The organism is Cryptosporangium arvum DSM 44712 (assembly GCF_000585375.1).
Lineage (GTDB): Bacteria > Actinomycetota > Actinomycetes > Mycobacteriales > Cryptosporangiaceae > Cryptosporangium > Cryptosporangium arvum.
Map to the genome: position 1 here is coordinate 2,902,191 of NZ_KK073874.1, position 57,671 is coordinate 2,959,861.

General features: G+C 73.2%; 42 protein-coding genes (1 of these 42 only partly in view). 22 read left to right on the plus strand and 20 right to left on the minus strand.

The window, feature by feature from the left end; genetic code table 11:
- The 4 genes in view from CRYAR_RS13555 to CRYAR_RS13570 are tightly spaced (at most 45 nt apart) and all read right to left on the minus strand, a layout consistent with a single transcriptional unit that may run on beyond the window.
- Positions 1-885: the 5' portion of an ABC transporter ATP-binding protein gene (locus tag CRYAR_RS13555; protein ID WP_211247429.1), read on the minus strand. 138 nt of this gene lie to the left of the window's left edge; the window shows 885 of its 1,023 coding nt (coding positions 1-885); the start codon lies at positions 883-885; its stop codon lies off the left edge, out of view.
- On the minus strand, positions 882-2,582 hold the full coding sequence (locus CRYAR_RS13560) for an ABC transporter permease subunit (protein ID WP_157017636.1): 1,701 nt from the start codon (positions 2,580-2,582) through the stop codon (positions 882-884). Before CRYAR_RS13560 ends, CRYAR_RS13555 begins: the two co-directional genes overlap by 4 nt.
- Before the next feature lie 3 nt (positions 2,583-2,585).
- A complete protein-coding gene (locus CRYAR_RS13565) occupies positions 2,586-3,641 on the minus strand; it encodes an extracellular solute-binding protein (RefSeq protein WP_084700447.1) in 1,056 nt (351 codons plus the stop codon).
- Between the two features lie 45 nt (positions 3,642-3,686).
- Entirely contained in the window at positions 3,687-4,430 is a 744-nt protein-coding gene (locus CRYAR_RS13570) for an IclR family transcriptional regulator (protein ID WP_035851043.1), read from the minus strand.
- 166 nt (positions 4,431-4,596) lie between these two features.
- On the opposite strand from CRYAR_RS13570, the gene CRYAR_RS13575 reads away from it, so the two are divergent.
- Positions 4,597-5,412, plus strand: a complete 816-nt coding sequence (locus CRYAR_RS13575; protein WP_035862204.1) for an SDR family NAD(P)-dependent oxidoreductase — start codon at positions 4,597-4,599, stop codon at positions 5,410-5,412.
- On the opposite strand, the gene CRYAR_RS13580 is transcribed toward CRYAR_RS13575, so the two are convergent.
- From CRYAR_RS13580 to CRYAR_RS13590, 3 genes are all read right to left on the minus strand, one after another.
- The gene (locus CRYAR_RS13580) at positions 5,394-7,106 is read right to left on the minus strand and encodes a thiamine pyrophosphate-binding protein (protein WP_051570136.1); all 1,713 of its coding nucleotides are present in this window, start codon (positions 7,104-7,106) and stop codon (positions 5,394-5,396) included. The two genes, CRYAR_RS13575 and CRYAR_RS13580, sit on opposite strands and share 19 nt — an antisense overlap.
- Complete coding sequence (locus CRYAR_RS13585) at positions 7,103-7,513, minus strand: carboxymuconolactone decarboxylase family protein (protein WP_084700451.1); 411 nt, start codon at positions 7,511-7,513, stop codon at positions 7,103-7,105. Before CRYAR_RS13585 ends, CRYAR_RS13580 begins: the two co-directional genes overlap by 4 nt.
- Positions 7,514-7,594: 81 nt before the next feature.
- Positions 7,595-8,266 carry a GntR family transcriptional regulator gene (locus CRYAR_RS13590; RefSeq protein ID WP_035851046.1) on the minus strand — a complete coding sequence of 224 codons (672 nt, stop codon included), beginning with the start codon at positions 8,264-8,266 and terminating at the stop codon, positions 7,595-7,597.
- A 101-nt stretch (positions 8,267-8,367) separates the two neighbouring features.
- Between CRYAR_RS13590 and CRYAR_RS13595 the strand changes: the two genes are divergently transcribed.
- The 3 genes from CRYAR_RS13595 to CRYAR_RS13605 are packed head-to-tail and all read left to right on the plus strand — an operon-like array spanning position 8,368 to position 11,454.
- Positions 8,368-9,147, plus strand: coding sequence for an HpcH/HpaI aldolase family protein (locus CRYAR_RS13595; protein WP_035851047.1), 780 nt, complete (start codon positions 8,368-8,370; stop codon positions 9,145-9,147).
- Positions 9,137-10,024: a cupin domain-containing protein gene (locus CRYAR_RS13600; protein ID WP_035851049.1), complete on the plus strand. Its 888-nt coding sequence runs from the start codon at positions 9,137-9,139 to the stop codon at positions 10,022-10,024. The genes CRYAR_RS13595 and CRYAR_RS13600 overlap by 11 nt, the downstream gene beginning before the upstream one ends.
- On the plus strand, positions 10,021-11,454 hold the full coding sequence (locus CRYAR_RS13605) for a flavin-containing monooxygenase (protein WP_035851051.1): 1,434 nt from the start codon (positions 10,021-10,023) through the stop codon (positions 11,452-11,454). The genes CRYAR_RS13600 and CRYAR_RS13605 overlap by 4 nt, the downstream gene beginning before the upstream one ends.
- Here CRYAR_RS13605 and CRYAR_RS13610 read toward each other — a convergent pair.
- The 3 genes from CRYAR_RS13610 to CRYAR_RS13620 are packed head-to-tail and all read right to left on the minus strand — an operon-like array spanning position 11,417 to position 13,718.
- Positions 11,417-12,271, minus strand: a complete 855-nt coding sequence (locus CRYAR_RS13610; RefSeq protein ID WP_035851054.1) for an N-acyl homoserine lactonase family protein — start codon at positions 12,269-12,271, stop codon at positions 11,417-11,419. The genes CRYAR_RS13605 and CRYAR_RS13610 overlap by 38 nt on opposite strands.
- The gene (locus CRYAR_RS13615) at positions 12,268-12,831 is read right to left on the minus strand and encodes a carboxymuconolactone decarboxylase family protein (RefSeq protein ID WP_035851056.1); all 564 of its coding nucleotides are present in this window, start codon (positions 12,829-12,831) and stop codon (positions 12,268-12,270) included. The genes CRYAR_RS13610 and CRYAR_RS13615 overlap by 4 nt, the downstream gene beginning before the upstream one ends.
- Positions 12,828-13,718: a DUF6282 family protein gene (locus tag CRYAR_RS13620; RefSeq protein ID WP_035851059.1), complete on the minus strand. Its 891-nt coding sequence runs from the start codon at positions 13,716-13,718 to the stop codon at positions 12,828-12,830. Before CRYAR_RS13620 ends, CRYAR_RS13615 begins: the two co-directional genes overlap by 4 nt.
- Before the next feature lie 124 nt (positions 13,719-13,842).
- Here CRYAR_RS13620 and CRYAR_RS13625 point away from each other — a divergent pair, with 124 nt between their 5' ends.
- Genes CRYAR_RS13625 through CRYAR_RS13650 form a run of 6 tightly spaced genes read left to right on the plus strand, consistent with a single transcriptional unit; the run spans position 13,843 to position 18,723 of the window.
- Complete coding sequence (locus tag CRYAR_RS13625; protein WP_084700453.1) at positions 13,843-15,066, plus strand: NRAMP family divalent metal transporter; 1,224 nt, start codon at positions 13,843-13,845, stop codon at positions 15,064-15,066.
- Positions 15,067-15,070: 4 nt separating this feature from the next.
- Entirely contained in the window at positions 15,071-15,826 is a 756-nt protein-coding gene (locus tag CRYAR_RS13630; RefSeq protein ID WP_035851062.1) for a LamB/YcsF family protein, read from the plus strand.
- Positions 15,823-16,590, plus strand: a complete 768-nt coding sequence (locus tag CRYAR_RS13635; protein ID WP_035851065.1) for a putative hydro-lyase — start codon at positions 15,823-15,825, stop codon at positions 16,588-16,590. The genes CRYAR_RS13630 and CRYAR_RS13635 overlap by 4 nt, the downstream gene beginning before the upstream one ends.
- Complete coding sequence (locus CRYAR_RS13640; protein ID WP_035851067.1) at positions 16,590-17,210, plus strand: 5-oxoprolinase subunit B family protein; 621 nt, start codon at positions 16,590-16,592, stop codon at positions 17,208-17,210. Before CRYAR_RS13635 ends, CRYAR_RS13640 begins: the two co-directional genes overlap by 1 nt.
- Complete coding sequence (locus CRYAR_RS13645; RefSeq protein WP_035851069.1) at positions 17,201-18,067, plus strand: 5-oxoprolinase subunit C family protein; 867 nt, start codon at positions 17,201-17,203, stop codon at positions 18,065-18,067. Before CRYAR_RS13640 ends, CRYAR_RS13645 begins: the two co-directional genes overlap by 10 nt.
- Positions 18,068-18,084: 17 nt before the next feature.
- The gene (locus CRYAR_RS13650) at positions 18,085-18,723 is read left to right on the plus strand and encodes a GntR family transcriptional regulator (protein WP_035851071.1); all 639 of its coding nucleotides are present in this window, start codon (positions 18,085-18,087) and stop codon (positions 18,721-18,723) included.
- Here the strand turns inward: CRYAR_RS13650 and CRYAR_RS13655 are convergent.
- Positions 18,720-19,658, minus strand: a complete 939-nt coding sequence (locus CRYAR_RS13655; protein WP_035851072.1) for a methionyl-tRNA formyltransferase — start codon at positions 19,656-19,658, stop codon at positions 18,720-18,722. The two genes, CRYAR_RS13650 and CRYAR_RS13655, sit on opposite strands and share 4 nt — an antisense overlap.
- Positions 19,659-19,736: 78 nt before the next feature.
- Here CRYAR_RS13655 and CRYAR_RS13660 point away from each other — a divergent pair, with 78 nt between their 5' ends.
- The 3 genes from CRYAR_RS13660 to CRYAR_RS13670 are packed head-to-tail and all read left to right on the plus strand — an operon-like array spanning position 19,737 to position 23,423.
- Positions 19,737-19,958 (plus strand): MbtH family protein, encoded by a 222-nt coding sequence (locus CRYAR_RS13660; RefSeq protein WP_035851073.1) that lies wholly within the window; start codon positions 19,737-19,739, stop codon positions 19,956-19,958.
- Positions 19,959-19,983: 25 nt separating this feature from the next.
- Positions 19,984-21,663, plus strand: coding sequence for an ABC transporter ATP-binding protein (locus CRYAR_RS13665; RefSeq protein ID WP_035851074.1), 1,680 nt, complete (start codon positions 19,984-19,986; stop codon positions 21,661-21,663).
- Complete coding sequence (locus tag CRYAR_RS13670) at positions 21,660-23,423, plus strand: ABC transporter ATP-binding protein (protein WP_035851075.1); 1,764 nt, start codon at positions 21,660-21,662, stop codon at positions 23,421-23,423. Before CRYAR_RS13665 ends, CRYAR_RS13670 begins: the two co-directional genes overlap by 4 nt.
- Here the strand turns inward: CRYAR_RS13670 and CRYAR_RS45230 are convergent.
- Both CRYAR_RS45230 and CRYAR_RS13685 read right to left on the minus strand, forming a co-directional pair.
- Positions 23,415-24,286, minus strand: a protein-coding gene (locus tag CRYAR_RS45230; RefSeq protein ID WP_169744990.1) for an IS5 family transposase whose coding sequence is annotated in 2 segments (ribosomal slippage) — positions 23,415-23,897 and positions 23,900-24,286 — 870 coding nt in all. Because the reading frame shifts where the segments join, the coding sequence is not laid out codon by codon here. The genes CRYAR_RS13670 and CRYAR_RS45230 overlap by 9 nt on opposite strands.
- Positions 24,287-24,323: 37 nt before the next feature.
- The gene (locus CRYAR_RS13685) at positions 24,324-24,818 is read right to left on the minus strand and encodes a winged helix-turn-helix transcriptional regulator (RefSeq protein WP_342673864.1); all 495 of its coding nucleotides are present in this window, start codon (positions 24,816-24,818) and stop codon (positions 24,324-24,326) included.
- 66 nt (positions 24,819-24,884) lie between these two features.
- On the opposite strand from CRYAR_RS13685, the gene CRYAR_RS13690 reads away from it, so the two are divergent.
- Positions 24,885-26,270 carry an MFS transporter gene (locus CRYAR_RS13690; protein WP_211247431.1) on the plus strand — a complete coding sequence of 462 codons (1,386 nt, stop codon included), beginning with the start codon at positions 24,885-24,887 and terminating at the stop codon, positions 26,268-26,270.
- Here the strand turns inward: CRYAR_RS13690 and CRYAR_RS13695 are convergent.
- From CRYAR_RS13695 to CRYAR_RS13705, 3 genes are read right to left on the minus strand one after another with little or no spacing between them, the layout of a single operon-like run.
- Positions 26,182-27,036, minus strand: coding sequence for an ATP-binding cassette domain-containing protein (locus CRYAR_RS13695; RefSeq protein WP_035851077.1), 855 nt, complete (start codon positions 27,034-27,036; stop codon positions 26,182-26,184). The two genes, CRYAR_RS13690 and CRYAR_RS13695, sit on opposite strands and share 89 nt — an antisense overlap.
- Positions 27,014-28,063: a FecCD family ABC transporter permease gene (locus tag CRYAR_RS13700; RefSeq protein ID WP_211247433.1), complete on the minus strand. Its 1,050-nt coding sequence runs from the start codon at positions 28,061-28,063 to the stop codon at positions 27,014-27,016. The genes CRYAR_RS13695 and CRYAR_RS13700 overlap by 23 nt, the downstream gene beginning before the upstream one ends.
- A complete protein-coding gene (locus tag CRYAR_RS13705; RefSeq protein ID WP_245620451.1) occupies positions 28,060-29,064 on the minus strand; it encodes a FecCD family ABC transporter permease in 1,005 nt (334 codons plus the stop codon). The genes CRYAR_RS13700 and CRYAR_RS13705 overlap by 4 nt, the downstream gene beginning before the upstream one ends.
- A gap of 100 nt (positions 29,065-29,164) precedes the next feature.
- On the opposite strand from CRYAR_RS13705, the gene CRYAR_RS13710 reads away from it, so the two are divergent.
- The 3 genes from CRYAR_RS13710 to CRYAR_RS13720 all read left to right on the plus strand — a co-directional run bounded on the left by CRYAR_RS13710 (position 29,165) and on the right by CRYAR_RS13720 (position 48,359).
- Entirely contained in the window at positions 29,165-30,163 is a 999-nt protein-coding gene (locus CRYAR_RS13710) for an iron-siderophore ABC transporter substrate-binding protein (protein WP_035851079.1), read from the plus strand.
- Between the two features lie 169 nt (positions 30,164-30,332).
- Positions 30,333-31,619 (plus strand): lysine N(6)-hydroxylase/L-ornithine N(5)-oxygenase family protein, encoded by a 1,287-nt coding sequence (locus tag CRYAR_RS13715; protein ID WP_035851082.1) that lies wholly within the window; start codon positions 30,333-30,335, stop codon positions 31,617-31,619.
- A gap of 39 nt (positions 31,620-31,658) precedes the next feature.
- On the plus strand, positions 31,659-48,359 hold the full coding sequence (locus CRYAR_RS13720) for a non-ribosomal peptide synthetase (protein ID WP_051570144.1): 16,701 nt from the start codon (positions 31,659-31,661) through the stop codon (positions 48,357-48,359).
- Positions 48,360-48,387: 28 nt separating this feature from the next.
- On the opposite strand, the gene CRYAR_RS13725 is transcribed toward CRYAR_RS13720, so the two are convergent.
- Both CRYAR_RS13725 and CRYAR_RS13730 read right to left on the minus strand, forming a co-directional pair.
- The gene (locus tag CRYAR_RS13725) at positions 48,388-50,013 is read right to left on the minus strand and encodes a methyl-accepting chemotaxis protein (RefSeq protein ID WP_035851083.1); all 1,626 of its coding nucleotides are present in this window, start codon (positions 50,011-50,013) and stop codon (positions 48,388-48,390) included.
- Positions 50,014-50,088: 75 nt separating this feature from the next.
- Positions 50,089-50,526: an Lrp/AsnC family transcriptional regulator gene (locus CRYAR_RS13730; protein ID WP_035851085.1), complete on the minus strand. Its 438-nt coding sequence runs from the start codon at positions 50,524-50,526 to the stop codon at positions 50,089-50,091.
- A gap of 128 nt (positions 50,527-50,654) precedes the next feature.
- On the opposite strand from CRYAR_RS13730, the gene CRYAR_RS13735 reads away from it, so the two are divergent.
- On the plus strand, positions 50,655-51,689 hold the full coding sequence (locus CRYAR_RS13735; protein ID WP_035851088.1) for an ornithine cyclodeaminase: 1,035 nt from the start codon (positions 50,655-50,657) through the stop codon (positions 51,687-51,689).
- Positions 51,682-52,638, plus strand: a complete 957-nt coding sequence (gene ctlX / locus CRYAR_RS13740) for a citrulline utilization hydrolase CtlX (protein ID WP_211247434.1) — start codon at positions 51,682-51,684, stop codon at positions 52,636-52,638. The genes CRYAR_RS13735 and ctlX overlap by 8 nt, the downstream gene beginning before the upstream one ends.
- Here the strand turns inward: ctlX and CRYAR_RS13745 are convergent.
- Positions 52,618-53,760: a PucR family transcriptional regulator gene (locus CRYAR_RS13745; protein WP_035851090.1), complete on the minus strand. Its 1,143-nt coding sequence runs from the start codon at positions 53,758-53,760 to the stop codon at positions 52,618-52,620. The two genes, ctlX and CRYAR_RS13745, sit on opposite strands and share 21 nt — an antisense overlap.
- Positions 53,761-53,843: 83 nt before the next feature.
- Between CRYAR_RS13745 and CRYAR_RS13750 the strand changes: the two genes are divergently transcribed.
- The 3 genes from CRYAR_RS13750 (at position 53,844) to CRYAR_RS48005 (ending at position 57,266) form a co-directional block, all read left to right on the plus strand.
- Positions 53,844-54,770: a proline dehydrogenase family protein gene (locus CRYAR_RS13750; RefSeq protein ID WP_035851093.1), complete on the plus strand. Its 927-nt coding sequence runs from the start codon at positions 53,844-53,846 to the stop codon at positions 54,768-54,770.
- Between the two features lie 31 nt (positions 54,771-54,801).
- Positions 54,802-56,430: an L-glutamate gamma-semialdehyde dehydrogenase gene (gene pruA / locus CRYAR_RS13755; RefSeq protein ID WP_035851095.1), complete on the plus strand. Its 1,629-nt coding sequence runs from the start codon at positions 54,802-54,804 to the stop codon at positions 56,428-56,430.
- A gap of 62 nt (positions 56,431-56,492) precedes the next feature.
- Positions 56,493-57,266 carry a hypothetical protein gene (locus CRYAR_RS48005; protein ID WP_169745025.1) on the plus strand — a complete coding sequence of 258 codons (774 nt, stop codon included), beginning with the start codon at positions 56,493-56,495 and terminating at the stop codon, positions 57,264-57,266.
- Between the two features lie 112 nt (positions 57,267-57,378).
- On the opposite strand, the gene CRYAR_RS13765 is transcribed toward CRYAR_RS48005, so the two are convergent.
- A complete protein-coding gene (locus CRYAR_RS13765; protein WP_035851100.1) occupies positions 57,379-57,588 on the minus strand; it encodes a helix-hairpin-helix domain-containing protein in 210 nt (69 codons plus the stop codon).
- Between the last annotated feature and the right edge of the window lie 83 nt (positions 57,589-57,671).

Sequence of the window (57,671 nt, forward strand, 5' to 3'; positions counted from 1 at the left end):
GTACGTGCCGTAGAACGAGACGTCGGTGACGGTGGCCGGCGCGGTCTTCGCGCCCGGCGGCACCGCGGCGTCGTCGAGGACGACACCCAGGCGTTCGGGCCGGACGATCGAGTCACCGAACACGTTCGACTCACCCAGGAAGCGCGCCACGAACCTGGTCGGCGGCCGGTGGTAGAGCTCGGCGGGCGTGCCGAGTGCGACGATCCGGCCCTGGTCGAAGATCGCGATCCGGTCCGAGAGCGTCATCGCCTCGTCCTGGTCGTGCGTGACGAAGACGAACGTCAGCCCCAGTTCGTCGTGGAGCCGCTTGATCTCCCGCTGCAGCGACTGGCGCAGCTTGCGGTCGAGCGCGCTGAGCGGCTCGTCCAGCAGCAGGACGCTGGGGGAGAAGACGACCGCGCGGGCCAGCGCGACCCGTTGTTGCTGCCCGCCGGACAGCTCGTGCGGACGCCGGTCGTCCAGGCCGGTCAGGTCGACGAGAGCCAGCGCCTCGCCGACCCGCCGGGTGATCTCGCCGGCCGGGACCTTCCGCTCGCGCAGCGGGAACGACACGTTCTGGGCCACGGTCAGGTGGGGGAAGAGCGCGTAGTTCTGGAACACCATGCCGAAGTCGCGCTTGTTGGGCGGCGTCCGGGTGATGTCCTGGCCGTTGAGCCGCACGTGGCCCGACGTCGGCTCGGTGAAGCCGACGATCATGTTGAGCGTCGTCGTCTTGCCCGAGCCGCTCGGCCCCAGCAGCGTGATGAACTCACCCGGTTCGATCTCCAGGTCGATCGAGTCCACCGCGGTGTTGCCGCCGTAGGTCTTGCGGAGGTCCACGAGCTCGACCCGGCCGCCGCGGGCGCTGATCGTCGGCGCTTCCGGAACCGCCGTTCGGAGTTTCACCGCGTACCTCTCCTTCTCCACACCTGTGCGATCAAGATCGGGACGCTGACCAGCACGACCATCAGGCTCGACGCGGCCGAGATCGTCGGGTCGATCTCGACGGTCACGCTGTTGAACATCTGGACCGGCAGCGTCGTCGCCCCGGGGGCCTGCAGGAACAGCGCGATGACGACCTCGTCGAGCGAGGTAACGAACGCCAGCACGGCGCCGGACAGGATGCCGGGCAGCACGAGCGGCAACGTCACCTTGCGGAACGTCGACACCGGGCCGGCGCCGAGGCTCGCGGCCACGCCGGGCAGCCGGTCGTCCATCCCCTGCAGCCGCGCGGTCACCGCGATGATCACGAACGGCAGCGCCACGGCCGTGTGGGCCAGGATGATCCCGAACAGCGTGCCGTTCAGGCTCAGCCGCAGGAAGGCCGCGAAGACCACCAGCCCGACCAGGATGTGCGGCACGATCATCGGCGAGAGCAGGAACCCGTTGAGCGGTCCCCGCCAGTGCGGGCGCAGCCGGGCCAGCCCGAACGCGGCCGCGGTGCCGAGCACGGTCGCGAAGAGCGCGGTGACGAGGCCGGCCTGGAGCGAGTTGAGGATCGCCGCGATCCACTCCGGCGAGCTGAATAGCTCCCCGTACCAGCGCAACGACCAGTCCTCGGGCGGGAACCGGAACGTCGGCGAGGCCGAGAAGCTCATCGGGATGACGACGAGCGTCGGGGCGACCAGCAGGATCGCGACGACCACGGTGTGCCCGGCCAGCCAGGGACGCATCGCCGAGGCCTGCTCGCCCCCGCCGCGGGAGCGGGTGGGGCTGCCCCCGACGACGGCGGTGGTCCCGGCCAGCCGCCGGCTCAGACCGAGGACCAGCAGCGTGACCGCGAGCAGGAAGATACCCATCGCGCCGGCTCCGCCGAAGTCCAGCAGCTCCTTCGTGCGGACGTTGATGACCTGGGCGATCATCGCGTTGCGGGTGGAGCCGAGCAGCGCGGGCGTGACGTAGAAGCCCAGCGCCAGTACGAACACCAGCGACATGCCGGCCACCACCCCCGGCAGCGACAGGGGCAGGTAGATCTTCCGGAACGCCCGCGCCCGCGACGCGCCGAGGCTCTGGCCCGCCGCCACCAGTCGCCCGTCGATCTGCTCCATCGCGCTGTACATGGGCAGCACGAGGAACGGCAGGAGCACCTGGGTCATCGAGATCGCGACCGCGGTGGTGCTGCCGAGCAGCGTGACGTCGCCCAGGCCGAACAGCCGCAGGAAACGCTGGATCACCCCGCCGTCCTGCATCAGCACGAGCCAGGCGAAGTTCCGGGCCAGCATGCTCGTCCAGAACGGGACGAGCACGAGCGTCACCAGCACCGACCGCATCGCCGGCCCGACCAGCGTCATCGCGTACGCGTAGGGATAGGCCAGCAGCGCGCCGACGACCGCGACCGTCGCGGCGACGAGCAGGGTGCGGCCCAGTACCTGGAGCGTGTAGCCGTCGGTGAACAGCGACGCGTAGTTGCTCAGGCCGGTCGTCGGTTCGGTGACGCTGTCCACGACGACGCTGAGCAGCGGCAGGACGAACAGGATCCCGAGGGCGACCAGCGCCGGCAGCAGGAGCAGCCACCCGGACGCGTGCGCACGGACGATCCAGCCCGGGCGCCGCGCGCGGGACGGCTCCACCGGAGCCGGGGCGATGGTTGTGCTGGCGGCCACGGATCAGCCGACCTTCCAGCTCGTCCAGCGCTTCACCAGCGCGTCGGTGTTCTCGATCCACCACTGCTTGTCCTGCTCGACGGTCTTCCCGCGGTCGGGCAGGAACGCGTTGAACTTCTTCTGCTCGTCGGTGTAGCCGATCGAGTCGAGGTCGACATCGGGCCGGGCCGGGGCCGTGCCGGTCAGTTTGGCGTAGGCCTTGGCCTGCTCGGGTTCGGTGATGAACGCGAGCATCTGCTGGGCGAGTTTCTTGTGCGGGCTGCCCTTCGGGATGACCTGGACGCCGATGTCGGTGGTGTTGAAGTCCCAGACCGGTACGAGGTTCGCGCCGCTCTGGGCCGAGACGATCGTGCGCGCGGTGACCGTGAGCACCATGCTGGCCTGCTTGTCGACCATCATCTGCTGGATCGCGCCGTAGCTGGGCGCGAAGACCAGCGAGCTCTTGATCGTGTCGATCTTCGCGAACGCGCGGTCGAGGTCGAGCGGGTAGACCTGGTCGGGCGCCACCCCGTCGGCGACGAGCGCGGCCTCGAACAGGCCGGCCTTCGGGTAGTCGTAGACGACCCGCTTGCCCGGGAACTTCTTCACGTCGAAGAAGTCCTTGATCGTGGTCGGCTTCGCGCCCGGGTAGAAGTCGGCGTTGTAGCTGAAGATGTTCGCGTACCGGTAGGTGGGGACGAAGCAGTCGCCGGTGGTGCCGGCGGGGAACTTGCTCCGGTCGAGCGCGGGGTCGTCGAGTTTCTCGAACAGTTCGCCGCAGTAGGCCCCGGCGTAGATCCAGCTCATGTTGGCCAGGTCCCAGATCGTCTTCCTGGCCTTCACCATCGTGCGCACCTGGGCCTGTTCGGCCGGGCTGACGTTGGTGAACGCGGTGCCGGTCTTGGCGGTGAACGGCTTCTGGAGCGCCGTCTTCTCGTCCTCCTGGAACTGGCCGCCGGTGCTCGCCCAGGTGAGCTTCTGGTCCGACGAATCGCCGCCGGATTCACCGCCCACACCACAGGCGGTGAGCAATAACGTACCGACGGTTAACACGCTGATGAGGCGGAGGGGTGTCTTCATGAGTGTCGCCTTTGCTCAGACTTCGGTGTCAGGAGGCGGTGTCGGTCAGTCGGCTCCGGCGTCGAGCGGGTTGGCCATCCGCCGGGCGATCGTCTCGGCGCCCGCCAGGAGGGCGCGCGCCACCGGGCTGTCGATCTCTTCGGGCAGGAACTGGGCGATACCGACCACGGCCAGCGTCGCGACGACCTGTCCGGACGGGTCCGTGACCGGAGTGGCCACGGCGCCGACGCCGTTCTCGCGGCTCATCCGCACCGCGATCCCGGTGCGGACGGCGTCGGCCAGTTCCGCGTCGGTCGCGTTCACCGGCGGTGCGCCCGCGCGGAACCGGTAGAACGACCGGTCGCGGAACGCCCAGAAGATCAGCGTCTGGGCGGCGTCCGGGCCGAGCAGGTTGCCGACCGGGATCGACACGTGCGCGGTGCGGCTGCGGTCCTCGCGCACCTGTGCCACCACGGGGGTGTGTCCGTTCCAGACGCTCAGCACGACCGTGTGGCGCACGGCCACGCTGATCTCCTCCATGACCGGGCCGGCCAGATCGAGCACCCCGAGCCGGGAGAGCGCCATCGTGCCCAGCTCGGCGAGGAGTACGCCGAACTCGTAGTGGTTGCGGTCGCGGCGCTGCAGGAGACCGTGGTTCTCCATCGACGCCAGGTAGCGGTGGGCAGTGGATTTGCCGACGCCCAGGTGCTCGGCCGCCGAGACCAGGTCGATCGTCTCGTTGGCCGCGAGCAGCCGCAGCAACTGGACGACGCGGGCGACGACCTGGAGGTCCCCGCTGGCGATTTCCATCCGTAGCCTCCCTCGCCGTCCGCGGTCTGTCCCGCATTGCGGGGTGACCATCCGGCTATCCGGTACGGGGAATGTAGGCGATCGGGCGGCGGGCGTGTCAAGAGCTGACGCCGATCTGGTCGAATTATTGTATGGTTGTCGGACAATCTTGAGCGAGGAGGAGCCGATGCGTGGACTGGCCGGCAAGGTCGCGGTGGTGACGGGGGCGGCCGGGGGCATCGGTGCGGCCACGGCCGGGCGGCTCGCCGCGGAAGGGGCGCACGTGGTCGCCGTGGACACGGCGGACACGGTCGACACCGCCGGGCCGCCGTCCGCCGACGGGGTCTGGGTCCGGGCCGACGTGTCCACCGAGGAGGGCGTGGCCGCGTACGTCGACGCCGCGGTCGAGCGATTCGGCCGCATCGACCTGCATCACCTCAACGCCGGGATCGCCGGCTCGCTGACCCCGCTGCCCGACGTGCCGGCGGCCGAGTTCGACCGGGTGATGGCGGTGAACGTCCGCGGGGTCTTCCTCGGGGTGCGGGCCGCGTTCCGGCAGTTCGCCGCGCAGGGCAGTGCCGGGAACATCGTGATCACCGGGTCGATCGGCAGCCTGCGGGGCAGCGCCGACCTGCTGGCCTACCAGACGTCGAAGCACGCCGTGGTGGGCCTCCTGCACGGCGCGGCGGTCTACGGCGGCCCGCTCGGGGTGCGGGTGAACGCGGTCGCACCCGGCATCGTGCCCACCGACCTGTTCGGGGCCCGGGGCCGGGACGACATGACCCGGCGGGCGTCCAGCACGCCGCTGCGCCGGGCCGGCACTGGCGACGAGATCGCGGGGGTGGTCGCGTTCCTGCTGAGCGACGACGCCGCCTACGTGACCGGCGAACTGGTCTCGGCCGACGGCGGCGCGAACGTCGTGAGCACGGTCCGGCCCTCCGGCGGGGCGGGGGCCTGGGACTTCGCGGCCCACGACCGCGCGCTCTACGGCGCGAGGGGCTGAGGCGCGAGGGGCTGAGGCGCGAAGGGGGGAGGCGCCACCACCTCGAGGTCGGTGCGGACGTCGACGATCACCGGGCGGCCGGCGTGCAGCGCCTGGTCGAGAGCCTTCGGCAGGTCGCCCGGCCGGTCCACCCGGAGGCCCAGGGCGCCCAGTTCGGTGCCGACCCGGGCGAAGTCGACGTCCCGGTAGGTCCACAGCTCGCGTGACCGCGCGGTGGGCCGGCCGTCGTAGGCCCGGTCGAAGCCACGTTTGCTCTGGTTGCCGCCGGAGTTGTTGTTGACCACGGTGACCAGGTTGATGCCGCGGCGCGCGGCGGTCTCGATCTCGCCCAGGTGGTAGTGGAGCCCGGCGTCGCCGGTGAACGCGACGACCGGCCGGTCACCGGCGGCGCACTTCGCCCCGAGCCCGGCCGAGAACGCCCAGCCGAGGTGGCCCGCGCTGCGCAGGTAGCCCTGGTCGGGCGAGGTGACGTCGTGGAACTGGGCCATCCACATCCCGGCGTGGCCGGTGTCGACGACCAGGACGGCGTCGCGGGGGAGCCCCGCGGTGAGCTCCGCCGCGATGCGTTCGGGGCGGACCGGTACCGCGTCGCTGGTCAGCACCTCGCGGTACCGCGCCCGCCAGTCGGCCCTTCGCCGGTCCACCTCCGCCAGCCAGGCGCCGCGCTCTGCCCCGGCGGTGTCCGCTCCGGCGAGGGCGAGCATCCGCGCCAGCGCGAGTTTGGCGTCGGCGGCCACGGCGGCGCGCAGCGGGTAGTTGCGCCCGAGGTGGGAGGGCTCGACGTCGATCTGGATCGCCGGGACGCCGATCGGCGGGACCGTCCAGACGTGCGTGGTCATGCCGCCGGTCCGGGTGCCGACGAAACACACCAGGTCCGCGCGTGCGACGACCTGGTTCGCGCACTCCCGCGAGTACGTGCCGACCACGCCCACCGACAGCGGGTGCGTGCCCGGGATCGTGTCCTTCCCGTTCGCGGACGTCGCCACCGGGACGCCGAGCCGCTCGGCGAGCGCGACGAGCTCGGCCCCGGCCCGGGACGCGCGCACCCCACCACCGGCGACGACGACCGGCCGCCGCGCCGCGGCCAGCAACCGCAGCACCGCGAGCAGGTCCTCGTCGGCGGGCACGAGACGCCGGGCCGGCACGCGGGCGCACTCCGGCTCGACGAGCGGCTCGACGTCGGTCGGCTCGGCGTCGAGCTGGCCCTCGTTGCCCTGGATCTGCAGGTGCACCGGGCCCGGCGCCCCCGTGGTGGCCACCCGGAACGCGTGTCGCAGCAGGTCGGGGAAGCGGCTCACGTCGTCGATCGTCGCGTTGAACTTGGTGACCGGCTCGAACGCCGGTACGTCGTCGACCTCCTGGTAGACGTGCCGGAACCGGGTGGCCGGTGACCGGCCGCCGGTCAGCGCGATCACCGGTGAACCGGCCAGGAACGGTTCACGCAGCCCGGCCGCGAGGTTGAGCGCCCCCACCACCTGCGCCATCGCGATCCCGGGGCGGCCCGAAACGCGGGCGTAGCCGTCGGCCATGTACGCGGCCGACTTCTCGCCGTGGGTGACGACCCGCTGGACGTGGGGGTGGTGCGCCTCCAGCGCGGCCAGCGTGCGGCGCAGGATCGCGGGGACGCCGAAGACGTGCGTCACGCCGTAGCCGGCCAGCATGTCCGCGACCACCCGGGCGCCGGTACCGGTCATCGGGCCGCGCCGTCCACGGCGGCCTCGGCGTGGACCTCCTCGATCGTGCGCTCGGCGACGCGGAAGGACTCCAGGGCGGCCGGGGCGCCGCAGTACGGCGCGGTCTGTAACAGCACCTCCTGGATCTCGGCCACCGTGCAGCCGTTGCGCAGCGCGCCCCGGACGTGCACCGCGAACTCGTGCGGGCGGTTCAGCGCGGTCAGCATCGCCAGGTTGAGCAGGCTGCGCGTGCGCCGGTCGAGCCCGGGACGCGACCACACGTCGCCCCAGCAGCTCGCGGTCACGTACTCCTGCACGACGGCCGAGAACTCCGTGGCCCTGGCCATCGACCGGTCCACGTGCGCATCGCCGAGAACCTCGCGCCGGACCGTCTCGCCGCGCGCCAGCCGGCTCTCGTCATTCCTCATGGACCGCTCCCGTCTCAGGTCAATGTCGTACGATCATCATACAATCGCACGGCCGAAGGAAGGGCGCGATCGGGCCAGGCCCTACTCTTGCTCGGCGAGTGCGGTCAGCCCGGCGCGGCCGGCCGCCTCGACGTGCGCGGCGCAGGCCGCCGCGGTCGCGTCGGCGTCGCCGGCCAGTGCGGCGTCGACGATCGCGTGCAGTTCCCGGACGCTGTGTTCGAGCCGCCCCGGCACCGACATCGAGAGCGAGCGCAGAACGCTCACCCGGGCGTGCAGGCCGTTGACGACCGCGCGCAGCGCGTCGTTGCCGCCACCCTCGAACAACACGTCGTAGAAGGCGTCCTTCGCGGCCAGCAGCGGTGCGCCCTTGGCGGCCAGCCGGTCGATCTTTTCGACCGCGCGCACCAGCGCTCTGCGGTGCGCGGGGCCGGCGTTCTCGACGAAGAGCCGCCCGGCCAGTGCCTCCAGCGCCGAGCGCACCTGGTAGAGCTGGCGCGCCTCCTCGGCGCTCACGCTGGTGACGACCATGCCCCGGTTGGGGATCGCGGTGACCAGGCCTTCGGCGGCCAGCTCGCGCAGCGCCTCCCGGACGCTGGTGCGCGAGACCCCGGTGAGCTCGACCAGCTCGCGCTCGATCAGGCGCTGCCCCGGGGCGAGCCGCCGATCGAGGATCGCCTGCCGGAGGTTCTCGAGGACCTGCGAGCGGATCAGGGCCGGGTTCCGCTCGATGTGGAACGCGTCGGCTCGGGTCACCGCAGTCTCCCTCCGGATGGGGTCGCAGACATCGTACCGTTGTTTCAGATCGTATGACGATGCTACATTTTTGCGACCTCAAAACCCTGGTGGGGAGCGTTATGCTACGAACGGGTTTCGCTCAGCGGCTGGCGCGGGCCGATCGGTGTCTGTACGGCACGTGGCTCAAGACCCCGGCGCTCGAGCCGGTCGAGATCCTCGCCGACGCGGGGTTCGACTTCCTCGTGATCGACCAGGAACACGCACCGCTGACGCTCGAGTTCGCGTACGCGGCGACCGTCGCGGCGCAGGGCGCGGGGATGTCGGTGCTGGTCCGCGTGCCCGACCGGAGCGGCAGCCACCTGCAGCGGCTGCTCGACACCGGCGTCGACGGGATCCTGGTGCCACGGGTGACGTCGGTGGCCGAAGCCGACGCGGCCGTGCGTCAGATGACGTTCTCGCCGGCCGGTGAGCGCGGCATCGGCATCACGTCGCGGGCCGGGCGCTGGGGCGGCCTTCCGCGTGCGGAGTACCTGCGCTTCGGCGACGAGGAGGTGCTGCGCGCCGTCCAGCTGGAGGAGCGCGCGGCGATCGAGGCCGTCGACGAGATCCTCGACGTCGCCGGGCTCAACGGGGTCTTCCTCGGCATGGGGGATCTCCAGCTGTCGTCGGGGCTACCCGAGTCCGATCCCGTACTCCAGGAACTCGTCGACCGGTTACTCGCCGCCGCGCACCGGCGCGGGGTGCCCGCCGGCACCGCGGTGGCGACCGCGGCGCAGGCGTCCGCGGCCGCCGACCGCGGCTACCGGTTCGTGATGGTCAGCAACGACACGAGCCTGCTGCGCACCGCGGCGACGTCGGTCGTCCGGCAACTCGAAGAAGGAGCGTCTCATGGCGTATGACCCCACCGACCTGCGTTCCACGCTGCCGACCAGTTCGGGAGCGGCGCCGGACCGCGTCTCCGGCTCCGAGCACGTCGAGTTCCGCGACCTGCCTCCCACCGACGATTCGACCTGGTACGCCCGCGGCCAGAACTTCGTGGTGGGCTACTCCGAGGTGGACGGCGCGCTCACGTTCTCGCGTGACGGGCAGCCCGACGAGTACGTCGTGCTGCTGACCGACGACACGCTCGCCGCGACCGTCCGGGCCGGCGCCGAGGAGGTCACGGCGAACGGCCGCACGATGCTGGTCGTGCCGCCGGGCGACAGCACGGTGACGGTCACCGGCCGGGGGCGGGTGATCCGCCTGCTGACGACGAAGTCGGACGACGTCGCCGCGCTCGCCGCCAACGCGGAGTCCTACACGCGACCGCACGAGAACATCCCGCCGTTCGAGCCCTGGCCCGAGCCGCCGGGCGGCTACCGCGTCCGCAGCTACGACCTGACCGTGCCGCCGCTGGCGAACCCGGCGTTCCGGCTCTACCGCTGCACGACGTTCATGGTGAACTTCATCGATCCCAAGCAGGGCCCGCGCGACCCCGCGAAGCTCTCCCCCCACCACCACGACGACTTCGAGCAGTGCTCACTGGTGCTGGCGGGGGAGTACGTGCACCACATCCGCTGGCCGTGGACGACGAACAAGGCGAACTGGCGCGAGGACGAGCACCGCACGGTGTCCGCCCCGGCGGTGACCGTGATCCCGCCGCCGTCGGTGCACACCAGCGAGGCCGTCGGGCCCGGGACCAACCATCTGGTCGACATCTTCTCGCCCCCGCGTTTCGACTTCTCGGCGAAGGAGGGGTGGGTGTTCAACGCGGACGATTACCCGGCGCCCCGATGAGGGTCGCGATCATCGGCGCCGGTCTCGGCGGGATCGCGGCCGCGATCAAACTCCGCCGCCGGACGTCGGCGACGGTCACGATCTTCGAGCAGTCCGCCGGGGTCGGCGGGACCTGGTTCGACAACCGCTACCCCGGGTGCGAGGTCGACGTGCACTCGCACGCCTACTCGTTCTCGTTCCTCCGCTACGACTGGCCGCGTACCCACGCGACCCAGGCCGAGCTGCTCGAGTACGCCGAGCACGTGGTGGACCGCTTCGGGCTGCGCCCCCTGCTGCGCCTGAACACCCGGGTGACCGACCTGGTGTGGGAGGAGTCGACGAACACGTACGTGCTCTCGACCGAACACGGCGACACCGAGGAGTTCGACGTCGTTGTCTCGGCGCTCGGCCTGCTCAGCGTGCCCCGCTACCCCGACTGGCCCGGGCTCGACACGTTCGCCGGCCCGTGTTTCCACACCTCGCGCTGGGAGGAGCACGACCTGACCGGCAAGTCGGTCGCGATCGTCGGCACCGGCTCGACCGCGGTGCAGATCGTCCCGGCGATCGCTCCGGCGGCCGCGAAGGTGCACGTCTTCCAGCGTCAGCCCGGCTGGATCGAGCCGAAGAACGAACGTGAGTTCAGCCCGCGGGAGCGGTGGGTGTACCGCCACGTCCCGCTGGCCCAGAAGCTCAACCGGGCCTGGATCTTCCACAAGGGAAACCGGCGGTTCAAGGGTTACGACACCGGGTCGCGGCGTCAGCGGCGCATGCGTGAGGTGTGCCGGCGGTTCATCGCGGCCACGATCGACGCGCCCGAGACCCGGGAAGCGGTGACCCCGGACTACCCGTGGGGCTGCAAGCGGCCGGTGCTCTCGTCCACCTTCTACTCCTCGCTCAACCGGGACGACGTCGCGCTGGTGCCGCACGCGGTGAGCCGGGTGACCCCCACCGGCGTCGTCGACGCGACCGGCGTCACCCACCCCGCCGACGTGCTGATCCTGAGCACCGGTTTCCAGCCGACGCGGTTCCTGGCCAGCCTGGACGTGAAGGGCCGGGACGGGCGCAGCATCCACGACGTCTGGCGCGAGCGGGCCGCGGCGTTCCTGGGCATCACCGTGCCCGGGTTCCCCAACTTCTTCATCCTCTACGGGCCGAACACCAACGGTGGCGTCTCGGTCATCGCGCAGCTCGAACGGCAGGCCGAGGTCGTCGTGCGTGCCGTGCGACGGCTCGAGCGCACCCGCCGGGCCAGCCTCGACACGTCGCCGGAGGCGGCGCGGCGCTTCACCGCGTGGATCGACCGGCGGATGGCGTCGACCGCGTCGGCGATGGACGCCGGATGCCACAACTACTACCACGACGCGGCCGGCCACAACGTGACCCAGTGGCCGGGCGGGCACCTGGCCTACGCGCTCACGACCCGGTTCCTGGACCGCTGGGGACTACGCTGACGTGCCCTCCGGCCAGCGACACCTCCGCCACGTGCAGACCGTCGTCCCACGTGGCGGAGGGGAAGCGGTCCCAGACGCCGGCTTCGTGGAACGGCAGCACCCGGCGGGTGTCGCCGCCGACGCCGCGCAGCATGGCGTCGGCGAAGTCGAGCCAGCCGGCGGCGCTGCCGGTCGTCATCGCGATCGGGGCGAGGACGCCGTCGCCGGAGAGCCCCTCGAGGTTCTCGTAGCTGTAGACGTTGTCCCCGGCGAACACCCAGGTGTCGTCGACCACGACCACCTGGGAGCCGGCGGTGTGGGTGTCGTGGGCCGGCCGCAGCTCGATCCCGGGCGCGGGGCTCGCGACGCCGTCGACGAGGGTGGCCGGCCGGGTGGCCAGCTGCTGGGGCAGGTCGGCCTGGCACGAGCGGGTCAGGAACTCGAACCGGGCCGGCCGGCGCACCGCGGCCAGGTAGTTGTCGATCTCGCGCCGCTGGATCCAGACGTGCGCGCCCGGGAACGCGTCGACGCACCCGGCGTGGTCGAAGTGGTTGTGGGTCAGCAGGATCGTGTCGACCTCGTCCGCCGACACCCCGACCCGGGCCAGGACGTCGACCGGGTGGGCCCAGCGGGTGTCGCCGTACTTGGCGGTGAGCCGTTCGGAGATCGCGGGGTCGGCGAACCCGGTGTCGACGAGCACGCACCGGTCCTGCGACCGGACCAGCCCGAAGCAGTACGGCATCCGGCGGTGTCCCGCGTTCGGTTGCGCGGCGAAGAGGTTGCTGGCGGGGAACCGGTCGACGTAGCCGTACTCGAGGATCCAGATCGAATGGCTCATGCCGGCGGCCGGACGTCGAAGACCGCGAGCTGCAGGGCGACCAGGTTGTAGTAGCCGACGATCGTGGTCAGCTCGAGCAGGCCGGGCGCGCCGAGCACCCCGGTCGCGTCGCGGAACTCGTCGTCGGTCAGGGTGCCGGTGGCGAGCATCGACGTGGTGGCGCGGAAGACGCCGGATTCGACGTCGGTGGCGCCGGCCGGCTCGCGGCCCTCGGACAGCGCGGTCAGGTCGTCCGGGCTCAACCCGGACGCGGCACCGGCCAGCCGATGGGCGTACAGCTCGAACTCGCTCCGGTGGTGGTGGCCGACGAGCAGGATCGCGATCTCCCGGGCCCGCGCGGGCAGCGCCGAGCCCCAGCGGACCGTGCTGCCGAGCTGCTGCAGCGCGGTGCCGAACGTCGGGTGGGTGATCCAGATCGCCGCCGGGCCCTGCAGCCGCCCGTCCGGGCCGACCAGCGTGAACGGGCTGCCCGGGGCGACCCGGCGCCCGGTGGTGTAGAGGTCGTAGAGGGGCCGCTGGTCGGCGGACAGGTCCGCGGGGTCGACCTCGTCGATTCTCATGCCGTCACTCCCAGGAACGCGCGGGGATTGGTGGAGACCATCGTGTGGAGCTGCTCGGCGGTCCAGCCGAGGTAGGCGAGTTGCTCGACGAACATGCGCAGGCACTCGGGTTCGGGCGGCACCCAGCGCGAGAACACGTCGGTGGTGAGGACGGCGTGGTCGGGGCCGACGGTCTCGAGTGCCGCGTGGACGTCGCGAAGGGTGAGGTGCGCGTCCGGGTGTACCAGCGGGGCGTTGCAGAACTCGACGAACGCGCCCAGCGCGACGTACTCACGCAGATCCCTCGTGTAGTGCAGCGGATGGGTGATCAGGAGGCGCTGACCGATCGCCGCGCAGTACTCCGCGACCGCGAGGCTCTCGCGCGGGGACGCGTGCCCGGTGGCGAGCGCGAGGTCCAGCGCGCGGCAGGTGTCGACCACCGCCCTGGTCCGGCCGGTCAGAGCGCCGTCCGGACCGCAGAGGGCGATCGCGGTGCGTGCGGCGTAGTCGCCGAACGACGGCGCGATGCGCCCGAGCCGCGTGGCGATGTACCCGCCGCGCTCGACGTCGGCGGCGGCGCCCCAGGTGGGCAGGAAGACCACCCGGGCGCCGTGCGCGGCGGCGAGTTCGACGACGCCGGGCTCCACGCCGCCGACCGGGGGATTGAGCGTGATGCTGCCGTGGACCTCGAACCCGGGGACGCTCAGCGCCCGGGCCCGGTCCGTCGTGGGCCAGAGATGCGACTTGAGCACCCACCCCGCCATGCCGTACTCCGACGCCAGCCGCGCGACCTGCCGGTCGTCCCCGCGGTCGAGCATCCCGGCGGAGAGATCGGGGTAACCGTGGACGTGGAGGTCGATCGCGCCGCGGAGCAGTCGGTCGAAGTCCCGCGGCAGCGCATCAATCATTGTATGACGATACTACAGGCAATACGTTGCGCGAATTGTTGAACAATGCTTGCCAGATTGTTCAACAATCTCGTACGGTGATCGGCACCCGCGCACCATCGGCCCTCGACTCGAGGAGCGCACCGTGGCCAGCGAAACTCTTCCCGACCGCAAGACCCGGCGTTCCGCGCTGCTCGGCGCGATCTTCCTGATGGCGACGAGCGCCATCGGCCCGGGTTTCATCACCCAGACCACGACGTTCACCGTGACGCTCGGCGCCGCGTTCGCGTTCGGCATCCTGGTCTCGATCCTGATCGACTTCGTCGTCCAGATGAACGTCTGGCGGATCATCACGCTCAGCGGTCAGCGCGCGCACCAGATCGCCAACGCCGTCGTGCCGGGCGCCGGCTACCTGCTGGCCGCGCTGATCATCGCCGGTGGGCTGGTCTTCAACATCGGCAACGTGGCCGGCTCGGGGCTCGGCCTGAACGCCGCGCTCGGGCTCGAACCGAAGATCGGCGGCCTGCTCTCGGCCGCGCTGGCGATCGTCCTGTTCGCGGTCAAGCGCGCCGGCGCGGCCATGGACCGGGTGCTGATCGTGCTCGGCCTGCTGATGATCGGGCTGACGCTCTACGTCGCGATCGCCTCCGGGCCGCCGGTCGGGGACGCGCTCCGGCAGACGTTCCGGCCGGACACGATCGACTTCGCCGCGATCACGACGATCATCGGCGGCACGGTCGGCGGGTACATCACGTACTCGGGGGCGCACCGGCTCCTGGACAGCGGCACGACCGGCCCGGAGCACGTCGGTGAGGTCACCCGCGGCGCGCTGGCCAGCATCGCGGTCACCGGGCTCATGCGGTTCCTGCTGTTCCTCGCGATCCTCGGCGTGGTCGCGTCGGGCGTCGTGCTCGACACGGCCGGGAACGCGACCGCCGACGCCTTCCGGGCGGCGGCGGGCGAGTTCGGCCGGCGCGCGTTCGGGCTCGTGCTCTGGGCGGCGGCGATCAGCTCGGTCGTCGGCGCGGCGTACACGTCGGTGTCGTTCTTCGACGCGTTCTCGGCGCGGCTGAACCCACCCCGGCCTCGGGCCTGGGCCACCGTCGCGTTCATCGCCGTGACCACCGTGATCTACCTGCTCATCGGCACCGCGCCGGCGGCACTGCTGGTCTTCGCCGGCGGTTTCAACGGCCTCATCCTGCCGATCGGCTTCACGATCCTGCTGTACGCGGCCTGGCGGCGGCGCGACGTGCTCGGCGGCCACCGCCACCCGGCGTGGCTGCTGGTGCTGGGCGCGCTCGTGGCCGTCGTGACGTGGTACATGGGCGTGGTCTCGGTCCGGACCATCTTCGACTACCTGGTGGCGTGAGCTCATGGACATCGACCTGAACAGCGACCTCGGCGAGAGCTTCGGCACCTGGCGCCTCGGTGACGACGCCGCGGTGCTGGACGTGGTGACGAGCGCGAACGTGGCGTGCGGGTTCCACGCCGGCGACCCGAGGACGCTGTTGTCCACGTGCGAGCGCGCGGTGGCCGCCGGTGTCGTGATCGGAGCCCAGGTGGGCTACCGCGACCTGCCCGGCTTCGGCCGCCGGTTCATCGACTACGAGTCGGCCGACCTCGTCGCCGACCTGCTCTACCAGCTCGGGGCACTGGAGGGGTTGGCCCGGGTCGCGGGAGGGCGGGTGCGGTACGTGAAGCCGCACGGGGCGCTCTACAACACGATCGTGCACCACGAGCAGCAGGCCGCCGCCGTGGTGGAGGCCGTCACCCGCTTCGACGCGAGCCTGCCGGTGCTGGGGCTGCCCGGGTCGGTGTTCCTGGCGGCGGCGGAGCGGGCCGGGCTGCGCACGGTCGCCGAGGCGTTCGTCGACCGGGCCTACACCCCGGCCGGAACCCTGGTGTCGCGCCGGGAGCCCGGCGCGGTGCTGCACGACCCGGACCTGGTGGCCGCGCGGATGGTCCGCCTGGTCACCCGGGGCGAGCTGGACGCGATCGACGGCAGCGTGGTGACGGTCCGTGCCGACTCGCTCTGCGTCCACGGCGACTCCCCGGGCGCGGTCGGGATGGCGCGGGCCGTCCGCGACGCACTGGAGTCGGCCGGCCTGACGGTCAGGTCGTTCACGTGAGCGCCGCGGGCGAACTGCGCTCGGAGTTCCGCGGTGGGCTCGTCCGGCCCACCGCCGGGCTGGCGCCGGGGATGGCGCAGGCCAACCTGATCGCGCTGCCCCGCGACTGGGCCTGGGACATGCTGCTCTACGCGCAGCGCAACCCACGCCCGTGCCCGGTGCTCGACGTCGGCGACCCCGGGAGCCCGTCCACGGTGCTCGCCCCCGGCGCCGACCTGCGCACCGATCTCCCGCTCTACCGCGTCTGGCGCGACGGCGAACTCGTGCGCGAGGTCGGCGACGCGACCGAGGCCTGGCGTGACGACCTGGTCGCGTTCCTGATCGGCTGCAGCTTCACCTTCGAGGCGCCGCTGCTGGCCGCGGGCATCGACGTCCGGCACGTGTCGGCCGGGTGCAACGTCCCGATGTACCGCACCGACCGGCCGTGCCGCCCGGCCGGCCGCCTCCGCGGCGAGCTGGTGGTCTCGATGCGGCCGGTCCCGGCCGACCGGATCGCCGACGCCGTCCGGATCAGCGGACGGTTCCCGGCGGTGCACGGGGCGCCGGTCCACATCGGCGACCCGGCCGCGCTCGGCATCGAGGACCTCGGCCGGCCCGACTTCGGCGATCCGGTCGAGGTGCGCCCGGGAGAGCTCCCAGTGTTCTGGGCCTGCGGGGTCACGCCCCAGGCCGCGGTGATGGCCTCGGCGGTGCCGTACGCGGTGACCCACGCGCCCGGGCACATGTTCGTCACCGACGTCCCCGACCACGAGTACCAGGTCTGATGCGGTTCCGCCGGTGCGGACGCGAAGCGGTACTGGTCGAGGTCGCCGACCTGGACGCGGCGCTCGCCCTGTACGAGAGCGTGCGTGCCGCGGGCCTCCCCGGTGTCCTGGACCTCGTGCCGGCCGCGCGCACCGTGCTGGTCCGGCTCGACCCGGGCGTCACGTCACCGGCGCTCGTGCGCGACCGGATCGCCGGGCTGACCGTGGACGAGCGCCGGCCCGTCGACCGCGGCGCGGTCGAGATCCCGGTGCGTTACGACGGCGACGACCTGGCCGGCGTCGCGGAGCACCTCGGCGTCACCCCGGACGAGGTGGTCGCCCGGCACACCGGGTCGCCGTGGACGGCGGCGTTCGCCGGGTTCGCGCCCGGGTTCGCCTACCTGGCCGGCGGCGATCCGCGGCTGGACGTGCCGCGCCTGGCCACGCCGCGGACCCGGATCCCGGCCGGGGCGGTCGCGCTGGCCGGCGGGTTCTCCGCGGTCTACCCGGCCGACACACCGGGCGGCTGGCAGCTGATCGGACGGACCTCGATCCGCCTGTGGGACGTCGAGCGCGATCCACCGGCGCTGCTCGGGCCCGGGGTACGCGTGCGCTTCCGGCCGGTAAACGCATGCGGATGACCGTGGTGCGGACCGGACCCCGGGTCGTGCTCAAGGACACGGGGCGCAGCGGGTACGCCGGGTACGGCGTCGCGCCGTCCGGGCCGGTCGACCGCGGCGCGTATGCGGCGGCGAACCGGCTGGTCGGCAACCCGGCCGGCGCGGCGGTGTTCGAGTGCCTGCTCGGTGGGCTCGTCGTCCGGTTCGACGGCCCGGCCGTGGTGGCGCTGACCGGCACCGACGCGACGCTGCTGGTGGGGGTCACCGAGGTGCCCTCCGGGCAGGCGGTGGACGTCGCGCCGGACGTGCCGGTGGAGGTGACGACCCCGCGGCACGGGCTGCGCGGCTACCTCGCGGTGGCCGGGGGGATCGCGGTGCCACCGGTGCTCGGGTCCCGGTCCACCGACGCGCTCGGCGGCGTCGGCCCGCCGGTACCCCGCCCCGGCGACATCCTCCCGATCGGCGCGGCGGCGGGCGCGGGTGCACCGGGTCGCGAAGCACCGGATCTCGCGACGCCGCTGGTCGCCACCGTCGACCTCGGGCCCCGCGACGACTGGTTCACCGGCCCGGCGATCGCCGCGTTCCTCACCGCCGAGTACACCGTCGCCCCGGCGAGCGACTCGGTCGGCGTCCGGCTCTCCGGTCCGCCGCTGGCGCGCTCGCGCGCGGGTGAACTGTCGAGCGAGGGCGTCGTCCGCGGGGCGGTGCAGGTGCCGCCGGACGGGCAGCCGATCGTCTTCGGCGCCGACCACCCGCTCACCGGCGGATACCCGGTGATCGCGGTCGTCCACCCCCGCGACACCGACCGGCTCGGCCAGGCCCGGCCGGGCCGGACCGTGCGGTTCGCGCTGGCCACCGACTTCCTCGAGCGCCCCTGAGTGGTTCACTGGGCCCCATGACGATGGTTCTCCGCGCCGGATCGGCGGCCCGAGCGGTGGCCGAGCTCCGCGAGCGGGTGACCGCGGGGCACCTCACGCCGGGCACCCAGCTCTCCGAGGCGTCGCTGACCGGCCCGCTCGGCGTGTCACGCAACACGCTGCGGGAGGCGTTCAGCACGCTGATCGAGGAAGGGCTGCTGGTCCGCATCCCGCACCGCGGGGTGTTCGTCGCGACGCTGACCGCCGCGCAGATCGCCGACATCTACCGGGTGCGCACGCTGCTGGAGTGCACCGCGCTCCGGCAGGCCCCGGTCGACCCGCCGCGCGCGGAGGGACTGCGCGCGGCGGTCGACGAGGCCGAGCGGCACGCCAGGGCGAACGCGTGGCAGGCCGTCGGCACCGCCAACATGCACTTCCACGAGCAGATCATCGCGCTGGCCGGCAGCCCGCGGCTCAACCAGTGGATGAAGCAGCTGACCGCGGAGCTGCGGCTGGCGTTCGTCACCGCCGACGCGGAGACGCTGCACCGCCCGTTCGTCGCCCGCAACGCCGAGATCACCGCCGCGTACGAAGCCGGGGAGGCCGGCCCGGCGGCCGACCTCCTGCACGACTACCTGCTGATGTCCGAGCGGGTGGTGCTCGGCGCGCTCGCCTAACTCAGGTAGCCGCCCATCCGGGTGAAGTACTCCGGCGCGGAGAGCTCCTTGCCCTCCGCGGTCCGGACCGTGCGCACCAGCAGCGCACGGTTGCGGCCGCGGCGCGCGTCGGCGCCGGCGACGATCGCCACCCCGTCGCCCTCGCGGTAGAAGATCCGCCCGGGTGTCCCGCCGTACACCGCCTCGGAGACGTCGGCGGCGAGGATCTCCAGCCGCTCGGTGCCGTGGTAGCAGAACGCGGCCGGGTACGGCGCCGACTGGGCCCGCACGAGCCGTTCGAGCTCCTCGGCCGACCAGGTCCAGTCGATCCGGATGTCCACCTCGGACCGCTTGTGGAAGAAGCTGGCCTTGGAGCGGTCCTGGAGCGGGAAGTCGGTGCGTCCGCTCGCCAGCTCGGCCAGCGCGTCGAGCAGGATCGGCTCGATCAGCTCCAGCGTCGCGTGGAACAGGTCGGTCGCGGTGTCCTTCGGCCCCACGCCGATCGCCCGCTGCGCGACGATCGGGCCGGCGTCCAGCGTCGCGTCCATCAGGTGGGCGGTGACCCCCACCTCGGGTTCGCCGTTGATCAACGCCCAGATCAGCGGCGAGAAACCGGCGTATGCCGGCAACAGCGCGTCGTGGATGTTGAGCGTCCCGAGCCGGGGGAGCTCGAAGATGCGCGGCGGGATCCAGGTGCGCCAGTTGTTCGCGACGAAGACGTCGGGCTCGAGCGCACGCAGCGCCTCGTACAGCTCGTCGTCGTCCGGGCGGTCGCGTAACAGCACCGGTACGTCGTGTGCCGCGGCCAGGTCGGCGACCGAGTCGGACCACACCCGCTCGTACACACCCCCGCCGGGGTGATGGGTGACGACCGTCACCACCTCGTGGTCGGAGTCCAGCAAGGCCTTGAGCGTCCGGTGCCCCCAGGTCTGGTAACCGAACATGACGACCCGCATACAGCCTCCTGATTGCGCCTCGTACCCAGCATCCGGCTGGGCTATCTTAAGCAAGGCTCACCTAAGAAAGGACCCCTCATGTCGACCAACCCCTTCGACGACGAGAACGGCCTGTTCAGCGTCCTGGTCAACGACGAGGACCAGCACTCGCTCTGGCCGACGTTCGCCGCGGTGCCCGACGGGTGGCGGGTCGTGTTCGGTGCCGACGGCGGCGCGAGCCGGGCCGACTGCCTGGCCTACGTCGAGGAGAACTGGACCGATCTCCGCCCGCGCAGCCTGCGGGAGAGCATGGCGTCCTGAGTTCTCCCCCCACGGAAGGAACCGCATGGCCGAGCCGGGGAACCGCGTTCTCGCCCGGGCCGTCTCCCGCAACCGGCGCCGGCTGGCGATCGGCACCCTGCTGGTCAGCGCGCACCAGATCTGCGAGACGGCGGTGCCGATCCTGATCGGCGTGATCGTCGACACCGCGGTGGCCACCGGCGACCGGGGCAACCTCGCCGGCTGGATCGGCGCGCTGGCCGGGCTGTTCCTGGCCCTGACGCTGGCCTACCGGTTCGGCGCGCGGCAACTCGTCCGCTCGATCGCCGAGGAGGCCCACCGGCTGCGGATGGAGGTCTCGGCGAAGATCCTCGACCCGCGCGGCATCACGACCGATCTCCCGGCCGGTGAACTGCTCACGGTGTCGACGTCGGACGCGGACAACACCGCGGAGCTGCTGGACTACCTGCCGCGGATCGCCGGCGCGGTCGTCGCCACGGTCGTGTCCGCGGCGGCGCTGCTCGTCGTCTCGGTGCCGCTCGGGCTGCTGGTGCTGGTCTGCACCCCGATCGTGCTCGGTGTGCTGCAGCTGGTCTCGCCGCGCATCACCGAGCGGGTCGCCAGCCAGCAGGAACTGGCCGGCCGGGCGACGTCGCTCGCCACCGATCTGGTCAGCGGGGTGCGTCCGCTGCGCGGCATCGGGGCCGAGCGGGCGGCGTCGGCACGCTACTCCGAGGTGAGCCGGCGTTCGCTGGCCGCCACGCTGCGTGCCGCCCGCACCCAGGGTGCGTACCTGGCCGCGTCGACGACGCTCTCGACGGTGCAGGCGTGCGGGGTGGCGATCCTGGCCGGGTGGTTCGCGCTCACCGGCCGGATCACGGTCGGCGAGCTGATCACGGTCATCGGCCTGGCGCAGTTCCTGATCGAACCGTTCGGGCTGCTCGCGCTGATCCCCAGCTGGGTGGCGTCGGCGCGGGCGTCCGCGGGGCGGGTCGCGGCGGTCGTGGACGCGCCGCCGCTGCTGCCCGCCGCGTCGGCCCCGCTGCCCGCTGGGCCGTGCGCGGTCGAGCTGGCCGGCCTGCGCTACGGCCCGCTGGAGCTGGACCTCCTGGTCGAACCGGGCGAGGTGCTCGGCGTCGTCGCGACCCAGCCGGCCGAGGGCGAGGCGTTGGTGCGGCTGCTCTCCGGCCGGGTCGCGCCCGGGGAGTACGCGGGCCGCGCGCTGCTCGCGGGGCATCCGCTGCACGAGCTCGACTCCGCCGCCGCGCGCGGCGCGCTGCTCGTGCAACCGCACAAGTCCGACCTGTTCGGCGGCACGATCGAGGCGAACATCGCCGCCGGTACGACCGACCGCGACCACTGGGACGCCGTACTGCGCAGCTCCGCCGCCGACGAGGTGATCGGCGCGCACCCCGACGGGCTCGGCCACGTCGTCGTCGAACGCGGCGCGAACCTCTCCGGCGGGCAGCGCCAGCGGGTCGCGCTCGCCCGGGCCCTGCTGGTGCGCTCGCAGGTGCTCGTGCTGCACGACCCGACGACCGCGATGGACTCGGTCACCGAGCACGTCATCGCGCAGGGCATCCGGGCGCAGCGCGCCGGGCTCACGACCGTGCTGGTGGCGAGCAGCCCGGCGCTGATGGCGATCACCGACCGCGTCGTGATGCTCGACGGCGGCCGGATCGTCGCCACCGGGACCCACACCTCGCTGGGGTCCCACGACGCCTATCGGAAGGCGGTCCTGCGGTGATCCTCCCCGTCGCCACCGCCCGGCGGACGGGCGCCTGGCTCTGGGCCGAGCTCCGGGTACGCAAGGCCGAAGGGCTGCTGACGCTCGTCGTCGGCCTGGTCGCCGCGGCCTCGTCGATCGTGCCGGTGTACACGCTCGGTTACCTCGTCGACCAGGTCCGTGCCGACGCCTCGACCGGGGTGATCGTCCAGGTGTCGGTCGTGGTCCTGCTCGCCGCGGTGGTCTCCGGCGGCGCGATGGGCCTGTCGCTGGTCCTGATCGCCCGCCTCTGCGGCCGGATCCTCGCCGACCTGCGCGAGCAGGTCGTCGACCGGGCGCTCACGCTGCCGACGCCGGTCCTGGAACGGGCAGGCAAGGGCGACCTGCTGTCCCGGGTCGGGGCCGACGTGGCCGCGATCGGCAGCGCGGTCACCCAGACCGTGCCGAACCTGGTCTGGTCGGTGCTGCTCGGGACGCTGTCGCTGGTGGCGATGGCCGGGATCGACTGGCGGCTCGGGCTCGCCGGTGCGCTGGCCGTGCCCGCCTACACGTTCGCGCTGCGCTGGTACCTGCCGCGGTCGGCGCCGGGGTACCGGGCCGAGCGCGAGGCGGTGGCCGAGCGCGGGCAGTTGCTCGTCGACAGCGCGCAGGGGCTGCCTACCGTGCACGCCTACCGGCTGGAGCAGCGGCACCTCACCGAGATCGACCAGGCCTCGGTGCGGGCCCGCGACGTGCTCGTCTCGCTCTTCGACCTGTTCACCCGGTTCGTCGGCCGGGTCAACCGGGCCGAGTTCATCGGCCTGTCCGCGATCCTGGTCGCCGGCTTCTTCCTGGTCGACTCGGGTGCGGTCACGGTCGGTGAGACGTCGGCCGCCGCGGTGCTGTTCCACCGGCTGTTCAACCCGATCGGCATGCTGCTGTTCAGCTTCGACGACATCCAGGCCGGCGGCGCGAGCCTGGCGCGGCTGGTGGGCGTCGTCGACATGGAGCCGGAGACGTCCCCGGCGGCCGGGGCCGAACCGGCCGACGCGTCGCTCGAGCTGTCCGGAATCGACTTCAGCTACGACGGGGCGGCCCAGGTGCTGTTCGGCGTCGGGCTCCGGGTCGAGCCGGGGGAGCGGGTCGCGCTGGTCGGCTCCACCGGGGCCGGGAAGTCGACGCTGGCGCTGATCGCAGCCGGCTCGCTCCGTCCGACCCGCGGGGTGGCGTCGATCGGCGGGGTGCCGGTCGACTCACTGCCCGACCCCCGTCGGCACGTGGCGATCATCAGCCAGGAGACCCACGTCTTCGCCGGAACGCTGCTGGAGGACCTGCGGCTGGCGGCGCCGGGGGCGTCCCGGGAGGGGGCGTCGGCGGCGCTGGCGGCGGTCGGGGCGCTCGGGTGGGCGGCGGCGCTGGAACAGGGGCTCGACACGCCGGTCGGCGAGGGCGGCCACGAGCTGACCCCGGCCCAGGCGCAGCAGCTGGCGCTGGCCCGGCTCGTGCTGCTCGACCCGGCGATCGCGATCCTCGACGAGGCCACCGCGGAGGCGGGGAGCGCCGGGGCCCGCGACCTGGAGGAGTCCGCGGCCGCGGCCACGACCGGCCGGACGACGCTCGTCGTCGCGCACCGGCTGACCCAGGCGGCGTCCGCGGACCGGATCGTCGTGCTCGAACACGGCCGGATCGCCGAGACCGGCTCGCACGCCGAGCTGGTGGCCTCCGGCGGCCGCTACGCCGAGCTCTGGGCCGCCTGGGAGGGCCGCACGCCTAGGGCCTGTTTGAAAAGCTGGTCACCGTAGCCATTCGTTGATCGCGGCGATGTGCAGCGTCGTGAGAAAGCGGACGGCGAGTTTGTCGTAGCGAGTCGCGACCGCCCGGTAGCGCTTGAGGCGGTTGATCCCGCACTCGACCGCGTGGCGCTGCTTGTAGGTCTCGGCGTTGAACGTCGGTGGGCGGCCGCCGGCGCTGCCGCGACGTCGGCGGTGGGCCAACCGGTCGGCTGGTTCGGGGATGGTGGCGCGGATTCCGCGTCGGCGCAGGTAGACGCGGTTGGCGCGGGATCCGTAGGCCTTATCGGCTAGGACCCGCGCCGGCCGTGTCCTGGGCCTGCCGACTCGACCGGGGACACCGATCGCGTCGATCACCGGCTGGAACTGCGGCGCGTCTCCGGCCTGCCCGGCGGTGACCAGCAGCGACAGCGGACGCTGTCCGCCCTCGGCCGCGAGATGGATCTTGGTGCTCAACCCGCCGCGTGACCGTCCCAGACCATGGTCGTTGGGCTCTGCGGTGCACCCTCCCGGCGGTTGTTTCTGATCGACCCCCTTTTACGGGCGCCCGCGGCGTGCTGGTGAGCCCGGACCACGGTGGAGTCGACGGACACGTCCCAGGTGATCAGCCCCCGGGCCTGGGCGCGGGACTGCAGATCGGACACGATGCGCGCCCAGGTCCCGTCCCGCTGCCAGTCCCGGAACAGCGCATACGCGGTCTCCCACGGCCCATACCGTTCGGGCAGGTCCCGCCACGGCGCCCCGGTCCTCACCCGCCACCGGATCCCATCAATGACCTGCCGCCGCGAACGCGGCGGCCGACCACCCGGCTTAGCCGACGGCAACACCGCCGACAAGACTTCCCACTCCGCATTCGTCAGATCACCACGAGCCACGCATCACCCAACGAACGAAGCGCTTTTCAAACACGCCCTAGCCCAGTTCGGTGAGCACCCGGCGGGCGACCGCGTCCCGCTCGGCCGCCGCGCGTTCGGCCTCGGCCTGTTCGGCGGCGGTGCGCCGGTCGTAGGTCGCCCGCGCGGTGGCGATCTCGCTCTGGTGCGCCTCGGTCCAGGTGACCAGCGACTTGATCGTCTCGTGCAGCGTGCAGCCCAGGTCGGTGAGCCGGTAGTCGACGCGCGGGGGCACGGTGGCGTACACGGTGCGGCTGACCAGCCCGTCGCGCTCCAGGTGACGCAGCGTGCGCGCGAGCATCCGCTGACTCACGCCGTCGATCGCACGGCGCAGCTCGGTGAAGCGGAGGGTACGCCGCTCCAGCAGGGCGATGACCAGCAGCGACCACTTGTCGGCCACGCGGTCGAGAATCTGCCTGACCTCGCAGCCCTCCCGCGTGTCCCACTGCGACACGTCGTAGTCGGTGCCGGTATCCGCGCAGTAACCAGGGGTCGGAGAAGTTCCGTCTTCCACGGTCATCGATAGTGCCTGACGATGCCGTCGGTAACAAGAAAGAACCGACCGCACGAAGGGGTACCGATGAGGGCGTGGAGCGTCTTGCTCGTCCTGTGTGGAGCGATATTTCTGGAGGGCATCGACGTCGCGATGCTCAACGTGGCGTTGCCGGCGATCCGGGCCGATCTCGGCCTGTCGACCGGCGTGCTCAGCGGCGTGGTCAGCGCGTACGTCCTCGGCTACGGCGGCTTCATGCTGCTCGGCGGGCGCGCCGCCGACCTGCTCGGCCGCCGGCGCATGTTCCTGAGCTGGCTGGTGGTCTTCCTGGCCTTCTCCGGGCTCGGCGGCCTCGCCACCGAGGGCTGGATGCTGCTGGCGGCCCGGTTCGCCACCGGAGTGGCGGCCGCGTTCCTGGCCCCCGCCGGTCTGGCGCTGGTGACCGGCCACTTCCCGGAGGGCCCGCAGCGCACCCGGGCGCTCGGCGTCTACGCCGGCACCGCCGCCGGTGGGTTCTCGCTGGGGCTGGTCGCGGGTGGCCTGCTCACCTCGATCGGCTGGCGCTGGGTGTTCTTCGCGCCGGTCGTCCTGGCCACGCTCATCCTGATCGCCGCGGTGCCGCTGCTGCGCGACGACGGACCACGACCGCCGCGGGCGATCTTCGACCTGGCCGGCGCGGTCACCGTGACCACCGGGATGCTGCTGCTCGTCTACGGCGTCGTCCGCCTCGAACACGGGCTCACCGCCGGAACGCTCGCCGTCTTCGCCTTGGCCGCGACGGCGCTGGCACTGTTCGTCGCGATCGAGCGACGGGCGGCCGCCCCGCTGGTCCGCCTCGCGATCCTCCGCTCACCGTCGCTGGTGCGCACGAACCTGGTCGCGCTGCTGTTCCTGGCCTCGTTCGCCGGTTTCCAGTTCATGGTGACGCTCTACCTGCAGGAACTCCGCGGCTGGAGCCCGCTGCAGACCGGGCTGGCGATGCTGGTGGTCGGCATCGACACGGTGCTCGCCCCGACGCTGACCCCGTGGCTGGTCGACCGGTTCGGCACCGGGCGGGTGCTGTTCGGCGGCGTCGCGTCGGCGGTCGCGGCCTACTCGCTGTTCCTGCCGGTCGCTCCGGACCGGACGTACGCGGCGATGCTGCCGGGCCTGCTGCTGCTCGGGCTGGCGTTCGCGCTGTCCTACGGCCCGCTGACGATGGCCGCGACCGACGGCGTCGACGAACCCGAACACGGGCTGGCCGGTGGGCTGCTCTACACCTCGATACAGTTCGGCACCGCGCTCGGGATCGCCGGCGTGACCGCGCTGAGCACCGCCGGCGGGATGGACGGGATCCGCGCCGGGCTGGTGCTGCCGGTGGTGGCCGCGGCCGCGGCGCTCGGGGTCACGGCCGTGGGCCTGCGGCGGACTCCTCCTTCGGCGCCTCCACCCGGTGGTGACGTCCCATCGGCACGATCATCGGCGTCCCGGTGACCGGGTCGGCGCTCACCTGGCACTCCACCGCGAACACGGTGCGGATCAGCTCCGCGTCGACGACCGCGCCCGGCGGGCCCTCGCGGACGATCGCCCCGTCCCTCATCGCGATCAGGTGGTCGGCGTAGCGGCAGGCCTGGTTCAGGTCGTGCAGCACCATCACCACCGTCCGGCCCTCGGTCCGGTTCAGGTCGACGACGGTGTCGAGCACGTCGATCTGATGGGCCAGGTCGAGGAACGTGGTCGGTTCGTCGAGCAGCAGCAGCGGCGTGTCCTGGGCGATGGCCATCGCGATCCAGGCCCGCTGCCGCTGGCCGCCGGAGAGCTCGTCGACCGGACGGTTGCGGTGCTCGGCCATCCCGGTCGCGGCCAGCGCCCGTTCGACGGCCTGTTCGTCCTCCTCGGACCACTGCCGCCACCAGTTCTGGTGCGGGGACCGGCCCCGGGTCACCAGGTCGACGACGGTGATCCCGCCCGGCGCCACCGGCGACTGGGGGAGCAGCCCGATGCTGCGCGCGACCTGCCGGGTGGGCTGCGAATGGATCGAGCGACCGTCGAGCGTCACCGCGCCGTGCTTCGGCGCGAGCAGGCGGGCCAGCGCGGCGAGCAGCGTCGACTTGCCGCAGGCATTGGCCCCGACGATCACCGTGATGCGCCCGGGCGGCACCTCGACCGTCAGCCGGTCGACGACGACGTGCCTGCCGTAGGCCAGCGTCAGGTCGTCCGCACGTAAGGTCACGGGCTCAGCCCCCCGATCCGAGTCGATTGGTGCGGGTCAGCAACCAGAGCAGGACCGGCGCGCCGACGATGCCGGTCACGACGCCGACCGGCAGCTCGACCGAGACCAGCACGTGCCGGGTGACGAGGTCGGCGCCGAGCACCAGCGCGGCGCCGACCAGCGACGACCCGACCAGCGGCGGGGCCGGCGTACCGGCCAGCCGCTGGGCGATCTGCGGCGAGACCAGCGCGACGAAGATGATCGGGCCGGCCGCGGCCGTGCCGAACGCGGCCAGACCGGCGCCGACGATCAGCAGCGCGAACCGCACCGCACCCACCGGCGTCCCCAGCCCGCGCGCCACCGCGTCGCCGAGCTGCAACGTCGTGAGCCAGCGGCTGAGCAGCAGCGTGACCGGCACCAGGATCGCCGCCGAGAGCACCAGCGGCCGCACGTGGTGCCAGCCGCGCTCGTTGAGGCTGCCGAACAGCCAGCCGACGGCCTCGTTGGCCTGGTACGGCAGCGCCTTGGCCAGCAGGTAGTCGGTGAGGCTGGCGCAGGCCCAGGAGACGCCGATGCCGACGAGCACGAGACGGTAGCCGTGCCCGCCGCCCATCGACAGGACGTATACCAGCGCGCCCGCGGCGAACGCTCCGAGCAGGCCGAGCACCTGGGTCCCGAGCCCGGAGCCCCACCCCAGCACGATGCCGCCGACGACGGCCACCTGTGCCCCGCCGGTGATGCCGATCATGTCGGGAGCGGCGAGCGGGTTGCGCGACATCGTCTGGAACACGGCGCCGGACAGCCCGAACACGACGCCGACCAGCAAGCCGACCAGCGCCCGGGGCAACCGGAGCTCCTGGACGATGAACAGCGTCGCGGGGTCACCGGCGCCGACGAGCGCCACCGGGATGTCGGCCAGCGGGAGGGGCAGGTCACCGGTGGCCACGCTGAGCAGGAAGAACAAGCCCGCGAGCACGGCCAGCGCGAGCGAGGCCAGCAGCGACCGCGGGGAGAACACCCCGGAGACCGGCCCGGCCCGGTACGTGGCCCGGCCCGCGGCCAGCGACACGCTCACAGCTCGGCCACCGATCGGCGGCGCACCAGCGCGATGAAGAACGGCGCCCCGATGAACGCGACGATCACGCCGACCTGCATCTCGCCCGGCCGCACCACGACCCGCCCCAGGACGTCGGCCGCGAGCAGCAGGACCGGGGAGAGCACGAGCGTGAACGGGAGCAGGAGCCGGTAGTCGGGACCGGTGAGCAACCTCACGACGTGCGGCACGACCAGGCCGACGAACACGATCGGGCCGGTCACCGCCACGCTCGCGGCCGCGAGCAACGTCACCGCGACCGCGCCGGTGATCCGCACCAGCCCGACGCGGCGGCCCAGCGCGCGTGCCATCCGGTCGCCCAGCGCCAGCGTGTTCAACGCCGGGGCGCTGCACAGCGCGATCACGATGCCGACGACGAGGAACGGCGCGACCCGCCAGATCGTGCCGGTGTCCTGCCCGGCCAGCGACCCCGCCGACCAGAACCGGAAGCGGTTCAGCGCGGCCGGGCTGGCGAGCACGATCGCGCTGGTCACCGACCCGAGGAAGAACGTGACGCCGACGCCGGCGAGCGCCAGCTTGACCGGAGTCGCGCCGCCTTGGCCGAGGCCGCCGAGCACGTAGACGAGCGCGCTGGCCAGCACCGCGCCGAGGATCGCGAACCAGATGTAGCCGTAGAAGTCACCGATGTGCAGGATGCCGATCGCGGCGACGATGCCCAGCGACGCGCCGGCGCTCACCCCGAGCAGACCGGGGTCGGCCAGCGGATTGCGGGTCAGGCCCTGCATCAGCGCACCGGCCAGGCCGATCGACGCACCGGTGAGCAGCCCGAGCACGGTGCGGGGAACCCGCAGGCCGCGGACGATCGCGAGTTCGTCGTCGGGGGCGCGGTCCGGTGTGAACAGTGCGTCGAGCACGTGGCCCAGCGGCATCGACCGGGCTCCGACCGCGATCGAGACCAGGCACAACAGCGCGAGTACCACGACGATGCCGACGAGCGCCACCCAGCGCCGAGATGAGATCACCCGCAGCCCCTCGCCCGTTTACAGTGAGCCCGCACTCGCTTAGGTTAGGCGAACCTTCGTGCTTTGAGCACGGCCCCCACCCCTCTGTGGAGGACCCAGCATGAAAAGACTGCGCATTCTGGCGCAGGCCACCCTCGCGCTCGCGCTCGCCGTAGCGGTGGTCGGGTGCGGCAGCGACGACGACAGCGGGTCGAGTGAGCCGACGGCCTCGGCCGCGTCCGGCGCGTTCCCCGTGACGATCGCGCACAAGTACGGCTCGACGACGATCACGTCGGCGCCGAAGCGCGTCGTGACGCTGGGACTGTCCGACCAGGACGCGGTGATCGCGCTCGGCACCGTGCCCGTCGGCGCGGTCGACTGGTTCGGCGAGAAGCCGTTCGGCAACTGGCCGTGGGTCAAGGACAAGTGGAACCCCGCCCCGACGATCGTCGGCGAGCGCGACGAGTACCAGGTCGAGAAGATCGTCGGCCTCAAGCCCGATCTGATCATCGCCCAGTACTCGGGCATGACCCAGGAGCAGTACACGACGCTGTCGAAGATCGCGCCGGTCGTCGCGCAGATCAAGGAGTTCCCCGACTACTCCGCGCCGTGGCAGGACATGGCGAAGGTGATCGGGAAGTCGCTCGGCAAGGAAGCCGAGATGGACGCGATCCTCGGCGACATCGACGCCAAGCTGGCCCAGGTCAAGAAGGACAACCCGGGCTGGGCGAACCAGACCGCGGTCGTCGTCGACCCGTCCGAGCCCGGCATGTACGCCGCGTTCGCCGAGTCCGACCCGAAGGCGCAGCTGCTGCGTGACATGGGATTCAAGCTCAGCCCCGAGGTCACCGAGATCGCCGGGAAGGACACCGCGGCGGTGCTGAGCGCCGAGCGGCTCGACGTGCTCGACGTCGACCGGCTGGTGCTGCTGGCCACCGACAACACCGTGCAGCCCCGGGTGGAGAAGGACCCGGCGTTCGCGGCGCTGAAGGTCGCCAAGGAGAAGCGCACGACCTGGCTCCAGTACACCGACGAGCCGCCGATCGGTGGCGCGTTGACGTTCGTCACACCGCTCTCGGTGCCGTGGGCGGTCGATCAGCTGGTGAAACAGCTGCAGTAGGCGGTCGTCGCCGACCGGCGGAGCGCACCTGTGCTTCGCCGGTCCGGCATGCCCGCCGGACGCGTGAATGTCTTGATTCAGCCGTTGACGGCCGACGAATGTTAGGTAAGCCTGGCCTTGCACGCCTGCGGGTCGGCTGTGTTCCGGCGTCGACAAAGGATGGTTTGAAATGGTGCACACGACTGCGGAGTACGACGTCATCGGCGTCGGCTTCGGACCGTCCAACCTCGCACTCGCGGTCGCGCTCACCGAGTCGGCCGAGGCCCCGTCGGCGCTGTTCCTCGAGCGCCAGGCCTCGTTCGGCTGGCACCGCGGCATGCTGCTCGACGACGCGACGATGCAGGTCTCGTTCCTCAAGGACCTGGTCACGCTGCGCAACCCGAGCAGCCGCTTCAGCTTCCTGAACTACCTGCACGAACGCGGCCGGCTGGTCGACTTCATCAATCACAAGACGCTGTTCCCGCTGCGGGTCGAGTTCCACGACTACCTCGAGTGGGCCGCGCGCCAGGTGGACGACCTGGTCCGGTACGGCCACGAGGTGATCGGCGTGCGCCGGGTCGCCGACGACCTGGTCGAGGTCCTGGTCGACACCGGCACCGGCACGATCGTCCACCGCGCCCGCAACCTCGTGCTGGCCACCGGCCTGCAGCCGTCGCTGCCCCCGGGCGTGGTCGCCGACGAGCGCATCTGGCACAGCCGTGACCTGCTGCACCGCGTCGCCGCCCTCGGGGCCGAGCCGCCCAAGCGGATCGTCGTGGTCGGCGCCGGGCAGAGCGCCGCCGAGGTCACCGCGTTCCTGCACGACCGTTACGCCGACGCCGAGGTCTGGGCCGTCTACTCCCGCTTCGGGTACAGCCCCGCGGACGACAGCTCGTTCGCCAACCGCATCTTCGACCCGTCCGCCGTCGACGACTTCTACGACGCGCCCGGCTGGGTCAAGGACCAGCTGCTGACCTACCACGCGAACACGAACTACTCGGTCGTCGACTCGGAGCTGATCGCCGAGCTGTACCGGCGCTCCTACCGCGAGCAGGTGCTCGGCCGGCCGCGGCTGCGGATGATGAACGTGTCGCGGCTGGTCGGAGCGGTGTCCACGCCGGACGGTGTGCGGGTGACGGTCGAGGCGCTGGCCACCGGCGAGCAGACCGTGCTCGACGCCGACATCCTCGTCTGCGCCACCGGCTACGACCCGGTCGAACCGGCCACGCTGCTCGGCGAGCTCAACGCGTTCTGCCGACGGGACGCCGCCGGCCGCCTGGAGGTCGACCGCGACTACCGGGTGGCCACCGACGACGGGCTCGGCGTGGGCATCTACCTGCAGGGCGGCACCGAACACAGCCACGGGATCAGCTCGTCGCTGCTGTCGAACGGGGCCGTGCGCGCCGCCGAGATCCTGGACGCGATCCGCACGCGCGCCGACGCGCCCGCGAACGCCCGGCCGGTCGCCACCCGCTGACCGCGGGTCTCCTTCTCCTGACAACGAACGGGGTGCGGTGTGTCCGCGAGTGACCTGACCAGCGGGATCGACTCCCGGGCGGCCTACTGGCGGGAACTGCTCGCCGGCGTCACCGCGGACCTGCCGCTACCGGTCGACGTCTTCGACGCGCCCCCGGCCGGCACCGGGGTGGCGCAGCGTCCGGTGCCGGGTGCGGCCGGCGCGGCCGCCGAGCGGATCGGCGCCGACGCCGACGACGTGCTGCTGGCGGCGTTCGCCGCGGTGCTGTCCCGGTACGGGGCCGGCGACGACCTGGTCGTGCTGGCCGGCGGCGCGCCGCTGCGCGTCCGGATCGACGCCGGCGCCGGGCTCGACGCGCTCACCCGGCGGGTCGCGGCGGCGCGTGCCGACGCGGCGGCCCACGTCGTCCCGCTCGCCACGATCGCCGAGGAGGTCCGGGCCGAGCCGCTGCGCCGCGGCGGGGTGCTCGCGAACGTCGGCTTCGGCGGCGAGCCGGACCCGGCGCTCGACCTGTGGCTGGGCGCGGCGGACGACACGCTCACGCTGCGGTACGCCACCGAGGTCATCTCGGCCACCGGTGCCGCGCGGATTCTCGGCCACCTCGTCACGATGCTCTCCGGCGACGTCGAGCGGCCGGTCGGCGCCCGGGCGATGCTCTCTGCGGACGAGTACGAGCAGGCCGTCCACGGCTGGAACGCGACCGGGCACTCCACGGCTCCCGGCACCGTGCCCGCGCTCTTCGCCGACCGGGTCCGCGCGGCCCCGGACGCGATCGCGCTCGTCGTCGAGGACGTCACGCTCACCTACGCCGACCTCGACGAGCGCGCGAACCAGCTCGCGCACCTGCTCCGCGAGGCCGGCGTCGGGCCGGAGACGTTCGCCGGGCTCGCGCTGCCCCGGTCGGCCGCCCTGATCGTCGCCGAACTGGCGGTGCTCAAGGCCGGCGGCGCCTACCTGCCGCTGGACCTCGACTACCCGGCCGAGCGCATCGCGTTCATGCTCGACGACGCCGCCCCGGTCGTCGTCGTCACCACCCGCGCGCTGGCGGCGACGCTCCCGGCGGGCACCGCGGTGCTGGTGCTCGACGACCCGGCGACCGCGGCCGACCTGGCCGCGCAGCCGACCGGCGCGCCGGACGTGGACCTCGCGGTGACGAACGCGGCCTACGTCATCTACACCTCGGGCTCCACCGGCCGCCCCAAGGGCGTCGTGCTCTCCCACGCCGGCGTGGCCAAACTGCTGGCGACCGGCGTCGAGCACTTCGGCATCGGCCCGCAGAGCCGGGTGCTGCAGTTCGCGTCCCCGAGCTTCGACGTCGCGTTCTTCGACCTGTGCCTGGCGTTGCTCTCCGGCGGCCGGATGATCCTGGTGCCGTCCGACCGGCGCACGCCCACCGACGCGCTCACCTCGTACGCCCGCGAGCACGGCGCGACGTTCATGATCCTGCCGCCGGCGCTGCTCGGCGCGCTGCCGGCCGACGCCCGGCTCCCGGAGGGCGCGACGCTGCTGGCCGGTACCGAGCGCATCTCGCCGTCGCTCGTCACCCGGTACGCGCGCGGGCGCCGCATGTTCAACGCCTACGGCCCCACCGAGGCCACCGTCAACTCGACGCTGGGCCGCTGCGACCCCGACCGGACCGAGTCCTCGGTGCCGATCGGCCACCCCGACCCCGGCACCCGCGCCTACGTCCTGGACGACGCGCTGCGCCCGGTACCGGTCGGTGTCGTCGGGGAGCTCTACCTCGCCGGCGACGGGCTCGCGCGGGGCTACCTGGGCCGTCCGGACCTGACCGCGGCCCGCTTCGTCGCCGACCCGTTCGGTCCGGGCGGCCGGCTCTACCGCACCGGCGACCTCGTGCGCCGCCGCCCCGACGGTCAGCTGGACTTCGTCGGACGCTCCGACGACCAGGTGAAGATCCGCGGGTACCGGATCGAGCTCGGCGAGGTCGAGGCCGCGCTGGCCAAGGATCCCCGGGTGGCGCAGGTCGCCGCGACCGTGCGTGAGGACCGGCCGGGCGACAAACGGCTCGTCGCGTACGTGGTGCCAGCGCTCGAGGAGGCCGAGGACCACCGCGTCGAGCAGTGGAGGGAGCTGCACGAGCGCCTCTACGGCTCCCGCGCGGGCGAGCAGGTCGGGGAGGACTTCACCGGCTGGAACTCCTCCTACGACGGCCGGCCGATCCCGCTCGACGAGATGCGTGAATGGCGCGACGCCACCGTCACCCGGATCCGGGCCTTACGACCGCGGCGGGTGCTGGAGCTCGGCGTCGGCAGCGGGTTGCTGTTGCACCGGATCGCGCCGGACTGCGACGAGTACTGGGGCACCGACCTGTCCGCGGGCGCGATCGACGGGCTGCGTCCCCAGGTCGGGCCGCACGTGACGCTGCGCCACCAGCCGGCCGACGACGTCACCGGCCTGCCGCCGGGGCACTTCGACGTGATCGTGCTGAACTCCGTGATCCAGTACTTCCCGGACACCGGCTACCTGGAGCGGGTGTTGCGTCAGGCGACGTCGCTGCTCACCCCCGAGGGCGTGCTGTTCGTCGGCGACGTGCGTAACCTGCGGCTGCTGCGGACGTTCCGGGCCGGGGTCGCGTCCGGACGGACCTCGTCCGCGTCCGGTGCCGCCGCGGCGGTCGCGCAGGACCTGGCCTGGGAAGGCGAACTGCTGCTCGACCCGGACGCGCTGCCGCGGATCGCCGCGCGTCTCGGGTTCGCCGCCGACGTCGAGCTGAAGCGGGGCGCGGGCGCCAACGAGCTCACCCGCTACCGGTACGACGTCGTGCTGCGCCGCCGGTCCGCGCCGGTCGAGCCGCCGCCGAGCGTGGCGTGGACCGGTTCTCCGGCGGCGGTGCTGGCCTCCGGACCGGACGCGATCCGGATCACCGGCATCCCGAACGGCCGCCTCGACGCCGACCTGGCCGCGCTGCGCACGATCGAGGGCACCGCGCCGGGGAGCCCGGGCGTCGACCCCGAGTCGTTGTACGCCGCCGGCCGGGAGCACGGCTACACCACCCGGCTGACCTGGTCCGCGGACGCGGCCGGCCTCGACGCGATCTTCACCCGCCCGGGCCGGGCCGTTCCGGTCGAGCCGGGCGCCGCCGCGGCCGACGCGCCGATGGCGAACCGGCCCGCGGCGTTCCGGGACGTTCCCACGCTGCTGCGTCGCCTGCGTGAGCAGGCGCGCGAGTGGCTGCCGGAGTACATGGTGCCGTCGGCGTTCGTGCCCCTGCCCGAACTCCCGGTCACCGGAAGCGGCAAGCTCGACCGGGCCGCGCTCCCGGCCCCCGACCGGGCGGCGCTCTCCACCGGCGCCGCACCGCGCAGCGCCCGCGAAGAGCTGCTCTGCACGATCTACGCCGAGGTGCTCGACCTGCCCCTGGTCGGCATCGACGACGACTTCTTCGCCCTCGGCGGCGACAGCATCATCGCGATCGACCTGGTGATCCGGGCCCGGCAGGCCGGCCTCGCCCTGCGTCTGCGTGACGTGTTCTCGCTCCGCACGGTGGCCGCGCTGGCTCCGGCCGCGACCCCGGCGACCGAGGCCACCCCCGGCACGCTCCCGGACGCCGTCGACCCCGACACCGCCGCCCGGCTCGCCGACGAGCTCCCCGGCCTCGCCGAGATCCTCCCGGTCACGCCACTGCAGGAAGGGTTCTACTTCCACGCGCTGGTCGACGGCGCCGACACCGGCGCCTACGTCGTCCAGCTCGTCGTCGAGCTCGAGGGCGCGGTGCGGCCGGACGCGCTGCGCGCCGCCGCGCAGACCGTGCTGGACCGGCACGCCCCGCTGCGTGCGGCGTTCCGGCCGCGCCCCGACGGCCGGCTGGTGCAGGCGATCGTCGACGGCGTCGAGCTGCCGTGGCGCGTGGTCGACGCGTCCGACCTGGACGAGGACGCCCAGCAGCGGCGCCTGACCGCGGAGGCCGACGCCGAGCGCGCCCGCCCGTTCGACCTCGCCCGCCCGCCGCTGCTGCGTGCCCTGCTGGTGCGCCGCGACGGTGGCCGCGCCTGGCTCCTGCTGCAGTTCCCGCACGTCATCGCCGACGGCTGGTCGGTCTCGGTGCTCCTGCGCGACCTCTTCGCCGCCTACGGCACCGACGCCCGGCTGCCCCCGGTCGCGCCGTACCGGTCCTATCTGGCCTGGCTCGCCGCCCGCGACACCGAGGCGGCCAGGGCCGCGTACCGCGCCGCGCTCTCCGGTCTGGACGAGCCCACGCTCCTGGCCCGCGCGGTGCCCCCGCCGCTCACCGGGCGCAGCCGCGCGGGCGAGGTGCGGGTCGAGCTGCCCGCGGCCCTCTCGGCGCGGGTCGCGGCGCGCGCCCGCGAGCAGGCGCTGACGCTCGGCGTCGTCGTGCAGGGCGCCTGGGGTCTGCTGCTCGGCCGCCTCACCGGGCGCTCCGACGTCGTGTTCGGCACCACGGTGAGCGGTCGCGCCGCCGAGGTGGACGGCGTCGCCGGGATGGTCGGGCTGCTCATCAACACGGTGCCGGTGCGGGTGCGGTGGCACGCGTCCGACGGCCTCGCCGACCTGTTCACCCGGCTCTCGGCCGAGCAGTCCGCGCTGCTCGACCACCAGTACGTCGGGCTCTCCGACCTGCAGCGCGACGCCGGCGTCGACGAGCTGTTCGACACCGTCGTGGTGCTCGAGAACTACCCGGTCGACGCCGGGCTGAGCGACGCGGCGGGCACGGTCACGCTCGCCGGGCTGGACTACCGCGACGCCGGCCACTACCCGCTCGCGTTGATCGCGGTGCCCGGCGAGCGTCTCGAACTGCGGTTCAAGCACGACGCCACCCGCGTGGACGCCGCGTTCGTCGCGCAGGTCGCGACGTGGTTCACCGGCGTGCTCGAAGCGTTCGCCGAGGCGCCGGAACGCCCGGCGGGCCGCCTCGAGCTGCTCTCCGGAGCGGAGCGTGCGGAGCTGCTCACGGCCTGGTCGGGGGCGCAGGGCCCGGCGCCGGAGACCGTCCTGGACCTCTGGGCGAGCCACGCGTCGTCGACCGCGACCGCCGTCGTCGACGGGAACCACGCGCTGACGTTCGCCGAGCTCGACACGCGCGCCGACGAGCTCGCGGAGCGGCTGCGTGCCGCCGGGGCCGGTCCGGAGACCGTGGTCGGGATCGCGGTACCGCGGTCGCTGGACCTGCCGGTCGCGCTGCTCGGCGTGCTCAAGTCCGGTGCCGCGTACCTTCCGCTCGACGTGGCGCTGCCCGCCGAGCGCCACACCGCCGTGCTCGCCGACGCGGGCGCGACGCTCGTGGTCGCCGCCGGCCTCACCCTCCGCGGCGCCGAGGCCGTCCCGGCGGCGGAGCTGCGCGCGCCGCGCGGGGACAACGCCGCGTACGTCCTGTTCACGTCGGGGTCGACCGGGCGGCCCAAGGGTGTGCTCGTGCCGCACTCGGCGCTCGCCTCCCAGCTGGCCTGGGTGCAGCAGCGCTTCGGCCTGGGTGCCGACGACCGGGTGCTGCACCACCTGTCGATCGGGTTCGACCCGGCCGTGCTGGAGCTGCTGTGGCCGCTCACCGCGGGCGCGACCGTGGTGCTGAGCCCGCCCGGGGCCACCGGGGACCCGGCGGCGCTCGTCGAGCTCGTCCGGCGGCACGGCGTCACCACGATGGTGCTGGCGTCCTCGCTGCTCCCGCCGCTCACCGACGCGGCCGGCGACCGGCCCACCCCGCTGCGCCGCCTCCTCGTCGGCGGCGACGCGCTCGTCGCTCCGGTGGCCGAGCGCTGGACCGCTACGACCGGCGTTCCGGTGGCCAACCTCTACGGCCCCACCGAGACCACCGTCCAGGTGACCTCGTCCGACGCGACCCCCGCCGCGAGCGGGCCGGTGCCGATCGGGCGGGCGGTGGACCGGGTGCGGCTCTACGTGCTCGACGACGCGCTGCGGCCGGTACCGCCCGGCGTGCCGGGGGAGCTGTACGTGGCCGGTGCCCAGCTGGCCCGGGGGTACGTCGGCGCGGCGGCGCTCACCGCCGACCGGTTCGTCGCCGACCCGTTCGCGCCGGGGCGCATGTACCGCACCGGCGACCTGGTGCGCTCCACCGCCGACGGCGTGCTGACCTACCTGGGCCGCACCGACCGGCAGCTCAAGGTGCGCGGCAACCGCATCGAGCCCGGCGAGATCGAGGCGCACCTGCTCGCCCGCCCCGAGGTCGCCGAGGCCGCCGTGCTGGCCCCGGACGGCCGCCGCCTGATCGCGTACCTGGTGCCCCGGGCGGATTCCGGACTGGACGTCGAGGTCGTGCGGGCCGCGCTGGCCGGTGCGCTGCCGGCGCCGTTCGTGCCGGACGTCCTCGTCGTGCTCGACGCGCTGCCGCGCACGTCCGGCGGCAAGCTCGACGTCGCCGCGCTCCCGGACCCCGAGCCGGTCGCGGTCGCCGCGGGCCGGGCCCCGGCGACCCCGCTCGAGCGCCGGTTCTGCGCGATCGTCGCGGCCGTGCTCGGGCTGCCGGAGGTCGGCCCGGACGACGACTTCTTCCGCATCGGCGGCGACAGCATCCAGTCGATCGCGGTCGCCAACCGCGCCACCGCGGCCGGTACCCCGATCACCCCGCGCGACGTCTTCACCCACCGCACCGCCGCGGCCCTGGCCACGCTGGCCGCCCCGACGGCCTCCGCGCCGGAGCGCGCGCACGCGCCGGTGGGCGTCGAGCTCACCGACGACGAGCGGCGCACGATCGACGCGCGCAGCCCGTGGCCGGTCGAGGCGGTCTGGCCGCTCTCGCCGCTCCAGGAAGGACTGTTCTTCCACGCCGGCTACGACGGCACCGGCTCGGTCGACGTCTACACCGCCCAGGTCGCGTTCGACGTCGCCGGCGGCCTCGACGCCGACCGCCTGCGCGCCGCGACGAGCGCACTGCTCGCGCGCCACCCCGGCATGCGCGCCGGCTTCACCGCCGACGGCCTGCCCGGCCCCGTGCAGTTCGTCACCGTCGACCCCGAGCCGCCGCTCACGCTCGTCGACCTGACCGGGCTCGGCCCGGAGGCCCAGGACGCGCGGATCACCGCGCTCCTGGCCGACCACCGCACCCGCCGTTTCGACCTCGCGGACCCGCCGCTGTTCCGGATGCTGCTGATCCGTCGCGGCGACGGTGCCGACCGGCTCGTGCTCACCCACCACGTGCTGCTCTGGGACGGCTGGTCGGCCCGCGTCGTCCTCGAGCAGCTCTTCGAGCTCTACCACCGGCGTGAGCCCGCCCGGGCCGGCTCCTACGGCGACTACCTGGCCTGGATCGCCACCCGCGACGCCGAGGCGGCCAAGCAGGCCTGGCGCGCGGCGCTCGACGGCCTGGCCGAACCGACCCTGGTCGCCCCGGCCGAGGGCACCGGCACCGTCCCCGCGCTGCCGCACCGCCGCCGCGCCGACCTCCCGGCCGAGCTCACCGCCCGGCTCACCGGGCTGGCCCGGGCCGAAGGCGTCACGCTCAACACCGTCCTCAACGCCGCCTGGGCGCTCACGCTCAGCGGCGCGGTCGGCCGCACCGACGTCGTCTTCGGCTCCACCGTGGCCGGCCGCCCGGCCGAGCTGCCCGACGTCGGCGACGCCGTGGGGCTGTTCCTGAACACGGTGCCGGTGCGGCTCGCGCTCGACCCGGCCGAAACCGTCGCGGACCTGCTGCGCCGTGCCCAGGCCGAGCGCGCGGCGCTGATGCCGCACGAGTACCTCGGCCTCGGCGACGTGCAGCGCGAGTCCGGTCACGCGCGGCTGTTCGACACGCTGTTCGCGTTGCAGCACGTCGGCGACTCCGACGACCTCGCGACGAAGTACGGCGCCACCGAGGTCGCGAGCATCGACGCCACCCACTACCCGCTGACGCTGGTGGTGGCCCCGGGCGAGCGGCTGCGGGTGATCCTCGCGCACCGTCCGGACGCGATCCCGGCCGCCACCGCCGGCGCGCTGCTGGCCCGCTTCACCACGATCCTCGAGCGCTTCGCCGCGGACCCCGGCACGACGCTCGGCCGCCTCGACGTGCTCCCGGCCACCGAGCGCACCGCGCTGGCCGCCCGCGCGGCCGCCACCGCCCACGTGCTGCCCGAGCAGACGATCGCCGACCTGCTCGGTGCCCAGGCCGCGCGTACCCCGGACGAGATCGCGCTGGTCTTCGGCGCGGAGCGGCTGACCTACGGCCGGCTCGACGAGCGCGTCAACCGCATCGCCCGGCTGCTGCTGGACGCCGGTGCTGGCCCGGAGCGGATCGTCGCGCTGGCGCTGCCGCGCTCGGCCGACATGGTCGCGGCCCTGTTCGCGGTGCTGCGTACCGGCGCGGCCTACCTCCCGCTGGAGCTCGACCACCCCGACGCCCGGCTCGCGGCGACGATCGCCGACGCCGAGCCGATCGCCGTGCTCACGACCGCGGCGGTGGCCCCGCGCCTGCCCGGTGAGCCGCTGGTCCTGGCGGACCTCGACCGGTTCGACGGTGGCCCGGTCGACGTCGAGTTCAGCCTGGACCACCCGGCGTACGTGATCTACACGTCCGGCTCGACCGGGAAGCCGAAGGGCGTCGTCACCCCGTACCGCGGCCTGACGAACATGCAGCTCAACCACCGCGAAGCGATCTTCGAACCGGCGATAGCCGCCGCCGGCGGGCGACGTCTGCGCATCGCGCACACCGTGTCGTTCGCGTTCGACATGTCGTGGGAAGAGCTGCTGTGGCTGGTCGAGGGCCACGAGGTGCACGTCTGCGACGAGGAGCTGCGCCGCGACGCCCAGGCCCTGGTCGCGTACTGCGACCGGCACGCGATCGACGTCGTGAACGTCACGCCGACCTACGCCGACCACCTGATCGGCGAGGGGCTGCTGGCCTCCGGCCCCGAGCAGCACCGGCCGCCGCTCGTGCTGCTCGGCGGCGAAGCCGTGTCGGACTCGGTGTGGGGCCGGCTGCGTGACACCGTCGGGACGTTCGGCTACAACCTGTACGGACCGACCGAGTACACGATCAACACCCTCGGCGGCGGAACGCTCGACAGCGCGACGCCGACCGTCGGCCGGGAGATCTGGAACACCGGCGTCCACCTGCTCGACCCGTGGCTGCGGCCGGTGCCGGACGGGTGCCCCGGCGAGCTGTACATCGCCGGCGCCGGCCTCGCCCGGGGCTACCTGGGGCGGCCGGGGCTGACCGCGGAGCGGTTCGTCGCGAACCCGTTCGGCCCCGGACGGATGTACCGCACGGGTGACCTGGGCGTCCGCCGTCCCGACGGGAACATCGACTTCCTCGGGCGCACCGACGACCAGGTGAAGATCCGCGGCTACCGGGTGGAACCCGGCGAGGTCGAGGCGGTGCTGGCCGCGCACGAGGACGTGGCCAGGGCCGCGGTGGTGGTGCGGGGCAGCGGCGACGCGCGGCGGCTGGTCGCCTACGTCGTGCCGACCGGGCGCTCGACGGCCGGCGACGAGGACGAACAGGTCGCCGAGTGGCAGCAGGTGTACTCGGACGAGTACGACGAGATCCCGACCGCGCTGGCGCACGAGGACTTCTCCGGCTGGGACTCCTCCTACGACGGGCAGCCGATCCCGCTCGCGGACATGCGCGAGTGGCGGGCGACGACCGTCGAGCGGATCCTCGCGCTCCGCCCGCGCCGGGTGCTGGAGATCGGCGTCGGCAGTGGGCTCCTGCTCTCGCGCCTGGCGCCGGAGGTCGACGAGTACTGGGGGACCGACTTCGCCGGGCCGGTGATCCGGAAGCTGCGCGCGGAGCTGCCGGCGTCGCTGGCCGACACGGTGCACCTGCGCCACCAGCCCGCCGACGACGTGAGCGGGCTGCCCCGCGGGGTGTTCGACACCGTCGTCATCAACTCGGTGATCCAGTACTTCCCGAGCGAGGAGTACCTGGTCACGGTGCTGGAGCAGGCGCTGGACCTGCTCGCCCCCGGCGGGTCGGTGTTCGTGGGTGACGTGCGCAATCTCCGGCTCGCCCGGGTGTTCCACACCGCGGTGCAGGCCGGGCGGGTGGCTCCGGACCGGCTCCGGGGCGCCGTGGACCGCGCGCTGGCGCTGGAGAAGGAACTGCTCGTCGACCCGGCCCTGTTCGGGTCCCTGGCCCCGGCGACCGTGCTGGTGAAGGCGGGCGAGCACCACAACGAGCTGACCCGGCACCGGTACGACGCGATCCTGCGCACCGGCCCGACGGTGTCGGTGGCGGACGTCCCGGCGGTTCCGTTCCCGGGCGCGGCCGCCCTCGAAGCGGTGGTGGCGGCGCACGACCGCGTGCGGGTCACCGGCATCCCGAACGCCCGCCTCACCGGCGAACTGGCCCTGCTCGGCGACGCGCCCGTGCTCCCCGGCGTCGAACCCGACGCGCTGGTGGCGCTGGGGGAGCGGCTGGGGCGGCGGACCACGGTGACCTGGGCGCCCGGCGACGACGGCTCGCTCGACGCGGTGTTCACGGTGGACGACGGGGCCCTCGTCGACGTGGTGCGGGCGGACCGGGATCCCGGCGGGCTCGCCAACCGTCCGGCCGCGGCGCGCGGGGCGGCGGCCCTGGTCACCCGGGTCCGCGAGTACGTGAAGAAGCGGGTGCCGGACTACCTGGTGCCGGCCGCGATCATCCCGATCGACGACCTGCCGCTCACCGTCAACGGCAAGCTCGACGTCGCGGCGCTGCCCGACCTGGACGCCCCCGGCGCGGGCTCCGGCGCCGGGCGGGCCCCGGCCACCCCGCTGGAGTCGACGCTCTGCGACCTGTTCGCCGACGTCCTCGGCCTCGGCCAGGTGAACGCCGACGACAACTTCTTCGATCTGGGCGGGCACTCGCTGCTGGCGACCCGGCTGGTCGGCCGGGCCCGCGCCGCCCTCGGCGCGGAACTGTCCATCCGCGACCTGTTCGAGGCCCCCACGGTCGCCGAGCTGGCGTCCCGGGTCGGCGAGGCCGGCGACGGCCGCCCGCAGCTCACCCGCTACCCGCGGCCGGCGACGCTCCCGGCCTCGCCCGCCCAGCAGCGGCTCTGGTTCCTGCAGGAGCTCGACCCGGCCTCGCCCGCGTACAACTTCCCGCTCGTCGCGCGGATGCGCGGTCACCTGGACCGGCCGGCGTTCGCGGCGGCACTGCACGACGTGGTCGCCCGGCACGAGGCCCTGCGGACGCTGCTCGTCGCCGACGACGGGCGCCCCACGCAGGTGATCGTGCCGGTCGAGCGGGCGCACGTGCCGATCGTCGAGCGCGCCGACCTCGACGTCGCGGCGCGGGAACCGTTCGACCTGGCGCGGGAGCTGCCGATCCGGGTGGCGATCGACGCCGGGCACGACGGCGACCACCGGGTCCTCGTGCTCCTGCACCACGTCACCACCGACGAGTGGTCCGACGGCCCGTTCCTGCGTGACCTGGCCACCGCCTACGCGGCCCGGCTGGCCGGCTCCGCGCCGTCCTGGGCCGAGCTACCGGTGCAGTACGCCGACTACACGCTCTGGCAGTCCGCGCTCCTCGACGACGTCGCCGAGGCCCAGCTCGCGTACTGGGTCGAGGCGCTGCGGGGTGCGCCGCAGCGGCTGGAGCTGCCGTACGACCGGGCCGGAACGCCCGCCCGTCCGGTCGCCGAGCTCGCGGTCGACGTGGCGAGCGAGACGTCCGCGGCGCTGCGTCAACTCGCCCAGCAGAGCGGCGCGAGCATGTTCATGGTCGGTCAGGCCGCGGTCGCCGCGCTGCTGCACCGGCTCGGCGCGGGCGACGACCTGCCGCTCGGGGCGCCGATCGCCGGGCGCACCGACGAGAAGCTCACCGACCTCATCGGGTTCTTCGTCAACACGCTGGTCCTGCGCACCGACGTGTCCGGCGACCCGGCGTTCGGCGAGCTGGTCGGCCGGGTGCGCGCCGCCGACCTCGCCGCGTTCGCCGCGCAGGACGTGCCGTTCGAGGCGGTCGTGCGCGCGGTCAACCCGGACCGCTCCGCGACCGACAACCCGCTGTTCAACGTCATGGTCGTGTACCGCAACCGCTCGGACGTCGGCCTCGCGATGCCGGGCCTGACCGTGACGCCGCAGGCGCAGTCCACCGGTACCGCCCGCTTCGACCTGGTGTTCGCGTTCCTCGAGGGCGACGACGGCGGGCTCGCCGTCCTGCTCGAGTACCGCGCCGACCGGTTCGACGCGACCACGATCGAAACGCTGGGACGGCGGCTGAACCGGCTGCTCACCGCCGTCGCCGCCGCCCCGGACGCGCGTCTGAGCGACGTCGACCTCCTGGACGGGCCGGAGAAGCGGCGGGTGCTGGAGGAGTTCAACGACACCGCGCGAGCGGTGGAGGAGAAGACGCTGCCGGCGCTGTTCGCCGACCGCGTGCGCGAGGCCCCGGACGCGATCGCGGTGGTCGACGCGGCCGGGGAGACGACCTACGCGGCGCTCGACGCGGGCTCCGACGCGGTCGCGGCCCGGCTCGCGGCGCGGGGCGTCACCGCCGGCGACGTGGTGGCGCTGGCCGTGCCCCGCGGTGCGGCGCTGGTGACCGCGGTCCTCGGTGTCCTCAAGCTCGGGGCGGCGTACGTACCGCTGGACCTGACGCACCCGTCGGACCGGCTCGCGTTCATGCTCACCGACAGCGCCGCGGTGCTGACGATCACCGACACCGCGGTCGCCGACCGGGTCCCGTTCGGACCGACCCTCCTGCTGGACGAGGCCGCGGCACCGCGCCCGTGGCACGGGCCCGGCCCCACGCTGCACAGCCCCGCGTACGTCATCTACACGTCGGGGTCGACCGGGACGCCCAAGGGCGTGGTCGTCGGCCACGAGGGCATCGCGAGCCTCGCGGCGCTGGCCACCGACCGGATGGGCGTGACCAGGGACAGCCGGATCGCGCAGTTCGCGTCGGTCGGTTTCGACGTGTTCGTGTTCGACCTGACCCAGGCGCTGACGGTCGGCGGCCGGCTGATCGTCCTGCCCGACGACGTGCGTGTCGCCGACCACCCGCTCACCGACTTCCTCGCGGCCACCGGGGCGACCCACGCGATCCTGCCGCCGTCGCTGCTCTCCGCGCTGCCCGCCGACTGCGAACTCCCCGACGGCATGGTCGTGCTGGTGGGCACCGAGACCGTGCCCCCGTCCCTGGTGCGGCGCCTGACCCGGCGCCAGCGGGTCTTCGGCGCCTACGGCCTCACCGAAGCCACCGTGAACAACACGCTCTGGGAAGCCGAGCCGGGCTGGGACCAGGCCGTCCCGATCGGCCGCCCCGACCCGAACACCCGCGCCTACGTGCTCGACGACCGGCTCCGGCCGGTGCCGGTCGGCGTGCCCGGCGACCTCTACCTCGGCGGGCGTGGCCTGGCCACCGGCTACCTCGGGCGCCAGGCGCTCACCGCCGAGCGGTTCGTCGCCGACCCCTTCGCTCCGGCTTCGTCGCCGGGGAGCCGGATGTACCGCACCGGTGACCGCGCCCGCTGGCGTGCCGACGGCAACCTCGACTTCCTCGGCCGCGACGACGACCAGGTGAAGGTGCGCGGCTACCGGATCGAGCTCGGCGAGATCGAGGCGGCGCTGGCGCGGACCGACGGCGTCACGCAGGCGGCGGTGATCGCCGACCGGGCCGGCGCCGTCACCCGGCTGATCGGGTACGTCACCGGCGACCCGTTCCTGGACGGGGCCTCGGTGCGGGCCGAGGTCGCCACGCACCTGCCCGAGTACCTGACACCGGCCGCCGTCGTCGTGCTGGACGGGCCGTTGCCGCTCACCGCGAACGGCAAGCTCGACCGCGGCGCCCTGCCGAAACCGGTGTTCGGCACCGAGGGACGCGCCCCCGCGACCGAGCGGGAGAAGGTGCTCACGACGATCCTCGCCGACCTGCTGCACCTGCCGTCGGTCGGCGTCGACGACGACTTCTTCGCGCTCGGCGGCGACAGCATCATCGCGATCCAGCTGGTCAGCCGGGCCCGCCGGGCCGGGCTGCGGCTCAAGCCCTCGGCCGTGTTCGCCGGGCGCACGCCGGCCGGTCTGGCCGCGGCCGCGGAGGAACTGCCCGGGGCGCTCCCGGCGCGCACCGACCTGCTGACGCTCACCGAGGAGGAGAAGGCCCAGGTCGCCGCGTGGAACGCGGCCGAGATCCTGCCGCTCACCCCGACGCAGGAGGGCATGCTGTTCCACGCCGCCCTCGACCAGGGCACGATCGACCCGTACCAGGTACAGGTGTGGCTGGAGCTGCCGGAGGGCGCCGACCTCGCCCGCGTGCGCGCGGCCGGGCAGGCCCTGCTCGACCGGCACGCGAACCTGCGGGCGTCGTTCCGGTACCTGGAGTCCGGGCGGCCGGTCGCGGTGATTCCCGACCGCGTCGAGCTGCCGTGGACCGAGTACACCCCGGAGGCCTGGGCGGAGTTCGGCGAGGCCGAGCTGGTGCGCTTCGACCTCGGGCGGGGGCCGCTGGTGCGGATGGCGGTCGCCGGTGACCTGCTGGTCGTCACCCACCACCACATCCTGCTCGACGGGTGGTCGGGGCCGCTGTGGGTCGGCGAGCTGAGCGCCCACTACACCGGCGCCGAGCTGCCGCCCCCGGTGGCGTTCCGCGACTACCTCGGCTGGCTCTCCACCCAGGACACCGACGCCGCCCGGGAGGCGTGGGCGGCCGAACTGGCCGGCCTGCCCGCCGCCGGGCACGCACCGCGGCACCTGGCCCCGGCCGATCCCGGGGTGCCGCCGGTCTGGCCGGAGACCGCCACCGGGTACCTGTCGGAGGAGGTCACCGAACAGCTCACCCGGTTCGCCCGCGGCGCGGGCGTGACCGTCGGCGCGCTCGTCAACACCGCCTGGGGTCTGACGCTCAGCCGCCTCACCGGCCAGGACGACGTGGTGTTCGGCACGATCGTCGCCGGCCGCCCGGCCGACCTGCCCGGCATGGAGTCGATCGTCGGCCTGTTCATCAACACGGTGCCGGTGCGGGTCCGGACCGCACCGGACACCAGCCTGCGCGACGCGCTGGCCCAGGTCTGGGACGCCCAGTCGCGCCTGGCCGAACACCAGTACCTCGGCCTGAACGACATCCAGCGCGCGGCCGGGGCCCGCGAGCTCGTGGACACGATCGTCGTGGTCGAGAACTACCCGACGGCGGCCGGGGACGGCGCGGTGATCCGCCCGGCCGGCGGTGACGACGCCACCCACTACCCGATCTGCTGGGACGTCAAGATCTCCGACCGGCTCAAACTGGCCGCGCAGTACCGGCCCGACCTGTTCACGGCGGACGAGATCCGGCGCTTCACCGAGGCCTTCGCGTCGGTGCTCACCGCGTTCGTCACCGACCCGGACCGCCCGGCCCGCGACCTCGACGTCCCCCGGTTCGCGCGCGACTCGATCCGCTGGGAGCAGTACCCGGTGGACGCACCCCCGGCGACCGACGCGTCGCTGGTCACCGCGGTCCGCGAGCTCTACGCCGAGGTGCTCGACCAGCCCGTCGGCCCGGACGACGACTTCTTCGCGCTCGGCGGCGACAGCAACGCGTCGACCCGGCTGGTGCAGGCCGGTCGCCGCCGCGGGCTGGAGATCGGCATCCGCGAGGTGTTCCGGCTGCGGACGCCGGCCGCGGTCGCCACCACGGTGACCGCGGCGGAGACCGTCGTACCGGCGACCCCGATCGTGCGGTGGCTCGCCGACGCCGGGGGGAGCATCGACGGGTTCAACCAGTCGGTGGTGCTGCGGACCCCCGCCGGCACCGACCCGGCCCGCCTGGCGCGGGCCCTGCAGGCCGTCGTCGAGCGCCACGACCTGCTACGCGCGCGCCTCGACCGCGCCGACTGGTCGCTGCGCGTGCCCCGCGCGGCCCTCCCGGTCCCGCTGCGCACGGTTCCGGTCACCGGCTTCCCGGCCGACGCGCTGCGTGCGGCCGTCGACGCGGAGGCGCGCGCCGCCCGGGACCGGCTGGCCCCGGACACCGGGGCGATGGTGCAGGCGGTGTGGTTCGACGCCGGGCCCGAGCCGGGGCGGCTGCTGCTGATGATCCACCACCTGGTCGTCGACGGGGTGTCCTGGCGGATCCTCGTCCCCGACCTGGCCGCCGCCTACCAGGGCCGGACGCTCGAGGACGTCGGTACCTCGTTCGCCGACTGGGCCGTCGCGCTGGAGACCGCGGCCGCCGCGCGCGCCGGTGAACTCCCGTACTGGCGCGGAGTCCTGGACGGCCACGTCCCGGGACCGGAGCCGGTGGCCGAACGGGACGAACTCCGGATCGTGCTCGGCCCGGAGGAGACCGCACCGCTGCTCGGCCGGGCGCGTGACCGGCTGATGGCCGCGTTCGCGCTGGCCCTCGACGGCGCCCCGTTCGTCCTCGAAGGCCACGGCCGGGAGGAGTCCGCGGTGCCGGGCCCGGTCGACCTCTCCCGCACGGTCGGCTGGTTCACCAGCGTCTACCCGGTCCGCCTCGACGTCGGCCCCGGCACCCCGGCCGAGCAGCTGGACCGGGTCGCCGCGGCGCTGGCGGCGGTCCCCGGCAACGGCATCGGGTACGGCCTGCTGCGCTACCTCGGCCCGGACACGGGTGCGGAACTCGCGGAGGCCGGTCTGCCCGACGTCCAGATCAATTACCTGGGCCGGTTCGACGCGCCGGAGGCCGCCGACTGGACGTTCGCCCCTGAAATGGCGGCGGCCGCCGCGTACGCCGACGATCCGGGCATGAGCCCGGCCTACCCGATCAGCGTGACGGTGAGCGTCGACGACCGCGCCGACGGACCGGTCCTGACCGCGACCTGGACTTTCACCGCCGACCGCGCCGACGAGGTGCGCCGCGTCTCCGGCGCCTGGCGGGAGAGGCTGGCCCAATTGTCCGAATGAGACGGGCGGACGGCCCGCGCGCGCCGCGTCAGACGCGGAAGCCCGCGACCGAGTCGTTCAGGGCGCTCGCGGTGAGGGCCAGTTCCCGGGCGGCGCCGGCGGCCTGGGCGGCGCTCGCGTTCGACTCCTCGGCGGTGGTGGACACGTCGCTGACCGTCTGCGCGATGTGATCCACCCCGGTCGCGGCCTGCCCGATGCTGCGATTGATCTCGTGGGTGGTCGCGGTCTGCTCCTCCACCGCCGAGGCCACCGTCGTCTGGTGCTCGTTGATCTGCTCGATGATCGCGTTGATCTGACCCAGCGCGGTCGCGGCCTCGTCGCTGCTGGCCTGCATCGCGGCGATCTTGCGGGTGATCTCCTCGGTGGCCTTCGCGGTCTCCTGGGCCAGGTCCTTCACCTCGGTCGCGACGACCGCGAAGCCCTTGCCGGCCTCCCCGGCCCGCGCGGCCTCGATCGTCGCGTTCAGCGCCAGCAGGTTCGTCTGCTCGGCGATGCTGTTGATGACCTTGACGACGTCGCCGACCTCGACGCTGGCGGCACCGAGCGCGGCCACCGAGTCGTTGGTCTGCTGCGCGGTGTTCAGCGCCTGCTGCGCCACCTCCACCGCGCTCGCCGCGCTGCGTGAGATCTCCGCGATCGCCGCGCTCATCTCCTCGCTCGCCGCGGCCACCGTGCTCACGCTGGCCGCTACCTCGTTCGCGGCCAGCGACGCGGTCTGCGAACCGCTCGCGGTGGTCGTCGCGCCGGTCTCGATCCGGGTGGCGACGGCGCTGAGCTCCTGCGACGCGGCCGTCACCCGGCCGGCCTGCTGGAGCACCTCGGCGACGCTGGCGCGCATCGAGTCGAGCGTACGCTTGACGCCCCGGGCCATCGTCCCGACCTCGTCCCGGGTGCCCGGATCCGGCACGGTGGTGGTGAGGTCGCCGTCGGCCATCCGGTCGAGCGCGGCCCCGACGCCCTGCAACGGCCGGCTGATCCCGCGCGCCACCCACAGCGCGAGCACCAGCCCGATCGCGATCGCGGTCAGCAGCCCGGCCACCGAGATCGTCAGCGCGGTCGCGTACCGCTTGTCGAGCTCGTCGGCCCGGTCCTTGGCCTGGACGTTCTCCGCCGCGGTGATCTTCTTCAACGCGTCCTCGGCGGCCAGGTAGGGTGCTTTCGCCGGGCCTTCCTTGACCCGGACGTAGCGGGCCCGGTCACCGGCCACCGCCGCCGGGATCATCTGGGCCGTCGCGATGTCGTCGTACGTCGTGAACGCGGTGACGAACTCGTCGACGAGCGTGGGGTCGGCCGCGGTGCTGCGGTACTTCGCGGCCAGCACCGTGATCGTCTCGCCGTCGTCGCTGATCTGCTGGGCCTTCTGCGTACTCGCGGTGCTCCCGGCGTCGAGCAGCGCGAGCGAGTTCTGGTCGGCGCGCATGAGCCGGAACGCGTCACGCAGCTCGCCGACGGTGATCAGCGGGCCGACGTTGTTGGTGTAGATCGCCTTGCCGACCGAGCGCACCTCGGCGGTCTGCAGCAGCGTGACCAGCGTCGCGGCGCACGAGACGGCCAGCGCGGCGAGCACCGCGAGGGTGATCTTCGCGCCCACTTTCAGATCGCCCCAGAGCCGACGTCTGCCCGTCGGCTCCTCGACGCTGTGCGGCTGCGCCACGACGTCCCCCGTGCGGTTGTAGGAGAGAGAGCACCTCTTCTCTCGTCGGCACCGGAACCGGAGCTCTGAGCGAAATCAGGTCCGGGGACGCTCGAACAACCGGGACATGACGATCGTGGTGCGGGTGCGGTCGACCTGGGGGAGCGCGCGCATCCGTTCGACCGTGCTCTCCACCCCGGCGATGTTCGCCGCCATGACGTGCACCAGCGCGTCGGCGTCGCCGGTGATCGTGCGCACGCCGACCACCTCCGGAATCGCCTCCAGGTCGGCGCGCAACCGGGCGGGCGACACGTTGCCCTGGTACGACAGCTCGACGTAGGCCTCGGTGTCCCAGCCGAGCGACGCCGGATCGACGATCGCGGTGAAGCCGGCGATCGCGCCACGGTGACGCAGCTGGTCGACCCGCCGCTTCACCGCCGGCGCCGACAGCCCCACCTGCGTCCCCACCTGCTGGTAGGTCGCCCGGCCGTCGCGCAGCAGCGCGGCCACGATCGCCCGGTCCAACTCGTCCATCGGCACTCGATTCGTTGTGTGATCGGCCTCTCTGCGCAAGAAATCGACGCTGTGCGCGCAACAGATCGCGATTGCTTGCGGGTGACGGCGTTCGTACGTTAATCGACGAACGCAAAGGAGCTCCCGCTATGAACGTCCCTTTCGTCGATGTCGCGAACCTGGCCCGCTGGGTCACCGCGCTGGGCGCCGAGCGGATCATCGCCGACCTGGTCACCGAGCTGGAGCTCGACTTCAAGCGCTGGCCGGAGTTCGACAAGAGCGCCCGGGTGGCCAACCACTCGACCGACGGTGTCATCGAGCTGATGCCGATCAGCGACGGGCAGCAGTACGCGTTCAAGTACGTCAACGGGCACCCGAAGAACCCCGAGCGGGGCTTCCAGACCGTCACCGCCTTCGGTGTCCTCGCCGACGTCCACAACGGATACCCGGTCTTCGCGGCCGAGATGACGATCCTCACCGCGCTGCGCACGGCCGCGACCTCCGCACTGGCCGCGCGGCACCTCGCCCGCCCGGACTCGGCCACGATGGCGCTGATCGGCTGCGGCGCCCAGGCCGAGTTCCAGGCCCTGGGCTTCCGCGCCGTCCTCGGCGTCGACCGGCTGCGGATCTGGGACACCGATCCGGCGGCGATGGACAAGTTCGAGCGCAACGCCACCCGGCTCGGCTTCACCGTCGAGCGCGCCGCCGACGCCCACGACGCGACGCTCGGCGCCGACGTCGTCACCACCTGCACCGCCGACAAGGCCAACGCGACGGTGCTGGCCGCGGCGTCGGTGCGCCCCGGCGTCCACCTCAACGCGATCGGCGGGGACTGCCCGGGCAAGACCGAGCTCGACCCCGCCATCCTGCCGCGCTCCGAGGTCTTCGTGGAGTACACGCCGCAGACCCGCGTCGAGGGCGAGATCCAGCGTCAGCCGGCCGATTTCGCGGTCACCGAACTGTGGGAGGTCGTCGCCGGGCTGCGGCCCGGGCGGAGCGGCGCGGACGCGGTCACCGTGTTCGACTCGGTGGGTTTCGCGATCGAGGACTTCACCGCGCTGCGTTACCTCCAGCGCGCGGTCGAGGGCACCGGCTACGCCGTCGACCTGGACCTGATCGCGGATCCGCGCGACCCCAAGGACCTCTTCGGGTTCGTCACCGCGGGTGCCTTCTCCGGTGTCTGAGGTCGGTCAGGCCCCCGCCGCGGTCATCATGGTCCGCCCGCACCACTTCGTGCCCAACCCGGCCACGATCTCCGACAACCTGTTCCAGGCCCGGTCGGAGGTCCCGCCCTCGCGTGCGCTCGCGGACGCGGCGCTCGCCGAGGTCACCGCCGTGGCCGACGCGCTGCGCGGGGTGGGCGTCGGCGTCCACCTGTTCGACGACGAGTCGACCGGCACGCCCGACTCGGTGTTCCCGAACAACTGGTTCTCGACGCACCCCGACGGCCGGGTCGCGATCTACCCGCTGTACGCGCCCAACCGCCGGGCCGAGCGGCGGGCCGACATCGTGCAGTCGCTGCGCGTGGGCTTCCAGGTCAACGGCGTCCACGACTACTCGGTGCTGGAGGACGACTGCCTCTACCTGGAGGGCACCGGTTCGATGGTGCTCGACCACGTGGGCCGGGTCGCGTACGTCGCGCGGTCCTTCCGGTCCCACGACCGGGCGGTCGCGATGGTCTGCCGCGACCTCGGGTACGAGCCGGTCGTGTTCTCGTCGCTCGACTCGCGGGGTGCGCCGATCTACCACACGAACGTGATGATGTCCGTCGGCTCGACGGTGGCGCTGGTCGCGCTGGACTCGTTCGAGCACCGGGCGGAGCGGGACGCGGTCGAGCGACGGCTGGCGGCCTCCGGGCGGGCGGTCGTCCCGCTGACCCAGGGGCAGGTCGACGAGTTCGCCGGCAACGCGATCGAGCTGCGTGGGACCGGCGGTTCGTACCTGCTGCTCTCCGCCCGGGCGTACGACAGTCTGACGTCGGAGCAGCGCGCGACCCTGTCCGCGCACGTCCACCTGCTCCCGGTCGCGGTGCCGACGATCGAGCTGGCCGGCGGGTCGGTGCGGTGCATGGTCGCGGGGATCCACCTGCCGCGCCGGGTCCGGGAGACCGGGCTAGCCGAGGTAGGGGGCTAGACGGAGCGCGAGGTGCAGGCGGAGGCGGCCCTCGCCGGTCGACAGGTCGCAGCCGGTCAGGTGCTCGATCTGGGCCAGCCGGTGGTAGACGGTCTGGCGGTGCACCGAGAGCCGGCCGGCCGCCCGCGCCACGCTGCCGGCCTCGTCCAGGTACACCCGCGCGGTCTCCACCAACGCTCCCGGGGCCTCGTCGAGGAACCTGCGGAGGCGGGGCGTCAGCAGGGTGCGGGCCAGGTCGTCGTCGCGGGCGACGCCGAGCAACCCGAGCGGCCCGAGCCCGCCCCACTCCACGACCGTCCCGCGTTCGGACGCGCGGGCGACCCGGAGCGCGACCCGGGCGCCGGTGCGGCTGGCGGCGAGCTCGGCCAGGCCGGAGACGACCGGCCCGACGCCGACCCAGGTGGAGTCGTCCAACGACGACAGCCGCCGCCCCAGCCCGAGCGCCGCCAGCGTCGTCGGAAGCGTGGTCGCGGAGCGGATCAGATCCGCGTGCACCACCGCCGCGCAGACGACGTTGTCCTCGCGGACCCAGACCAGGCCGGAGCGCGTCGACCGGCTCGCCAGCTGGCCGCCGAGGTCGGGACGGTGGACGAGTACGCAGGCGACGGGGTCGCGCACGTCCAGGCCGGCGGCGCTCGCCAGTTCGAGGGCGGAGTGCGCAGCGGCGCCGCCGTGGCCCTCGACCGCTTCCCGGTAGTTCGCGTCCCGCCGGGCCTGGCGGCGCTCGACCAGGCCGAGCAACGAGGCGGCCGCCTCGGCGATCCGGGCCGCCTCACCCCAGTGCTCGACCCCGATCGGGTGCTCGTCCTCCAGCAGCCAGAAGTAGCCGTGGACGCGGCCCAGGTGCCGGGCCGGGATGCACAACCGTGCGGCGATGCCCCGCGCCGGGTCGGCGGGGGTGCGCACCGGCCCGGTCGCTTCGTGGATGCCGTGCGCGAGGAACCATTCGCGGACCTCCGGCGTCGAACCGCGCTCGAGGATCGAGTGGCGCCGGACCTCGTCGACCACCCCGGCGCGGCCCTGCCCGGAGAAGCCGATGAGCCGGAAGTCGGGGTCTTCGAGCGTGCAGGGCGCGTCGAGCAGCCCCGCCATGTCGTCCACCAGGTCGTCGAGCGCCGTCACTAGACAAGTGTCACATGTTTGACCGTTGATCACGTGACAGCTGCCAGTCCTCTCCGGCAGGCGGCCGGTCTAGCTTCGGGGTCATGCTCAGCTCTGCGCTCAACCGCGCCTCCCGGAGCCGGCGCGTTCGCCGCGTCGTCGAGCGCGTCCCGGTGACCCGGCGGGTCGTCGACCGGTTCGTGGCCGGCGAGGAGATCGCCGACGTGGTGCTGGCCGGCGAGTACCTGCGCCGCCAGGGCCGCTCGGTGACGATCGACGTCCTCGGCGAGGACGTCACCGACGCGGCCGGTGCCGCCGCGACCACCGCGGCCTACCTCGCGCTGCTGGCCGCCCTGGCCGAGAAGAACTGCGCCGAGGGTGCGGACGTCTCGCTCAAGCTGTCGGCGCTCGGCCAGGCCCTGCCGGGCTCCGGCGACGAGATCGCCGAGTCGAACGCCCGCGCCGTCTGCGAGGCCGCCGCGGCGGTGGGAGCCACGGTCACGCTGGACATGGAGGACCACACGACCGTCGACTCCAGCCTGGCCATCGGCGCCAAGCTGCGGGTCGAGTACCCGCTCACCGGCACCGTGCTGCAGGCGAACCTCCGCCGCACCGAGCGCGACCTGGCCGAGCTGGCCCAGCCGGGGACCCGGATCCGGTGGGTGAAGGGCGCGTACCGCGAGCCGCGGAGCGTCGCCTACCAGCAGAAAGCCGAGGTGGACGACGCCTACCGCCGGGGCGTGCGCAGCCTCATGGAATCCGGGTGCTACCCGATGATCGCGACCCACGACCCGGCGATGATCGAGCACGCGCTGCGGGCGGCGGCACGGACCGGCCGGAGCGCGGCGGACTGGGAGGCCCAGATGCTCTACGGCGTCTCCACCGGCCGGCAGCGTGAGCTGGTCGAGCAGGGCCGGCGGCTGCGCGTCTACGTGCCGTTCGGCACCGACTGGTACGGGTACTTCATGCGCAGGCTCGCCGAGCGCCCGGCCAACGTCGCGTTCTTCCTGCGCGCGCTCGCACGCGGCTGACCTCTCTCCCGATTCCGACCCTGGAGCATCCATGGACGCAGTGACGGCCCCGCCGGCTCCGACGAACGAGCCGAACCTGACCTACGCGCCGGGTAGCCCCGAACGGGACGCCCTGCAGGCCGAGATCGCCCGGCTCGAGAAGGAGCGGCACGAGCTGCGCGGGTACGTGGGCGGCGACTGGGTGTCCGGCGGCGGCGTCGAGATCGACGTCGTCCAGCCCCACGACCACCAGCACGTCCTCGGCACCCTGCGCAACTCCACCCGCGACGACGCCCGGGCCGCGGTGCGCGCCGCCGCCGACGCGGCGCCCGGCTGGCGCGAGATGGACTTCGACGACCGCGCCGCGGTGCTGCTCAAGGCGGCCGACCTGCTCGCCGGCCCGTGGCGTCAGCGGCTCAACGCGGCCACCGTGCTGGGGCAGTCGAAGACGCCGTTCCAGGCCGAGATCGACGCCGCCTGCGAGCTCATCGACTTCTGGCGCTACAACGTCCACTACGCGCGCCAGATCCTCGCCGACCAGCCGATCGCGAACAGCCCCGGCGTGTGGAACCGCACCGACCACCGCCCGCTCGAGGGCTTCGTGTACGCGATCACCCCGTTCAACTTCACCGCGATCGCCGGGAACCTGCCGACCGCCCCGGCCCTGATGGGCAACACCGTCCTCTGGAAGCCCTCACCGACCCAGCAGCTGGCGGCGTCGCTGACGATGGAGCTGCTGACCGAGGCCGGCCTCCCGCCGGGCGTGATCAACATGCTCCCCGGCGACGGTCTCGAGGTCTCCGAGGTCGCCCTGGCCAGCCCCGACCTGGCCGGCATCCACTTCACCGGGTCGACGCCGACGTTCCAGCACCTGTGGCGCGAGGTCGGCGCCAACATCGCCAACTACCGCTCGTACCCGCGCGTCGTCGGCGAGACCGGCGGCAAGGACTTCGTCGTCGCGCACCCTTCGGCCGACCCCGACGTGCTGCGCACCGCCCTGATCCGGGGCGCGTTCGAATACCAGGGCCAGAAGTGCTCGGCCGCCTCGCGCGCCTACGTGCCGCGGTCGGTGTGGGCGAAAATGAAGGACTCGTTCCTGGCGGAGATCGAGTCGATCGCGATCGGCGACCCGACCGACTTCACCAACTACCTGGGCGCGGTCATCGACGCGCGCGCGTTCGCGAAGCACCGGGCCGCGATCGAGCGCGCCAAGCAGTCCTCCGGTCTCGACGTCCTGGTCGGCGGCGTTCTCGACGACTCGGTAGGCTATTTCGTCCACCCGACCGTCATCGAGGGCGGCGACCCCACCGACGAGATGTTCACGACCGAGTACTTCGGCCCGATCCTGGCGGTGCACGTCTACGACGACGCGAACTTCGAGCAGGTCGTACGCGGGATGGAGTCGATCGCGCCCTACGCGCTGACCGGCTCGATCATCGCCCAGGACCGCCGGGCGATCGCCTGGGCGCAGAAGGAGCTGCGCTTCGCGGCCGGCAACTTCTACATCAACGACAAGCCCACCGGCGCGGTCGTCGGCCAGCAGCCGTTCGGCGGCGGCCGCGCCTCCGGTACCAACGACAAGGCCGGCGCGGCCGCGAACCTGACGCGCTGGACCAGCCCCCGATCGCTGAAGGAGACGTTCGTGCCGCCGACGGACTACCGGTACCCGTACCAGCGCTGAGGTTTTCGCAACCTTGCCTACTTAGGGTGATGGTTGTGATGCCCTGGGTAGCGGCGGGGTACGTGGCCGTCGTGTTCGTGTGCGCGGCGAGCGAGGCGGCGGGCACCTTCCTCGTCGACCGGATCTACCTGGCCGTTCTGCTGTTTCCTGTGTCGCTGGTGCTGTCGAACGTGCTCGGTGTCCTCACGTTCGTCTTCTCGGTGGCGGGCCGTCCGGGTGTCGGGGTCGGGATCGTCGTGGGGTACACCGGTGCGGCGGTGCTGAACGTGTGGCTGTGGCGCGCGGTGCGTCGTGCGTATGTGCGATCGAAGGAGGTGCCCGCCGGGGTGCCGCCGTCGTATCCACCGCCGTCGTATCCGCCGCCGTCGTATCCACCGCCTTTGTACCCGCCGCCTTCGTACCCGTCGCCGTCGTATCCGTCGGCGGTGCCACCGCCGGTGTCGCCATCCGTTGCGCCGTCGGTGGCGTCGGTGGACTCGCCCTCGGGCGCGCCGGCCGAACCGCCGGTTGCGTCGCTAGACGGACCGTCGCAGTACGGACCGCCGCAGTACGTTCCGCCGAGCGCCCGGCGGCTATGGGTGCTCGGCGCGTTGGGACTCGCGCCGCACATCGTTTCGATCGTGCTGTACGGGATTCAGCTGCACCAGATGCCGGACCACGGGATCAAGGCGGAGGTGCAGGCCACGCTGTTGCTCTCCTGGACGTTCTTCCTCTACTCCATGGTCGGATGCGGGTTGGTCGCGCTGTCGCGCCGAACGAGACTCCAGGCCGGCGCCGTAGCCGGCGGCTCGGTCCTCGGCTTCCTGGCCGCCCTTGTGGCCGGATCCATCGCGTAGGCGACGCACCCGGCCGCACCGGGTCCGCGCTGCCCGGCCGCACCGGGTCCGTGCTGCCCGGCCGCACCGGGTCCGTGCCGCCCGTAGCGGCGACGCGGGCCGGGGGCTGGTGTCAGCCCTCGTCGGCGAAGGCGAGACCCCGCTCGGCCAGCGCGTCGGCGAGGATGGTCACCGCTTTCGGCCCGACGCCGTGCAGGGCGAGCAGCTCGCGGCGGCTGCGGGTCGCCACCTGATCCAGCGTCCGGACGCCGGCGTCGAGCAGGGCGCGGGTGGCCGGCCGCCCGATCGGCGGCAAGCTTGCGGGCGTCGGCTGGGTGCTCATCCGCGCACCCTAGCCCGGTTTCCTCACGCCGTTTCCGGCGGCACGAGCGAGCGTCGGCAAGCGAACGTTCGGACCGTAACGGC

What these genes read in the sequence shown, in the direction of transcription:
- CRYAR_RS13650 (WP_035851071.1), top strand. Translation starts at nt 18,085, where the DNA reads ATGACGATGGTTCTCCGCGCCGGATCGGCGGCCCGAGCGGTGGCCGAG.
- CRYAR_RS13710 (WP_035851079.1), top strand. Translation starts at nt 29,165, where the DNA reads ATGAAAAGACTGCGCATTCTGGCGCAGGCCACCCTCGCGCTCGCGCTC.
- CRYAR_RS13645 (WP_035851069.1), top strand. Translation starts at nt 17,201, where the DNA reads ATGCGGATGACCGTGGTGCGGACCGGACCCCGGGTCGTGCTCAAGGAC.
- CRYAR_RS13735 (WP_035851088.1), top strand. Translation starts at nt 50,655, where the DNA reads ATGAACGTCCCTTTCGTCGATGTCGCGAACCTGGCCCGCTGGGTCACC.
- CRYAR_RS13690 (WP_211247431.1), top strand. Translation starts at nt 24,885, where the DNA reads ATGAGGGCGTGGAGCGTCTTGCTCGTCCTGTGTGGAGCGATATTTCTG.
- CRYAR_RS13730 (WP_035851085.1), bottom strand. Translation starts at nt 50,526, where the DNA reads ATGGACGAGTTGGACCGGGCGATCGTGGCCGCGCTGCTGCGCGACGGC.
- CRYAR_RS13715 (WP_035851082.1), top strand. Translation starts at nt 30,333, where the DNA reads ATGGTGCACACGACTGCGGAGTACGACGTCATCGGCGTCGGCTTCGGA.
- CRYAR_RS13660 (WP_035851073.1), top strand. Translation starts at nt 19,737, where the DNA reads ATGTCGACCAACCCCTTCGACGACGAGAACGGCCTGTTCAGCGTCCTG.
- CRYAR_RS13750 (WP_035851093.1), top strand. Translation starts at nt 53,844, where the DNA reads ATGCTCAGCTCTGCGCTCAACCGCGCCTCCCGGAGCCGGCGCGTTCGC.
- CRYAR_RS13630 (WP_035851062.1), top strand. Translation starts at nt 15,071, where the DNA reads ATGGACATCGACCTGAACAGCGACCTCGGCGAGAGCTTCGGCACCTGG.
- CRYAR_RS13605 (WP_035851051.1), top strand. Translation starts at nt 10,021, where the DNA reads ATGAGGGTCGCGATCATCGGCGCCGGTCTCGGCGGGATCGCGGCCGCG.
- CRYAR_RS13765 (WP_035851100.1), bottom strand. Translation starts at nt 57,588, where the DNA reads ATGAGCACCCAGCCGACGCCCGCAAGCTTGCCGCCGATCGGGCGGCCG.
- CRYAR_RS13655 (WP_035851072.1), bottom strand. Translation starts at nt 19,658, where the DNA reads ATGCGGGTCGTCATGTTCGGTTACCAGACCTGGGGGCACCGGACGCTC.
- CRYAR_RS13595 (WP_035851047.1), top strand. Translation starts at nt 8,368, where the DNA reads ATGCTACGAACGGGTTTCGCTCAGCGGCTGGCGCGGGCCGATCGGTGT.
- CRYAR_RS13575 (WP_035862204.1), top strand. Translation starts at nt 4,597, where the DNA reads ATGCGTGGACTGGCCGGCAAGGTCGCGGTGGTGACGGGGGCGGCCGGG.
- CRYAR_RS13585 (WP_084700451.1), bottom strand. Translation starts at nt 7,513, where the DNA reads ATGAGGAATGACGAGAGCCGGCTGGCGCGCGGCGAGACGGTCCGGCGC.
- CRYAR_RS13640 (WP_035851067.1), top strand. Translation starts at nt 16,590, where the DNA reads ATGCGGTTCCGCCGGTGCGGACGCGAAGCGGTACTGGTCGAGGTCGCC.
- CRYAR_RS13565 (WP_084700447.1), bottom strand. Translation starts at nt 3,641, where the DNA reads ATGAAGACACCCCTCCGCCTCATCAGCGTGTTAACCGTCGGTACGTTA.
- CRYAR_RS13580 (WP_051570136.1), bottom strand. Translation starts at nt 7,106, where the DNA reads ATGACCGGTACCGGCGCCCGGGTGGTCGCGGACATGCTGGCCGGCTAC.
- CRYAR_RS13600 (WP_035851049.1), top strand. Translation starts at nt 9,137, where the DNA reads ATGGCGTATGACCCCACCGACCTGCGTTCCACGCTGCCGACCAGTTCG.
- CRYAR_RS13620 (WP_035851059.1), bottom strand. Translation starts at nt 13,718, where the DNA reads ATGATTGATGCGCTGCCGCGGGACTTCGACCGACTGCTCCGCGGCGCG.
- CRYAR_RS13665 (WP_035851074.1), top strand. Translation starts at nt 19,984, where the DNA reads ATGGCCGAGCCGGGGAACCGCGTTCTCGCCCGGGCCGTCTCCCGCAAC.
- CRYAR_RS13610 (WP_035851054.1), bottom strand. Translation starts at nt 12,271, where the DNA reads ATGAGCCATTCGATCTGGATCCTCGAGTACGGCTACGTCGACCGGTTC.
- CRYAR_RS13570 (WP_035851043.1), bottom strand. Translation starts at nt 4,430, where the DNA reads ATGGAAATCGCCAGCGGGGACCTCCAGGTCGTCGCCCGCGTCGTCCAG.
- pruA (WP_035851095.1), top strand. Translation starts at nt 54,802, where the DNA reads ATGGACGCAGTGACGGCCCCGCCGGCTCCGACGAACGAGCCGAACCTG.
- CRYAR_RS13615 (WP_035851056.1), bottom strand. Translation starts at nt 12,831, where the DNA reads ATGAGAATCGACGAGGTCGACCCCGCGGACCTGTCCGCCGACCAGCGG.